Below are 55,204 nucleotides of genomic sequence, written 5' to 3'. Positions count from 1 at the left end.
CCCCCGGGCGAGGTCGGAAAACAGAATTTTCCGACCTCGCCCTTAACAGTTTTGACCGGTTTTCGACTCTCTTCTTCAGAATGATGTAAATACCCGTTCCGGGTAAGACCATCTATTCCATCAACTTCTATTCTCCTTCCCTCTTCATATTCATAAAATATTTCCAAACCGCCCGGTAATATATACTCTTTTAAATTCAAGGATGCTCCAAATACGCTTTTTTTGCAGGTAACTCCCACTTTCTTTGCCTGTTCCGGACAGCAGTCCGCTTATAAAATAACGAACGCAAAATACTTTATTTTTATTTGTATTAAATCTAAATAAATTATATTTGTCCGGTAATCAACTGGTGTGATATAAAAAATACAACTATGAAAAAAACATGTACCTTCCTGGCCTGTTCTCTTTTCGGGCTATATACATTAAACCTTGTTGCCTCTTCAGATATCGATTCCCCTCCCTACTTAACCGACTGTACACAACAATATTTCAAGATCACAGGTAAGGTAACCGATGAATTCGGGACCCCGGTTGCCAATGCCTCCGTAATGATCAAAGAACTGCAGAAAGGGACTGCGACCGATACGAAAGGTATATATGTCCTGGAACGGATCCCGGCAGGGACGTATACCATAGAAATACGAAACCTCGGAAAAAAAACGATCACTGAGAAACTTACGGTCAGCAATTCGGATTACGACCTGAATATAACACTCTACGATAAAAGCGAGGAATTGCAGGGTGTGACGCTCGAAGGGCATCTCATTAGCATATTACCTTCCTCTTCCAAAACGGAATCGGTAGCCAAAATACCTTTAAAGGCCATAGAGACTCCCCAGGTATACTCTTCCCTTCCTAAAGAAGTACTGGCAAACCAGCTTATCTACACCGTAGATGATGCCTACAGGAACATTACGGGATTGCAAAAAATGTGGAATGCCACAAACAGGTCGGGCGACGGTGGTACATTTGTCAACTTAAGGGGGTTCATTTCCAATAACTCTATGAGAAACGGGCTCGTAGCTCCCGTATCTACCTCCATAGACGCCATTAACCTGGAAAAACTGGAAGTTTTAAAAGGCCCGTCCGCAACATTGTTCGGTAGTAGCGTTACTTCATACGGGGGTGTCATCAACCGGGTTACCAAAAAACCTTACGACGGACTCGGGGGCAATATTTCCGTTATCGGCGGCAGCTATAACTACTACAGGGCCCAGGCCGATTTCAATACTCCCATAACCAGAGATAAAAAACTGCTTTTCCGGGTGAACACGGCCTATACGAATTCCGGGAATTTTCAGAAAAAGGATGCCAAAAACTCCAATTTTGCCTTTATTCCCTCGCTGGCTTATACGGTTAATGACAAACTGGACATCAACCTGGAACTCGAATGGTTCGATACCGATGCGATCCCGGAGCAGATGTTCTTCTATCTCTCCCCTGCACTTGGAACTGATAATTTCAGGGACATTGAAAAAATGGGGCTCGATTATAAAAACTCCTATATGGGAGACGATCTTAACACCAAAGCCAGGGTAAGGAATTTTTTCGGACAAATCAATTACAGGATCAACGACCATATACGATCGTCCACCAATGTAAGTACGGCCTATTCACAATCCGACGGTTTCAATCCGTATTTTTATATAGGTCCGGAATCGACAGAAACCCAGGATCCGAATGATGTGCGATTGGGTGTGGTAAGAGCCGACCAGTCTACGACAGACAGCAAACAAAAACACTTTCAGATCCAGCAAAATTTTAACCTGGACTTTAATCTCGGCACTATGAGGAACCGCGCTGTTGCCGGTTTCGATTATCTGAGGACCAAAAACGAGCAGAATTTTATTTTCTTCAGCGTATTTGACTGGGCGCCCTTTTCCGGAGGGGATTATGCTACAATGAATGCGGAAACTGTTAGCGCCAGGTACGATGAACTCCGAAATACTCCGGGATATGATTTCAATGCCAATAATACCTACCCCATCACAGGAGTTTTAAATACCTACAGTGCATATATTTCCGATGTGCTGACCCCTGCCGAAGGATTAAATGTCATGGCATCCGTGCGGTACGAAAACAATCAGTTCAACGGTGGAAAAAGCGGACAGGCCGATACACAGGCATACAAACAAGCTGCATGGTCTCCGAAATTCGGGGCAGTGTATGAAATAGTCAGAAACCAGTTTTCCGTCTTCGGTAACTTCCAGAACAGTTTTACCAGCAACGGGTATTACCTGACCAACAGCAATGGTGATATGGCCCTGTCCGACCCGGAAAAAGCCAACCAATGGGAAGGCGGGTTTAAGGCCAATTTGATGGCCGGAAGAATTAATGCGACATTGAGCTATTACAATATCGATGTTAAGAACTCCCTGTTGAGTACCGGCGAATACGTCGGGGCACAGGCCGTACAAAAGCAATCCGGGAGCCTTACCAGCAAAGGAATAGAATTTGAGGTTAATGCTTATCTTCTAAGGGGTTTTTCCCTTATCGCCGGTGTCAGTTATAACGATTCCCGGTACACCAGTACGGACGAACTCAATGCTGATGTTTACGATAGGCGTCCCACTACCGCTTCCTCGCCCTGGCTGGCCAACTTTAATGCAAGCTACCAGTTTATGGACGGTGGTCTGAAAGGTCTCGGTTTCGGAATAGGCGGAAATTATGCCAGCGACAATAAAATCGTAAACTCCGTATCGCAGGGAATATTCGTCTTGCCCAGTTATTTTGTATTGAATGCCAATGCCTTTTACGACACCAAAAAGTTCCGTATAGGTGTTAAAGCGGACAACTTCACCAATGAACACTACTGGATCGGTTATACAACTGCAAACCCACAGGCACTTATCAATGTTTTGGGTAGCGTAACCTATAAATTTTAATTTGCCAGGACCCTTTGATGCCTGGCAGGCATTATCTGCCCGGCATTTTTCCCGCCATATCCGCCAGGAAACCCGATAATCAAATCACTGCCCCGGAATATCATTGCAATAATCCTCCCCCCTTTCTTATCAAAAATCTTATCCCGCATATTATTTAGAATCAGTAAAAACAATATATTTACAGAAAAATCATGAACCTCAAAACGGCCAAACGTTGGTTTTCCTGGCATAAATGGACCAGTCTCATATGCACTGCTTTTCTCCTTCTGTTGTGCATTACCGGCCTGCCTCTTATTTTTCACGAAGAGATCGAGCATCTTCAGAATGATTTTGAAGTAGAAACCGTCGGGGGAAAACAGAAAATGGACCTGGACCGACTTGCGGAGATCGCCGAATCCAAAAACCCGGGAAAACATGTGCGATATGCTTTTTGGGAAAAGGACGAACATCCCAACCAGGTATTGTTTGACGTGGTAGAAAAACCCGATGCCCATTTCGAGGAAAGCAAATATATCCTGATCAACGAATACACCGGAGAAATATTAAACGAACCGGAGAACGAAGGATTTTTGTATATCATGCTCCGCCTTCATACGGATATGTTTGCCGGCATACCCGGTAAACTGTTCCTCGGGCTCATGGGAATCCTTTTCTTCATTTCCATAGTGTCCGGAATTGTTCTCTACGGCCCCATTATGAAGAATTTCGATTTCGGTATGGTAAGAAAGCTCAAATCCAAAAGACTTCAATGGCTGGATACACATAACCTGCTGGGCATCGTTACGGTTGTCTGGTTAACCATAGTAGGCCTTACCAGGGTAATAAATACCCTTTCGGATGTTGTACTTGGCTTGTGGCAACAGGGGCAGCTTGCCGAAATGACGGCTCCTTACCGTAACGAAAAGCCCCCGGAAGGAAAACTGAGTTCACTGAACGAGGCCGTAAAGGCTGCGGAAGAAAAGGTACCTTCCATGGATGTTTCCGTTGTGGCCTATCCGGGAACACCATTTACAAGCAAACATCATTATGCCGTGTTTATGAAAGGAAATACGGAAGTTACTTCAAAATTACTGATGCCGGTACTCATAGACGCGAAAACAGGTGAAATAACCGATGCCAGGAAAATGCCCTGGTATGTGAATACATTATTTATATCACAACCGCTCCATTTTGGCAATTACGGGGGAATTACCCTGAAAATTATCTGGGCAATCTTTGATATTATGACTATCATTATCCTTATTACCGGGCTCTATCTGTGGTTTGCAAGAAGAAAATCGGAAATCAGGTCGAAAAAACTTTTAAACCAAAGGGACCATGCAAAGTAAGTTTTTCAAACTCTGGGGCATTCCCATTGTGCTGGGGATTATTTCGTTATATGCACTTATTTCGGCACTAATAGGAGGCGTTGTTGCAGATACTATTGCCAATATCCTGCTCTTCATCCCGGTGTTTATCACTATCAAAAACTATTATAAAAGTAAATACTAAAAGCGGTTTATTACTCTGGTTCCTTTGTAGTATGTACTCCGTTCATCGCTGTATTCCCGTGGGGCATTATATATAAAGGAGACCAGATCATATTGTAATTCAACAAGTTTATAATTATTTCCAAAATGTTTTAAAATATGACTTTGTGGATTCCCAAACTTTATTTACTTTTGCCTACCCTTTTGAGGAAAGGAGTTCTTTAATAAAATGCGCTCGTGGTGAAATTGGTAGACACGCTGTCTTCAGGCGGCAGTGCCGTAAGGTGTGGAGGTTCGAATCCTCTCGAGCGCACAGAATAAATAGAAAACAGGGAGCTTTGCTCCCTTTTATGTTTCTAAACAGTAGTCTGTTAAAGCACAAACAGCTATCTTCGTGTCAATTTAGATTCTCTTCATAAAATGAGCTTTTTTCGATAATTGTAACTTCGGTTTCATCAAAGGGTTATTTGTTTCTCCTCTTAAAATGTAGCGAAACCTCTCCTATAATTCTTCTATATTAATCTCCTTACCTGGTTGGATGAAGTTTGATTTCGGCCGTTGCATTCGGCACGAAACACAGCCATATATTTTACAGAAATCAGTGTCTTAAATGAAACGTCACCATCCGGTGCTTCTAAGATATTTTCTATCCTACTAAGACTCGGATTATTCAATCACCGGTTTTCAATTGCCGAAACTGTCTGTTTAACCCCGGGCCAAAAACCTTATATAATTCTTTTCATGATGAGAAATCCTATCAATCATAATTCTTTTTTCTTGTTGATAATTTTCTCAACCTTAAAGTATGCAATGCCACGGCAATAGAAGATCCTATAATAATAGGAAATGCAACTAAAAAGCAACCGTAAATAATATAGATTGAATTTGCAACTAATGAAAACACTCTTAATTTCTTTTCACCATCGAGTGCCATAGAGATCAGGTTAATGCCCAAACCCAAATATCCCACAGCATCAATAAATAAATTGTCCATTTAATACATTTAAGTTTATATTCCAACAAGTCAGTTTAATTTAGTTTCATTTCAAAAAGACAAACAGTTGCATTGTTGTAATGAGCCGGCAGGCTTTCTGAAACCCCCATTTTATTCATTCCAATAAATTTAAAACCGTTCCTGACGTACATTGTTATCAAACCGGGGTTAATACTGGCAATATCCAACCGTATATAATTCTTTTGGTTTACACGGGCAAAAGTCTTTGTCCAGTCAAAAACTTTGGCAATGACGTTCAATCCTCTAAAAACGGGGTCCGTGGCTATTCTGTGTAAGTAAATACTTGGCTGGTTATTTTTCTCTCCCCAAATTTCAGGATCATCGAAGGTTGTTACCCAGATACAAGCAATTGTACCGTTAATAGTTAGTTTCCATTGCCTTTTTTCAATTATTTCTTTTTCTATCATTTCTCTGTCCAAATTTGGCCATGGCAATCCTTTCTTTTCTTTCTGATACGCAATTGCAGAAGCATAAAGCGACAGAATGTTTTTTAAATCTTCTAAGGTGCTGTTTTCTATTTTCATCTCGCTAAAAATTAAAAGAAATTAATGGAATGTTCTTTATTTACGGTACAAATTTATGCGTACATTCGTGATTAATTTCATGTTTTTTATCTACAAAACGGGTAAAAAACTTATTTTAAATAAAAAATCAAATAATTTATGAAAGACTTAGATAATTTTGATAAAGGAATATTAAGACTGCTACAGCAAAACAATAGGCTCACTACACAAGAGCTGGGTGAAAAATTAAACCTTAGTCAAAGTGCCGTTCAACGAAGGATTTCAAGGCTTAGAAAGGAAAAAATTATTGAAGCAGAAATTGCCATTGTTTCATCATCCGCATTGGGGGTTGGTATAACCACTGTGGTTGATGTCATACTTCACGAGGGAAGCTCTGCTAAAATTGATGAGTTTAAAGCCGATATGAAAGCTTGCCCGGAGGTATTTCAATGTTATTATGTTACCGGGAGTTACGATTTTGTTTTAATTGTACAAACAAGGGACATGACTCATTTTGAACAATTTTCAAAACAATATTTAATGGATAATAAGAACCTTAAACATTTTTATACGCATGTAGTAATGGATACCACAAAAATAAGCTATGGCTTTCCCATATAGAACTTATTTAAACGTCTCATATTGATCTCGAAATATCTTTTGTTATATATTTTTAAAGGTTTAATCCAATATATTGTTTTTATGATCATAAAAGTCTCTTCCGATGGTTCCGAAGGAGGCTGACCATTGATCCGGATGACAAAGCGGCCATGACCAGATCTTATTTTTGAAAACTTTTCAAGATCCCGAATTTATGTTTGGGCTTCCTTACAGTTTTTTTCGCATCTACCGGATTTCGTTTCCAGTAATTAGCCAAAAGTGATCCTGAAATATTCATCCAGGGACTAAATACGGCTGCTGCCAGTCCGACTGTACCCAGTTTCCCCATTACGGCCGCTAACCCGGAAGCCATTCCCCCGTTTTGCAGGCCAACTTCAAAGGCCATAGAACGGGCGGAATTCTTATCCAGTTTTAAGGCCCGGCTGAACCAGTAACCAAATATATATCCCAATGTATTGTGAATAACCGAAGCCAAAAATAACAAGGGTCCTATGCGCAGTAAATTATCACGTCCGGCAGCCGTTGTTATCGCTGTAAAATAAATAATACCGAACATTGAAACATAAGGCATAAACCTGTCCAGTCCGGTAAAATATCCGGTGAGCTTGTAATATACAGCCCCGGCTACAATGGCACTTAATATAAATCCGAAAATTTCGGCAGACTGAAGCGCTTCATCTGAAAGATGGGTTTCCAGAAATTTCCACAATCCCAAAGGAAGGGCTATTAACCAGGTGAAGCATATAAGGACAATGACATTCATTTTTTTCAATACCCTGTGATTTGTATTTTTAAGATGGTCGTATAATAATGCCGCACCGATAGGGACCAGGACGATCTTGATGATCTGTATCATCATATTGACAAACTCAATTTCAACCAGGGTGCCCGCCAGCACTTTCATTAACAGTGGCGTCAGAAAAGGAGCTACCAGTGTTGCAACGGCGGTTACCGTAACCGATAAAACCAGATTAGAACGGGCAATGTAGACCATGACATTGGAAGCCAAACCACTGGAACAGGCTCCGATAAGTATGACCCCGGCCGCTATTTCCGGTTCAAAATCAAATACGCGGGTTAAGATGAAACCGATTATCGGCATTATCGAAAACTGGCATAATAACCCGACCAGAACGCCGCGGAACGAGGTCTTAAGACCGCTGAAATCCTTTAACTTCATCTGAACTCCCATTCCGAACATTACAAATTGTATGACCAGGAGAACCAGCCAGGGGTGTCTGAGGTCCAGATCTCCCCAATGGAGAAAATTTGAGGGATAGCATAAAGCGGCAATAACCGCTGTTATGATCCAGGCCGTATACTGGTATCCCTTTAAATATGAAACAGCACCGATCCCGACAGAAAAAAAGCAAGCGGCGGCAACCATAAAAAGCTGCCACAAGTCATTTTTTGCAAGGAACATTCCCCCCATGCATACAACCGCTAAAAAGCTGATATAAAGGCTTATTCTCTGTAATTTTCCGATCATGGTCAGTTTAATATTGAAGCCAGGTGCTTAATAGCCTCCGACGGACTTGAAATGATAGGCACTTTTTTATCCGCTTCACCCAGTTTTTCTACCACCCGGGCCATAGAGGCCTGAGCCAGTAAGATCACATCCACTTCTTCGGCCAGTTGCCTGAGTGCGCCTGCTACCATGTCATCGTGTTTGTCGGGATCACCATTCATCAGGGCATCAAAGGCACCTTCACACAATCTGGAAGTGATATCAATTTTCTTTTTGGCCACCAGAGCTCTTCGCCTTACCAGATCACTGGTAGGTTCCAGGGTAGTCGGAAGGGTAGCGATAACCCCGATCCTGGTACCGGTATTTATGGCCAGGTCTACCATAGGCTGATCCACGCGCAGAACGGGTACTTCTGTAAGGGAGTCCGCTACTTCTACTGCCGCGCCGATGGATGAACATGTCACCAGAATATGATCTGCCCCTGCAATTTCTGCCGATCCTACATGATCTACAACCCTCCTTGCCGTTGTCCGGGTTAATTTTCCTTTCCGGATGACGTCTTTAATTAAACTGTCGTCTACAATATTGAAAACCGTTGTACCGGGCAACAGGATATCACACAACTCTTTAAATACAGGTACCAAAGTTGCCGATGTATGTATGAGCCCTAATGTTTTACTTTTCATCTGTATCGATTTTATAGATTAACGTGAATAATGGATAAGGCTCCCCTCTTCAGACGAAGAGGGGTGTCCCGCTTGCGGGACGGGGAGTTTGACCCAGCCCATATCCCGGGATTAACCCCAAACTTTTATACAATACCTATGGCTTGGGTTATCAAACCCTCCGACCAAACTAAAGTTTGCCCACCTCCCTTTGTCTAAAGGGAGGAACTCTTTTTTACAATTCAATGTTTTTGACCTGAACAACTTAAACATTATTCACTTTAGATTATTTAAATATTTTAAACATCCCTCTGCTCTCACTCGCCTTGCAACATCCCGAAATAGTCTGCACCGCCTACCTGGCCTCCTTTAAAATTAATTTCCAGGTCGTCCACAGGTGAACCGGGGGCATGTATCTTACAAAGCGGGGCTCCGGGGGTCAGGGGGGCTATCATTTCAACGGCTTCGATTCCCATGGTACGGGCAGCATAACTCGAGGTATCCCCTCCTGCGACAACAATTCGTTTTAAGCCTGTTCTGGTTGCTGTTTCCTTTACTATTTTTCCAAGGAAGGAACCGAATAATTTTGCCGTATCTGTTTTCGGGTTTACGAGATCCGGATCTTTATTTTCCCTGCATCCCGTATGCACTATAACACTCTTATGTTCCTGTAACAGGCTTACAACCTGCTCTGTATAATCCCGTAACATTTTATCAATATCCTGTCCCCGGCTTATGGCCGGGGTATCTATTACAATGGCTTCAAAACCATGAGCAGTTGCCCAGGATATCTGGGAAGAAGTCACCGGAGAACAGCTTCCCGAGACCACCAGCAGTTGATCTACACGGTCAATTTCGGGCCAGCCGGCCGGTTTCCGAAGTCTGCCCGTAGCCTGCCAATGCTCTCCCAAAGCCATTTCAATCCCTGAAGACCCGACCGAAAAAAGCGGTCTGTCCTCACTTGTCCTTGAGTCGATCAACCTGCCAATGGGCATTAATTGTTCTTTGTACATGGCATCAAAGAGCATGATCTCGGCACCTTTATCTACTTTATCCTGGTACACTCCGGCCAGTTCATCCTCGGGAAGATTGACCTCCAGCACATCTACCAGTCCGATCTTTTTCAGGGTCTGCCTTGCAAGGTGTAACCTCAGATCGCTTTCATCGGCCGGTGTTGTCGGATGGTTCTTCATTGAGGGATGGCGGTCCAGACGATATATCTGACCATTACTGCCAATGCCCATACGGGCAAAGAGATTTCCAAAGGCACAATATCTTCCCAGTACCGGGGCTGCGACCAAAAGCGGGATGCAATCATTTGAAAATATCCCGGCAGCAATGTCAATGACTTTTCCGATACTGCCTGTTTCCGGGGACGAATCGAATGTGGAACAGACTTTATAGTGAATATGCCGGGCATTGGTTTTCTTCAATGCCGGAAATGCAGCCATTAATTCTTTATGCATGGCGTCATTGTCCATAGCCCTGGTCATCCCGGCAACACCTATGGCGTCGAGATCCTTATATTTTCTGAGCTGTTCCGGTGCAGGCGGTTCAACAAACAAGATTGTTTTTGCCCCGGCACAACTCAGAAATTCCAGGGCATCGGTAGAGCCTGTAAAATCATCGCCATAAAAAGCCAGTAATAATCCCTCATCAGAACTCATACCTCCGATCCGAATTTTTTAACCGATTTCCCGAAAGCCGCATATTTCTTTGCCGCATGCTCCACAGACATTCCGTTCACAGCGGCCTCCCATGCCTGTTTTAATGCAACCACCCCGCCTTCCGGACCATCGGGGTGCGCCATTATTCCTCCTCCTGCCATATAGAGCAAATCTGTGGTCTTTGTTCTGCGATAGGTCTCGGGAGCCTGTCCGCCCCATTGCCCCGAAGAAACTACGGGCAATACGGTATACCCGCCTAACATCGGTTTTAAACAGGCCTTAATGGAACTGACAACCGAATCATCTGATTCCCAGAACTTATTTTGAATCCCGTTAACATGGATCTGATCTACACCGACCAGCCGCCACAGCTTCTGATAGGCTGAAAAATCGATCCCCAATAAGGGGTGCCTGTTCATCATACCCCATCCGTTGCGATGTCCGTGAATGACCAGTTCTCCCTGATCGCATATTTTTTTAGTTCCGGAAAGCCCTACACTATTCAAACTTATCATAGCACAATTTCCTCCCTTTGCACAGACATATTCATAATTCCGGAGCATTTCATCGATCCCGTCACTGATATTAAAAGCGTACATCACTTTTTTCCCCGTTTTATCGGCATACTCGTCAATGACACGCATCACTGCATCAACGCGGGCTTTAAAAGGAGAATTGGACGGAGAAGTCATTAATTCGTCATCTTTGATAAAATCAATTCCGGCATTTACCAGTGTTTGCACAAGGCGGGCCGTTTGTTCGGGAGTCATTCCTATACTGGGTTTGATTATGGTCCCCATCACAGGCCGGTTTTCATTAACGCCCGTAAGTTTCCGGGAGCCTTCAATGCCGAACCGGGGTCCTTTAAAGTGTGCTGCGTAACTGGCAGGCATTTCGATATCCATCAGTTTTAAACCGGTAAATTGTTTTAACTCGTATAGATTCCCCTGCAGTGTCGAAATCAGCGCTGGCAGATTATAAGCAAAGTTCTCAACCGACCAGGACACTTCCACCATCCCCCGGTGATAAGATGGAAAATCGGCATGAGTACCGGGCATGGCAGGTTGTGAAACACTTTCCAGGTATCTGATCTGCTCCACCCGGGCAGCAAATCGTTCTTTCAGTTCTGCTGTTTCGCCGGGGATCTTCACAAAGGTTCCCGTAGACTGTTCCCCGGCCAGGACTTTTGCCGATTTCTCTATATCAAAAGGGGTCTCGATATAGTATGTAGCTTTTATTCTTTCCATGCAATAAATGGTAGTTACCAGTATTCAGATACTGTCTGAGTTCTATTCTTGGGCTCTCTTATATGTAGTTTTCTCCCAATCCTGTGGCTTTGACGGACTGGTGTTCTTAAACTGAATATTCCCGGAAAGGTCTCCTTTTATTTGAGTATGAATTTCCCCTCCGTTCACCCTAAACTCCGAGTCTTCGAAAATCACATCGCGGGTGTCCAGAAATTTCATCAGAGAATCCCGGCTGGCTACATATACGTTTTTAAACCTCAGGTTTTTTGCATCATCTGCATTAAAAAACCGCTTGCTATTTTCTACACGTATATTTTCCATAAGCAGATTTTCCAACGGTGATTCCGGAATTCCGTTGATATTCACAAAAGTTGAGGCTTGTGTTACCAGAATATCTTTAATGTGAATGTCCTTAAATTTCGGCGTCAGTTCATTCACCTCTAAAAACGGTTCCCTTTTTGCAAGATCTCCGACATACATTTCACTCCCCAGCATATCCCAGCGAAAAGCGGTTTGCCGCAGGTTCATCCGTATCCTTTCATAAATAAAATTCTCTCCTCCTCCGCCCCGGGGCCTCCGGGTCTTAAAGCGTATGCCTACTCCCGTATTGTCAAAAACACAATCGTGTATATAAAGGTTATTGATCTTACCTGCTGTCTCACTTCCTACCGTTATTCCTCCATGCCCCTCTTTGGCCAGGCAATAACGGACAACAACATTTTCGGTAGGCCTGTTCACCCGGATCCCGTCTTTCCCCCGGCCGGCTTTCATCGTAAAACAGTCATCACCGTTGTTGAGTGTGGAATATTCGATAAGTACATTGCGGGAAGATTCTATATCTATACCGTCGCCACGGGGAATCCCGACCGAATTTACGGTTACGCCCCGGATAATCACCCCGTCACAATAAACCGGCACTATATTCCAAAAAGCAGATCGTTCGAGCGTGATCCCTTCAATATAAACATTGGTACAATCGGTAGGTGAAATAAACATCGGAAGAAAAATGGACTCCCCGTTATATCCCTCATAAACCCGTTCTTCCACAGGCTTTTCAACAGGAACAAATTTTTCGGTGACATCTTCGGTCATCATCTGGTCTTTTACCGGCCCCTCTTCCGGGCCGTACAATGTTCCTTTTCCGGTTATGGCAATATTGTCCTGTTTATACGCATATATACAGGCTCCCAGAGACATGACCTCCACACCTTCATGGCGGGTAAATACTGCCGGGCGGTAATCTTCCAGTGCTCCGCTAAAATAAAGTTCGGCACCTTGTTCCAGGTGTAGGTTGACATTGCTTTTTAAACTTATTCTCCCGGATCTCCATTTCCCTTCGGGGATAACAACTCTCCCCCCTCCTTTTTTACTGATCTCATCTATGGCTTCCTGAATGGCTTTGGTGCTCAGCCGGTTTTGTTGCGCTCCTTTTTCCCTGATGGAAATTGTCCTTTCCGGAAACACCGGCCTTTTAAAACCGGGCATTTTAAAAGGTGCATGAACCTCGGCAATGGTATCGGGCATGTTTCCGGCTCCAACCTCGTTTACAGTGACCAGGCTATCCAACGGAAAATAGTTTTCTTCCTTCGCTACTTTCGTTTTTTCACTACAGGAAAAGAAAACTGCCATCATGAGAAATAAGCCGGGGCCTGTATATTTGTTTTTTAATTTCATCACTTAACTTTTATACTGAATTCCTATAATGAATTCTTAAATCCTCTGTTTTAACCGTTCTATTTCAAGGTTTTCGGGAATAAATGGCGTAGTATCCCTGAGATAACTCCGGCGTAGAGCATTGTGAAAGTCAGATCACCTCACAATTTTTCATAAATGTATATACAACATTTAAATGGAGTATCCCGTACTGTCCTGCCTGTTGTAGTGAGAGGCATAGCATGCTGGCTCCCAGCAAGCCATCTTCAGACCGGGATGTCCTGTATGCTGAAAATATGGTGGAAAAATACTCTTCCGGTGATATTTACTATAAAAAACAAAGGAAAAATGGATCGGGTAAGGGCAAATCAGCTATGTTTGCTTGTTATGGCTTTCTCAGCTTAATCCAGAATGTTACCCCCTGGTCCTCCCTGGAAAACAAACCTATACTTCCTCCCATAGCCTCGACAAATTCCTTGGAGATGGCAAGTCCCAGCCCGGTACCTTCGGATTGGTCGCCCTTAAGCCTGGAATAGGGTTTAAAAATAGTTTTTTTCTGTGCGGGATCGACCCCTTTCCCCTGGTCAGTTACCGAGATTCTGATAAAATAACCTTCTGCCTCTGCACTTACCTTTATCGTCCCCTCTTCAGGAGAGTAACGGATGGCATTGGTCAAAAAATTATTCAATATCCAGATCACTTTCTGGGGATCCGCCAGGACTTCCGATTCATTTACGACCGAAAGATTTTGTACCGTTAATTTCTTATCTTTAATAAACGGTTGTATCCCCAGAATGGCAGAGTCTACCAGGTAGCCTACTTTTGTCCGGGAACTCAACACGTCTATACTGCCACTTTCTATTTTGGACAGGTCCAGTATTTCATTAATCGTCCGCTTTATGCGGTCATTGTTTTGCACAATGGTTTTCACCCATTCTTCCTGTTCTTCGTTCAAGGTCCCCGTCTTTTTATTTTGCAACAACCCCGCCCCCATATCAATTGCTGCTACCGGGGTTTTTAATTCATGGCTTAATGTAGCCATGAAACGGGTTTTGGCCTTGTCTTTATCGGCAAACTCCGTGATATCGGTTAAAATGATCACATGCCCTATCAGGATTTTTCTTTCCCCTTCACCTGTCGGATTTGTTATAATATCGATAATATCCTTGGAAAAAGACTTTTCTTTCTTGTCCTCCGTAACCTTAATGGGATGGGACGCATAATCTCCGGTATAGCCTCCTATCATTAATTCCCGGATCAGATTCTGCATTAATTCGTTATGCATGGCAATATCCGGTGCATATTTTCCCCGGATTTCTTTTTGCTTCAATCCCAGTAAAGCAAGTGCCCGTTGATTGACAAACAGGATATGCTTGTTCTGATCCAGTCCTATAATAGCTTCGGAAAGCTGGTTGATAATGGTATCCAGCCTGTTCTTTTCGAAAAGGATTTTCGCATAGTTACTCTGTTCGAACTCCTTGAGTTTGAGTGCCATCAAATTAAAGGAAGCGGCTAAATGCCCGAATTCGTCTTTTCGGTTCGCCGGAACATTTACATCATATATTCCCCGGGATACCTTGTCAATAGCCTTGTCAAACTTTTTAATGGACCTGGTAAGATAACCGGGCATGCCGAATGTAAAGAAAAGTCCGATCACAAGTGTGGCAAAAGCGATAATAACCATGGAAACGAATACCCTGTCGGAAGTGTCATTGACCTTTTGATTGCTTTCCGATATTTTTTCCTGATTGATCTCATAGATCTGATCGGTAAGTTCCCTTATCAGGAAAAGAGATTCCATACTTTCCCGCTTTCGGCCCTTATCCAGTATTTCAGTAAAGTCCTTTATATTCTTTTCCAGTTTTTGGGTGAGCCCTGCTTCCCCCGTTTCGGTAATATTATTCTTTTGAAGCCGGAGCTGGGCATTCACTTCGGACAAATACGGCTCTACCCGACCGGGCAGATTGAGGACCAGTATTTTTTCGATGGCATCGATTTCCGTATTTATCCGTTGCATATACTGCAATGTACGGTTGTTGTCCTTCAGAATATTCGAAGCTTCTTCTCCGAGTTTTTTGACATAAAAACTGCCTACCAGTCCCAATAACAGGATGATAATAAATAAAAAACCGAAGGAGAGCAGTAATTTGGTCTTAAACTTCATAACATGTAATTTACGGGAGAAACAAAGCCTCTGTTAACAACTCCTTCCTTTTTAAAAAACAATAATAACATCTATCTCGGTATCCAATAAGTACTTTAACAATTTGTCGAAGTAATTTTTTCCCCTTAGTTGCCTCCACAGGGAAAAGTGCGGTTTTCCCATAACGATATTGGTAATTTTCAGTTCCACGGCTTTGCGAAAAACAGCCCTGGGTATATTTTCTTCGCGTATAGTGATGACCTGCGCCCCAAGCTCTCTGGCCAGCTGCATGTTGTTCAACAATTTACGTTGGGTCTTCAGGTCGATCTTAAACACATCTTCTCTCGGTGTCTTTACATAGACCACAAACCATTCCGCATGGTAATAATCAGCTATTCTCGCTGTTTTTCTTATAATGTGTTTTCCGCTTTCAGAGTTGGTACTGATACAAGCCATAAAACGTTCCAGCTGCATACGTCCCGTAGCGGGCAGACTACGTTCTATTTTCTTCTCTACCTGGGAAGCCACTTTTCGCAGTGCCAGGTCCCTTAACTGTAATATTTTTTCGGGCTGAAAAAAATTATTCAGCGCCCGTTCTGCCCGCTCCCCCTTATAGATTTTCCCTTCCTTCAGGCGTTTGATAAGGTCCTCGGCAGGAAGGTCTATATTAACAACCTCATCGGCCTCATTCAGTATTTTGTCCGGAATGGTTTCCCTGATCTCTATACCGGAAATATTCTCTACCTTATCCGTCATGCTCTGCAGGTGCTGAACATTAAATGCAGTGATGACATTTATGCCGTAATCCAGGAGTTCCTCCACATCCTGCCAACGTTTTTCATTCTTGCTTCCGGGAATGTTGGTATGGGCCAGTTCATCGACCAGTACCACATCGGGCCGGGACAGGATAATGGCATCCGGGTCCATTTCCTCCAATTCCCGGCCCTTGTAAAAAACATTCTTCAACGGGATTACCGGGATATCCTGCACCAAAACCTGTGTTTCTTCCCGGCCATGGGTTTCAATAAAACCGATACGTACATCCACCCCTGCTTCCAGCAATTGATGGGCTTCCTGTAACATCCTGTACGTCTTTCCCACTCCGGCTATCATGCCGATATATACCTTGAGCCGGCCCTTTTTACGTCTTTGGATAAGATGCAGGAAGCCGTCTTTTTCCGTACCGTTATCTGTATTCTTACCAGGCATCTTAAAAATTAAAAAGGTGGTCCAGGTAATAGCCAAAAGTAACCATAAGTTCCCATCGCTCATTGGTGTTATGGTTGTCCGAAAAGAGGGCTATATCTTTGTCTGCACGAAGAAACCGGGCCTCCCCCCGGATATAGCTGTTAGTTACCGGCCTGTATTCTCCGCCCAGGGTCACCCCCCAAAGGCCAAGCCCCATTTCTTCTCCGTTAATACCGGGTACAGGGCCACTGATAAAACCCTCTTCATCTTTAAACCTCTCCCCTCTTGCTGTCACTGACCATTGCGGATGGAACCGGTAGCGGACCGTCGCCAGGGCATTATACATAAATGCGCTTTTGTTCCGGTCCTTTGCCGTATTGGACTGCACTCCTATATCTGCTCCTAAAGTTAAGAACAATTTATCGTTCAGTGTTGTGTTCAGGTACAGATTGTGATACATCCTGTACTGTTTTACCGGAAATTCATCCGGAGATTCCCTTCCCAGGAGATTGGTATAAGTAAGTGAGGTGACATCATTAAACCGGTATTCCAGTAATATTCCGAATGATTTGGCATCATTGACATCCAGGAAAGAGTTATACCCGTTTACCGCCCACAGTTCAATATAGAGTTTTTCAAAACCCTCATATGAAATTTTGACCCCCGCCTGGTAAAACGGTTCGTTATAGGTTGCAACGGCGGTAGAACTGAGAAAATTATTTTTTGGTAAAAAACTTTCCGTCCCTATATGGGTGGTGAAAAATCCTGCGTCTATCCATAAATCTTCCGCAATCCGGAACCCGAGGTTGGCTTCCTGGACTGCCCGGTACTCTTCGGACCATGTAGCCCGGGCTATATCTCCCCAGTGTAAAGTGAGATTTCCTCTTATCTTATCTGACTTATAATGTGCACCGATCTGGGCCACATTCAGTCCGAACCGCTTATTCGTGGCCGAGACCGTGGTATAAGGCTGGAATGCATTAGCATCTGTATTATGGGTAAAATAACTGTAATAAGTGTCCAAATATCCCGAAACGGTCAGGGTATTCGCTTTTTCCTGGGCCTGAATGGTACCAAGCCCCAGTAAAGCAGTAATAAAAAATGGATAAGATCTCATTCGTTTGTTTTTAGACCGGTACTTCGTTCGGCAGCCGAAGTACCGGCCAGCTGTTTTTGTGTATATTCAGTTTACTTTACGAATCCGGTTATCACCTGATTTCCAGTTCGTCCAGGGCCATATTAAGTTTCAGTACGTTAATATAATTATCAGGACCTCCAAAGAAAGAATTTTCGGCATGATTTTCTATCAATTCCCGTAACTTATTTTCGGGGACCTTTCTTACCTGCGCAATGCGATGAACCTGGATCAGGGCTGCTTTTTTGGAAATATGGGGGTCCAATCCCGAACCGGATGCCGTGACCAGGTCTACAGGAATATCTTTTTTAACCAGCCCGGGATGATATTTCATCAAGGTATCTATCCTGTTTTTTACCAGTTCCAGGTATTCCGGATTCGTAGGCCCGTAGTTCGACCCTCCGGTAGAGGATGCATCATAACCTACCGCAGACGGCCGGCCCCAGAAATACCGGTTGCTGTGAAAATCCTGGCCTATATTTTCAAACCCGATCAATTTTTCCCCTTGATATACGGGATTTCCCCGGGCACCATCCGGGGCAAGGACAGTACCTAATCCCACCATGGCAAGGGGATATCCCATGCCGAATAACAGAAGTGTCAATAAGGTTAAGCCAAAAATTGTTCTTAATGATTTCATTATTGTGTCTTTTTAAAATTTTATTTTGAGCTTATGGAACTCCCCCGGTTCCCTTCGTGAGGGGAACCCTTTCCTTTTTCGGGAGAAAAGGGGGCTATAAGCTGATCTATAAGAATATACTGACGATCATATCAATAAGTTTTATCCCTACAAAGGGCAGGGCTATTCCACCGAGGCCATAGACCAGCAGGTTTCGCGTTAACAGGGCCGATGCCCCCATCGGGCGGTACTTTACGCCCCGTAGTGCCAGGGGGATCAATGCGGGAATAATGACCGCATTGAAGATCACCGCGGAAAGTATGGCCGACTCCGGGCTTTCAAGCCTCATGATGTTCAGCATATTCAGCCCCGGAATGCTTATGGCAAACAAGGCCGGAACGATGGCAAAATATTTGGCCACATCATTGGCAATGGAAAACGTGGTGACATTTCCCCGGGTAATGAGCAGCTGTTTACCTATCTCCACTACTTCCAGGAGTTTGGTAGGGTCATTGTCCAGGTCAACCATATTGGCTGCTTCCTTGGCCGCCTGGGTACCGCTGTTCATGGCTATACCCACATCGGCCTGCGCCAGGGCCGGGGCATCATTGGTCCCGTCTCCCATCATGGCTACCAGTTTTCCGGCCTCCTGCTCTTTTTTGATATATAACAGCTTATCCTCCGGCCTGGCCTCGGCAATAAAGTCATCCACCCCGGCCTGCCGGGCTATAAAAGCGGCGGTGAGGGGATTGTCCCCGGTGACCATCACGGTTTTCAAACCCATTTTCCGGAACCGGGCAAAACGTTCCTGTATTCCAGGTTTTATGATATCTTCCAGCTGAATGACCCCCAAAGCCTTTTTATCCACACCAAGGGCCAGCGGTGTACCTCCTTTTTCGGCAATTTCCCTGACCTTATCCCGGAACTGTGGAAGTAATCCGGGTGCTATATCACACCATTTTTCAATGGCATCCCAGGCCCCTTTTCGTATCTGTCGCCCGTCCTTAAGGTCCACACCGCTCATGCGGGTTTCGGCAGTAAACTTTATAAACTCGTTAATCTCAACATCCCGGAGATCATCAAGGAAGACTTCCGAACCTTCGGCAAGTTCCACTATGGATTTACCTTCCGGAGTATTATCCGAAGCAGAACTCATAGCACACAGGCAGGCAAAAGACATTTCGTCCGTACCGTCAAGGGGATAAAAATGAGTGGCCTTGCGGTTACCTATGGTAATGGTCCCGGTCTTGTCCAGGAGCAATACATCAATATCCCCTGCCGTTTCCACCGCCTTACCGGATTTGGCAATGATATTGGCAGACAAGGCCCTGTCCATCCCGGCAATACCGATTGCAGAAAGCAATCCGCCGATAGTTGTGGGGATCAGGCATACGAACAGGGACACCAGGGCGGCAACGGACAACAGGGTATTGCTGTAAGCGGCAAATGGCTGCAAGGTCACGGTAACGATCAGGAATACTACGGTAAAACTGGCCAAAAGTATGGTGAGGGCTATTTCATTAGGTGTTTTCTGGCGATTGGCCCCTTCTACAAGGGCAATCATTTTGTCCAGGAATGATTCTCCCGGCTCGGATGTCACTTTTATTTTTATGGTATCCGATAATACCTTCGTCCCCCCGATAACACTGTTGTGATCGGTTTCCGCTTCGCGGATGACAGGAGCGGACTCCCCTGTAATGGCAGATTCATCGATAGATGCAAATCCCTCCACGATCTCTCCGTCTGCCGCGATGACATCACCGGCTTCTGCAATAAAAATATCGTTCTTCCGGAGTTCCGTAGCATTTACCATTTTTATGGTACCATCTACCAGCAAGCGTTTGGCCATGGTATCGGTGCGCGTTTTTTTCAGGGCATTTGCCTGTGCTTTGCCACGGGCTTCCGCTATGGCTTCCGCCAGATTGGCAAACAAGAGGGTAATGACCAGGATCAGGGTAATGGCAAAGTTATACCCGAAGCTGCCTATACTTTCGCTTCGGACAAAAAGAGATATACAGCTAACTGCAATCATGACCAGTGTACCTATTTCGACGGTGAACATCACCGGGTTTTTCATCATCGATGCGGGGCTGAGTTTTATAAAGGACTCTTTCCACGCACTTTTCAGGATGCTTTTATTTAAGATGTTATTCCTGGAATTCATTTTTCATTTATTTAGTAATATTGAATTTATCTTTTCTGATAATAAGGGTACATGGATCAAAAGGAAAAATACTCGGCTATAGGTCCCAAAGCCAATGCCGGAAAAAATGCCAGGGCAGATATAATGAGAATGACCGCCAGCAACACCGAGGCAAAAGCCGGGGTCTCCGGTTGCAGGCTTCCCACTGTCTGTGGCACCTGTTTTTTTGCAGCAAGTGACCCTGCAATGGCAAGCGGGCCGATAATAGGCAGAAACCTCGCCAGCAACATTACAATTCCCGTGGCAATATTCCAGAAGGGAGTATCATCCCCCAATCCTTCAAAGCCCGAACCGTTGTTTGCCGAGGCGGAGGTGAATTCATACATCATTTCCGAAAATCCGTGAAACCCGGGATTGTTCAACCAACCCAGGTCCGGGTTTGCAGTGACCAGGTAACCGGATATAGCCGTCCCCGCCAGGATGAACAACGGGTGAAGAATAACCACTATGGCTGCGATCTTGATCTCCCTGGCTTCCAGTTTTTTCCCCAGGAAATCCGGGGTACGGCCTATCATCTGTCCGGCTATGAACACCGCAATGACCATAAAGACAAAAAAGTTGATAAACCCTACCCCTACACCACCATAAATAGCATTGATAAACATATCCAGGAGAAATATCCCTCCGGAGATCGGGGTATGGCTATCATGCATAGAGTTTACCGATCCGTTGGATGTAGATGTTGTAGATACTCCCCACAAGGAAGAAGCCACGGGCCCTATACGAACTTCCTTCCCTTCCATATTCACCGTTTGTTCCAGTCCCATTCCGGCAAAATTGGGGTTGCCCTCCACTTCCTGCCAGGCAGATACGGCCACAAAAGATATAAACAAAAGGGACATCACCCCGAAAAGGTAAATACCCAGTTTTTTCCGTTTCATATAAAATCCGAATGCAAATACCAGAGCCATGGGGATAAGCAATATGGCTATATTCTCGGCCATATTGGTCAGGTAATTGGGATTTTCGAAGGGATGAGTGGAATTCGGTCCGAAAAAGCCGCCTCCATTAGTCCCAAGTTGCTTAATGGCAACCATCGGGGCTGTCGGTCCCCCGGCCACCATTTGTGTTTCTCCTTCCAGGGTAGATACTTCCTGAAGGCCTTTAAAATTGGTTGTGGTACCATTGAGCGTAAGTATAAGCGACAATATCACGGCCAAAGGCAACAGGATGCGGGTACAGCTTTTAAGCCACAGGTTGTAAAAATTTCCCAGGGCCCCGGAACTCCGATTGGCCAGCCCCCGGAACAGTAAGGCACAGGCTGCCATCCCGGTCCCGGCACTGACGAACTGCAACCAGGTGAATACCGCCAATTGGGTAAAATAGCTTGCTCCGGTTTCCCCGGAATAGTGCTGCAAGTTGGTATTGGTCATAAAGCTGATGGCCGTATTAAAAGCCAGGGTGGGCTCCCAGTTTCCGGTTCCCGCCGGGTTCCATAATTTTATAATGCCCTGAATCGAAAGAATGATAAATGCTACGAGAAAAAAAAGCAGGTTTAATCCCAGCAAGGCTTTCATGTTCTGCTTCCAGTCCATTTCTTTATCGGGATTGACCCCGCTTATCCTGAAAATCATTTTTTCTACCGGGGACATAAAATCCATCCGGTTTTTTTCTCCCCGAAACACCTTCACTATAAATTTTCCCAATGGCCAGGCCAGGGTGACAGAAAGTACAAAAATCAGGGTTGCCCCTATAATTTCTTTATGTAACATATTCAGAATTTTTCAGGTTTTACAATGGCATAAAAAAGATAGGCCAGGGTCACTACGGCTAATATCAGAAGTACAATCATGATTTTATGGTTATTAAGGTTAATCGGGAATAGTGATGGGTACACCGCCACCGGTAATGAATTTGGAATTTATCCGTATCAGCCGGTAAAATATCCTTTTGCATATTCACCTTCCGTTTCAGGTTAAACCGGCATTTTACCTTTTTCAGCAGTTTGAAGTAATGATCGATCAATTGTACCTGGACATACCTGCTTCCATGTACAAAAAGATAATTTACCAATTGCAATATGCCGGCAGTTTTCTCAGTCCGGGGAAAACCCAGTGTTACATCCGTTTTTTGTGCAAGGATTTCCAAACGGGCCGAAAAATTCTTAATGGTCGCCGTCTCCGGAAATTCGAGACGGATAAGGTCTGATGCGTCTTGTTCTGTTAACATGGTCAGGATTATTTACCGGATAAGGTCGTCGAACCAGTCGACGGATTTAAAAAGAATGATAAATCCCGCAACTGTCAGCAGGATCATAGCTAAACTCAAAAGTATTTCCATAGATGTATGAATAATTATATTTGTTCGATACATCGCAATGCCAATCTCATGCCATGGGAAAAACCGCACCTCAAACAAAACGTAAAAACTTGATTGTAAGCTAAATAATAAAAAGATGTTTTCCCATAAAAAAAGAATACCCTTTCAAAATGAAAAGGTTTTTTCAAAATGAAAGGGTATCCGGATGTAAGTGCGGTATGGAAGTTAAAGTAGATTTACAGATGAAGACCGTATTCTTCCATTTTCCGGTACAGTGTGGTTAGCCCAATACCGAGTAGTTTTGCGGCTTTCGTTTTATTACCATTTACATATTCCAGTATATTTTGAATATGGTTTTGTTCTACTTCTTTCAATGAAAGTACGGAAGCATTTTTGGCCAGGTACCTGGAAAAATAAAAATCCATCGGGAGCAGTTCTGCCTCCAGGACTTCCGTCTCCGCAAGGATTATCGCTCTTTCCACAATATTGCGCAATTCCCGGATATTGCCTTTCCAGTGATGCTGTTGAAGGGCTTTTTGAAATTCCGGGCTCATCCGCGCGACCTGCTTCCTGTTTTTGGCATTAAAGAGCTTTATGAAATACTCCGCCAGCTGCGGAATATCCTCTGCGCGTTCATTAAGCGAGGGAAGCACTACTGTAAATGCGGAAAGCCTGTAATACAGGTCTTCTCTGAAAATCCCCTTGTCTACTCCGGCTTTAAGATCACGATGTGTGGCGGCAATAACCCGGACATCCACTTTGGTCTCTTTTGTGTCCCCCAGTTTGATAAAAGTACCTTCTTCCAGAAACCGTAATATCTTAGCTTGTAAGTCGATATCCATTTCCCCGATCTCGTCCAGGAACACGGTGCCCTGGTGGGCTTCTTCCAGTAATCCTTTTTTGTCTTTTTGTGCCCCTGTAAATGCCCCGCTCTTATGTCCGAAAAGCTCACTCTCCAGAATATCCCTCCCCAGCGCACTGCAATTAATGGCCAGGAACTGCTCGGTCTTTCGTTCGCTATGGGCGTGAATGGCCTTGGCAAAAATCTCTTTTCCGGTCCCGGTTTCGCCGTTAAGCAAAACCGTGGTATCCAGCGGGGCCACTTTTTGCGCCAATTGTATGGCTTCTCTTATCGCTCCGGAGGTACCGATAATTTTATCAAATCCATAATCCCCCTGGATCCGGGCATGCAGCTTTTTGATTTTAAATCGCAATTGTGATTTTTCGGCGGCCGTACTCACCAAAGGGATGATCTTCCGGTTGTCATCTCCTTTCACCAGGTAATCCATGGCCCCGTTTTTAATGGCCTGTACTCCATCGGGAATATTGCCGTAAGCGGTAAGACATATAACCTCGGTTTCCGGGCTGATACTTTTGTATTCTTCGACAAGGGAAATCCCATTTCCGTCCGGTAATTTTACATCGGCCAATAAAACGTGTATTACCTGTTGCCTTAAAACCTCTTTCCCCGCTTTTGCGGTTTCTGCCTTATAAACCCGGTACCCTTCCAGTTCCAGGATACGGGCAAGCATGTTCAAAAGGTCTTTTTCGTCGTCTATGATCAGGATAGAAGATATCACGGTTTTCTCATTTAGGGCAAATTTACGGAGTGTACGGGAGTTTTCTCCATCTAATTAAATCCTTTTTAACAGATACTGAAAAGAGGCCGGATATCAGGGGCTCTTTTGCTCTTTCCCGGAAGAGACGAACATAGAGTCTGTACAGCTTCTCTTACTGCCTGTTGCTTCGGGCCGTGCACAAAATGATCGGAAAAATCATTCCGCCGGGCACACGATCCAAAAAACCTGAATATTACAGACTTCTCTCTTTCTTACACTTTATACCGGAGATCCCAGGCCGTTCATCTATCTCTTTTCATTCGTCCTCCACCCTCCTATCCGGATAGCCTCTCCATACTTCGGATAACTACAGTATAATGAACATGTTACAAGCTGTTTTAATTATCGATTCTCAATACCTCCTGTTTTTTCCTAATGTTTTATTAATTAACCTCTTTCATTCCTTTGTCTGAAAAAGATTTTTTATCTTAGAAAGAAGTGCTAAGTAGGAGGTAAAAAACAAAAAAGATTGAGTATGTCAAAAACTGCCAGCTTCCGTTTTAAGGCCGCCATACTCGATATGGATGGTGTAATAACAAAAACCGCGGTCGTACATGCCAAGGCATGGAAACAAATGTTTGATGAATTTCTGAGAGATTATACCGGGGAAAATTTCCAGCCTCTGCATATCAAAAAGGACTATACCGAATATATTGATGGCATTCCCCGGCACGACGGAATTAAAAATTTTCTGGCATCAAGATCTATTTATTTACCTGAAGGAAACCCTCATGACCTCCCCGAGAAAAATACGGTGTACGGGTTAGGAAAGAGAAAGAATAAGATCTTCCTGGAATTAATTGAAAAAGAAGGTGTAACCATATATGAAGATGCCCGGGAGATGCTAAAAAAATGGAAGGAAGAAAATATCAAATTAGCCGTAATCTCTTCCAGCCGTAATTGCAGATATATAATGGAAAAAGCGAATATGGAACAGTGGTTTGAAGTACGGGTAGACGGAATGACATTAAAGCACGAAAAATTAAGAGGAAAACCTGCGCCCGACATTTTTCTGAAAGCCGCTGAATATTTAAACGTTCCGGTGGATGAAACCATAGTTATAGAAGATGCAATATTGGGAGTACAGGCCGGCAAAAAAGGGCAATTCTCCAAGGTAATCGGAGTGGCGCGAAATGCCACAGAAAAGTCCCTTGCGGATGCCGGGGCGGATATCGTGGTAAATGAACTTACGGAACTTAAAAATTTAAAAACAGAAAGAAAAAACAAACCGGATGCGCTTCCGAAAGCTTTGGATAACATAGAAAAGATGATGGAGTTAAAAGGCCGGAAAAAACCTGCTCTTTTCCTGGATTTTGACGGTACCCTCTCTCCCATAGTCTCCCACCCTGAAGATGCGGAACTACCGGATGCAAACCGTGAAATCATGTATCAATTATCAGAGCTTATCCCTGTGGCCGTGGTAAGCGGGCGGGATCGAAAAGATGTGAAATCAAAAGTAGACATAGATACGATTATATATGCCGGAAGCCACGGTTTTGATATTTCGGGCCCCGACAATCTGGAAATGGTCCATGAATCGGAAAAGGAAATTACCCTCGCTCTTGATAAAGCAGAAAACAATTTAAATGAAAAACTCCAAAATATAAAAGGGGTTGCAATAGAACGAAAAAGATTTGCCATTGCAGTGCATTACCGCAACGTGGAAGACAAGGACATACAGGAGGTGATAGAGGAAGTCAATAAGGAAATCAGGAAACGGCCGGAATTAAAGGGAGGTGGCGGAAAAAAGATACTGGAACTCAAACCGGACATTGACTGGAACAAAGGACGTGCATTGGATTGGCTTACCCGAAAACTCGGATGGGACAAAACAAAGTATTTGCGCATATATATAGGTGATGATATTACAGATGAAGATGCTTTTAAAGCAGTCAGGGAAGACGGTATCGGAATACTGGTAAGTTCTCATGGCAAAAAAACTTCAGCCGTCTATACCCTGCAAAATACCGGTGAAGTAACCGAATTTCTGAGACAATTTAAAACACGGTTATAAAATTCAATTATATAGCATGGATACTTTTTGTCTTACATATCACGGTTGGGACCCCAAGGAACAAAAACTAAGGGAAGCATTGTGCACTTTGGGGAACGGGTATCTCGGAACCCGTGGAGCTGCCGAAGAAAACTCTAACAACGAATTCAATTATCCCGGGACCTATATTGCGGGAGGGTATAACAGGGCCAAAACCGAAATTGCAGGAAGGACCTTAGAAAACGAAGATCTGGTAAATTTCCCGAACTGGCTTTGCCTGAGTTTCAGGCCCGAAGGAGGAGAATGGTTAAACCTGGAAGAAACGGAGGTCCTGGACTACGAACAGAAGCTGGAAATGAAAAAAGGGATCCTCACCAGGAAATTCAGGATAAAAGACCCTCATTACCGGATAACCTCTATAGAAAGCCGCCGCCTGGTAAGCATGAAAGACATGCATCTGGCAGGGATACAATGGAACTTTACTCCTGAGAACTGGAGTGGAGATATAGAAATACGGACAGCCCTTGACGGTACGGTAATTAATAATAACGTCGCCAGGTACAGGGAGCTCGAAAACAGGCATTTAAAACCTCTTTATTCTGAAGTGATCGATAAAGATGTTATTCTTTTACTTGTCCGGACTGCGCAGTCGGATATTACCATGGCACAGGCCGCACGCACCAGGATCTACACCCAAGAAAAAAAACAATTGAAAACGACTGTCTCCAGTCACCAGAAAGACAAGTACATAGAGCAGGTCCTGGGTTTTCATGCCGAAGAAGGTAAAAAATATACGATTGAAAAAGTTGCGGCGATTTATACGAGCCGGGACCCTTCGATCAGCGAACCTTCGCTTGAAGCACGCAAAGATATACAACGGGCAGGCCCCTTTTCGGAAATGCTCGAAAAACAGCAAGACGCGTATCAGTTTTTATGGCACCGGGCAGATATTGGCATTAGCGGTAACAAAAAGGTCCAGCAGCTGGTCCGGCTTCACATATTCCACAACCTGCAGACAATCTCTCCGAACACAATTCCCCTCGATGTCGGGGTACCTTCCCGGGGCTTACACGGAGAAGCCTACCGCGGACATGTTTTTTGGGACGAACTATATATTTTCCCCTACTTTAACCTCCGGTTTCCGGAAATTACCAGAAGCTTGCTAATGTACCGGTACTACAGACTGGACGAAGCGCGATACGCTGCCAAAAAGGAAGGGTATAAAGGAGCCATGTTCCCCTGGCAAAGCGGCAGCAACGGTAGGGAAGAAAGCCAGGTTATACATCTCAACCCCAAATCGGGAAACTGGATACCTGACAATACCCATCTCCAACGGCATGTAAACGCTGCCATAGCCTATAATATCTGGAATTATTATTTAACTACCGAGGACAGGCTGTTTCTTTCCCATTACGGAGCCGAAATATTTCTCAGCATCGCCCGGTTCTGGGCCGGTAAAGCTAAATACAACCGGGACCGCGACCGGTATGAAATACACCATGTGGTGGGGCCCGATGAGTACCATACTTCCTATCCCGATTCCGGTGAACATGGACTAAAAAACAATGCCTATACCAATGTAATGACCGCCTGGGTACTGCAAAAAGCCCTTGAGATCCTCGATCTTATCGAAAAAAGCCGAAAGGAAGAATTGCTTCTGCACCTGGCCATTGATGAAAAAGAATTGTCCCTGTGGAAAAAAATCAGCAAAAAAATATTCGTTCCCTTTATTAAAGATGGTATTATTAACCAGTTTGAAGGTTATGAACAACTACAGGAGTTCCCCTGGGAGGAATACCGGGAAAAATATGGTGACATTCAACGCCTGGATCGGGTTCTTGAAAGCGAAGGCAACAGTCCCAATACATATAAAGCCAGTAAACAAGCCGATGTGCTGATGCTCTTTTATGTTTTTTCAAAGGAGGAACTTCATACCATTTTTCACCATCTCGGTTATGAATTTAAGGAAGACCATATCAGGCAAAACATCGAATATTATAAAGAGCGGACCTCCCATGGTTCTACCCTAAGCCGGTTCGTCTTTTCCTGGGTGTTATCCAAATACGACAAGAAACAGTCCTGGAAGAATTTTAAAGCGCTCCTCATCAGTGATTTCGAAGACATTCAGGGTGGGACTACCCCGGAAGGAATCCATCTCGGGGCCATGGCGGGATCCCTCGACCTTATCCAGCGTAATTTTGCCGGCCTTTCCATACGCGATGATGCTTTGTGGATAGACCCCAAATTACCGGACAGTATCGAAGAGATTTCCCTGTGCATAAATTACAGAAACCACCGGATCTGTTTCACTGCAGGGCATGAAAAGCTAAGGATTGCCTTTGAAGAAGGATGGAGTGATAAAATGAATATTGGTGTCCGTGACGCAATTCATGAATTCAACAGGGGGGAAATGCGTGAATTTCATCTCGGGCTGGGGACAGAAAATAACAAAGATTAATTCTTAAATATATGACCTCGCAATGCAGAATGGAACAGGTACACATATCGAAAATGTCTATTTAAAGTCTGCGGAGGAAGTGCTAGAAGCGGTTTCCGTAGATTCAAATAAGGGATTAACCGACAAGGATATTGAAGAGAGGTTTCGTAAATACGGCAGGAATATCCTCGAGAAACAAGAAGATAACAGCATCTGGAAAATTCTCCTCTCTCAGATAAACAATCCCGTAATTTACCTTTTATCCGCTGCATCCGTACTGGCGTTCATTTTTGGCGATATTGCCGAGGGGATTACCATAGTTATTGTATTGCTCATAAATACGGGAATTGGTTTCTGGATGGAATACAAAGCCCAGAAATCCATGAAGACCCTGAAGGAACTGGATAGAATAGAGGCGCGGGTATTACGAAATGGCAAAGAAGAAAAAATAGATGCCGAAAAAATAGTTCCCGGTGATATCCTGATCGTGGAAGCCGGTGATCTTATCGCCGCCGATGCACGCATACTGGAAAAGAATGAACTGGAAGTGGATGAATCTCCCTTAACCGGCGAATCGGTTCCGGTAAAGAAATCTTCTGCTGCTCTAATGGAAGAAAAACCCGTAGCTGACAGAAACAATATCCTGTATAAAGGAACAGCAGTAAGCGGCGGCACGGGAAAAGCCGTCGTTTACGCTACAGGGATGCAAACCGTACTGGGCAGCATTTCGGCGATGGTAGGAGAAGAAAAAAAAGATGAGATACCGTTAAATAAGAAACTAAACAAACTGGTCAAAAACCTTATTTACATCACTATAGGATTGGCCGTTGTTTTTCTGGTCATAGGGTGGATCGCCGGAGAAGAACACTATTCGCTGATCCAGACTTCCATTGCCTGGACAATTGCGGCCATTCCCGAAGGCCTGCCTATTGTGGCAAGTATAGCCCTGGCAAGGGGAATGCTTCGCCTGGCGAAAAAAAACGTGATCGTAAAAAAACTGGAAGCTGTGGAAACGTTAGGGGAAACCGGGATTATTTTCACCGACAAGACCGGCACCCTCACAATGAACCAACTTACCGTAAGCACCTTATATCTGCCCGGGGATCTGAGAATGAAGGCCGAATGGCAAAATGCCAAACCCACTATACAAGAACAGCAGGACCCGGAAAAAAATGAAAATTTTCTTCACGTTTTCAAAATTTCGGCACTGGCAAATGATGCACGCCTGGAAGAAGGGGAAAACGAAAAAGGAGAAGGAGACCCGCTGGAGATCGCTTTACTGGACTTTACTCAAAAGCTTAATCCTGACCTCTACCGGAAAATCCGTGGTCTGGAAAGAAAATTACACGATCCGTTCGATTCCGGCACGATGGTAATGGGGGCCGTATACCGGGAAAATGAAGGGTTTTATGTAGCCGCTAAGGGTGCTGCACATGCCATTTTCGATCGCTCGGATAAAATACTGACCGGCGAAGAAGTAAAAGACTTTACGGATAAAGAAAAAGAGTACTGGCACAAAAAAAATGACGAATTGTCCGAAGAAGGGTTCCGTGTACTGGCATTTTCTTATAGGAACACTGATATTCTTCCGGAAGGAGAAGAAGCCGAAGACTTTATCCGCGGAATGGTTTTTGCCGGTTTGATAGGTTTTATTGACCCTCCCCGGAAAGAAGTTGCCGACGCCATCAATACCTGTAAAAATGCGGGGATCAAAGTAATGATGGTTACCGGAGACCATCCCGGAACCGCTAAAAATGTCGGAGAGCAGGTAGGCTTATATGACCGGGAGGAGAAAAGCGGGAATGGAGTGCTTTCCGGACAAAAACTCGGCGAAGAACTGGAAAAAGAAGACGATTCCCGATTATTCACGGGCAGTATATTTTCCAGAGTGGACCCTGCCCAGAAACTGGAACTTATCAAACACTTTCAAAAAAACGGAGAAATAGTGGGGATGACGGGCGATGGCATAAACGATGCCCCCGCACTTAAAAGGGCCAATATAGGGATAGCCATGGGAAAACGAGGAACGCAGGTTGCTCAGGAAGTATCTGATATGGTATTAAAAGATGACGCTTTCGGTTCCATTGTGAAAGCCATTGAACAGGGACGTATCATCTTTGGTAATATAAGGAAGTTCATTATTTACCAGCTCTCTTATCACCTGAGTGAAATACTGATAATCGCCTTGATAAGTTTTACCTTGTTCACCCTGCCTTTACTCCCGTTACAACTGCTTTTTCTCAATCTGCTGTCCGATGTTTTTCCCGCATTGGCTTTGGGAGTCGGAGAAGGAAATCCGGGAATTATGAAAAAACCTCCCAAGGATCCCGAAGAACCTATTCTCACCAAAAAAAACTGGGCCCGGATTGCCCTTTATGGCGTGATATTTACAATATGCATTTCGGGAGCCTATTTCTTTGCCCATTTTGTTTGGGACCAACCTGAAGAAATAACAAATAACATTGCCTTTTTCAGCCTGGCATTCGCGCAGTTGCTCCATGTATTCAATATGAGAGAAGCTGACGAACATATTCTGAACAACCAGGTGACAAGGAACAATTATATCTGGATGGCCCTGGGACTGTGCTTTTCGATACTCATAGCAGCCTATTTTATTCCGGCGATTGCGGATGTCCTTTCTTTGCGGAAACTGGAACCGCGTATCTGGGGACTTATTATTATCACCAGTCTGCTGCCTTTGCTCATCATACAAGCCGGAAAACTCATGAGAAAAAACTTTTGAAATTCAAACAGGAACAGCATTCCCGGTAAAAACCTTTAAAGACCGTAAAACAGACAATTTATAAAAACCCGAATAATGAATATAGCGACTTTAACTCTTAACCCGGCCCTTGACAAAAGTACTTCCATAGATAAACTTCAGCCGGAAAAAAAGCTGAGATGTGAAGAACCGAATTATGAACCCGGCGGTGGCGGGATCAATGTTTCCAGGGCCATACATATTCTCGGGGGCGAATCACTGGCTATTTATGCGGCCGGTGGCCCGGCAGGCAATAAAATAGAAGAATTACTTAAACAGGAAAGAACAGACCAGTACCGGATTCATGTGGAAAACCCCACCCGGGAAAATTTGATGGTCATGGAAAAAACCACCGGAAACCAGTACAGGTTTGGGATGCCCGGGGGAAATTTGGACCAGGAAGAACTCCGGAAATGTATTGATGCGGTACACAGGCTGCCAGGTGAAATAAAATACCTTGTTGCCAGTGGTAGTTTACCTCCGGGTGTTCCGGATGATTTCTACGGAACAATCGCTGAAATCGCGAAAAACAAAAATATCAAATGTGTAGTAGATACTTCGGGGCAGGCTTTAATAAAAGCCGCGGAAATGGGGGTATGTATAATGAAACCTAATCTGGCGGAGTTAAGTACCCTGGCGGGAAAAAAGACAATATCAGGATTGGAGCAGGAAGAGATCGCAAAAAAGATAATAAGCGAAGGTAAAGCGGAAACCCTGATCGTTTCCCTTGGCGCACGGGGAGCCATGGTAGTTACTGAAACCACCATTAATTATGTGGTCCCTCCTACCGTAAAACAGGAGAGTACTGTAGGTGCGGGAGACTCCATGGTAGCAGGAATCGTTTTGTCCCTTTCCCGTGGCGATGACCTCCAGGATGCAGTAAAATGGGGGGTCGCCGCAGGTACGGCTGCAACCATGACACCCGGCACCGAATTATGCCGGAAAAAGGATGTGGAAAAAATATTCCGGTGGTTAAAAGAAAAAGAAACCACAGATAAATGACCCGGCCAACTCCTCCTCTGCCCCCCGATGGCTCCCATTCAATCAGAGCTGTTGCAACATAGGGTTCCGAAATAGATCGGTTTTATTCGCAGGAGAAGGTTTCCTGTAACTTCAGGAGGAGTACTAACAAAATCGCGAAAAAATCAAGTCCTTCCCTTCTTCCTGTAAAATCACCTGAAATTATGGAAAAATATTCTGAGAAAAGCACCGCAACATCCATACCTTTTCCACTTCGGGTCCAAAAAAATTTACCAGCCGTTCTTCCACTTTAGTACAACACTGAACTTTAATATATTCAGGCTGACTTTTAACAAATCATAAGGAGTCTATTACAGTTAATCTTTTTAAATTAAAGATATGTCTAACCGCTAAAATCATGAACTGATGGACCCATATATTCGTTTTTTTAAAGATCTGAGTAGCGAGGATACGGCAGAAGTCGGAGGTAAAAATGCCTCGCTGGGGGAAATGATAAACCAATTGAACCCAAAAGGTATCCGTATCCCGGACGGGTTTGCCACTACGGCCAGAGCGTACCGGGATTACCTGGAACACAATAATTTAAGAGAAAAACTAACCGCTTCACTCGATAAACTGGACAAAAAAGATTTTAAAAATCTTTCCGAGACGGGAAAAAAGATCAGGGAAGAAATCATGCGAGGGGAATTTCCCGAAGAACTCGCAGCAAAAATAAAAGAAGCTTACGGACAACTGGAGAAAAGAGAAGACTCCCTTACCAGCGTAGCGGTAAGAAGCAGTGCCACCGCCGAGGATCTCCCCGAAGCTTCATTTGCGGGCCAGCACGATTCCTTTATGAATATTCAGGGCCCGGAGCAAACCCTTGAAGCCTGTAAAAAATGTTTTGCTTCACTTTTTACTGACCGTGCCATCCGTTACCGGGAACACAATGGTTTTGACCACATGAAAGTAGCCTTGTCGGCCGGGGTACAAAAAATGGTCCGTTCAGACAAAGCTTCAGCGGGAGTTATTTTCACCATTCTACCGGACAGCGGTTATGAAAAAGTGATTTTTCTTACAGGGTCATGGGGCCTCGGCGATAATGTGGTCCAGGGAGCCGTTAACGCAGATGAATTCCATATTTTCAAACCCGCTTTAAAAAAAGGAATGCGTTCCATTATTTCCAAAAAACTGGGGACCAAAGAAAAATCCATGATCTATGCCAGCGGAAAGAAAAAAAACGACACCACGACAACAAACAAAAAAACACCTCCGGAGAAACAAAAACAATATGTTCTTACTGACGAGGAAGTAATACGGCTTGCCGTGTGGTCCCTGGAAATCGAAGAACATTATAAACGTGCTATGGATATTGAGTGGGCCAAAGACGGAGAGAACGGTAATTTATACATTGTACAGGCCAGGCCCGAAACAGTGCACTCCGGAAAAGACAAAACCAGGATCAAAGAGTACCATTTAAAAAAGGAAGGAAAGATCATTACCTCCGGTACCGGGATCGGAGATAAGATAACAAAAGGCATAAGCCGTATCTTAAACTCTCCCGATGAGTCCGACAAACTACAGGAAGGAGATGTTTTAGTAACTGAAATCACCAATCCCGATTGGGACAATGTGATGAAAAAGGCATCGGCTATTATTACCAACAGTGGCGGACGCACAAGCCATGCGGCCATTGTAGCCCGCGAACTGGGCGCCGTGGCGGTTGTTGGTACCGAAAATGCAACAAAAGCCATCGAAGACGGGCAGGAAATTACCGTATCCTGTGCCGGGGGAGATGTGGGGAATGTATTTGAAGGATTTCTGGAGTGGGAAGAAGAAGATATCGATTTCGGAAGTTATGAACAGCCTCAAACCGAAGTCATGTTGATATTGGCCGATCCGGACACGGCTTTTAATTACAGTAATTATCCCGTGAAAGGTGTTGGCTTAATGCGTCTGGAATTCGTAATAAACAACGCTATACAGATCCATCCGCTTGCACTGCGGTATTTTGATAAACTGAAAGACAGGAAAGCCCGGCAAACAATCTCCGGGTTAACGGCTTCCTATGAAAAAAAAGAGCTTTTCTTCATTGAAAAATTAGCAGAGGGGGTCGCCACTATTGCGGCCGCTTTCTATCCTCGTGATGTCATTGTAAGAATGAGTGATTTTAAATCAAACGAATATGCGAACCTGATCGGCGGAAAAGAATTCGAACCCGACGAAGAAAATCCCATGCTCGGTTTCAGAGGTGCTTCCAGGTACTATAGCGATGAATACAAAGATGGGTTTGAAATGGAATGTGAAGCCATGAAAATTGTAAGGGATGAGATGGGATTTACCAATGTAAAACTGATGATACCTTTCTGCCGCACCCCGGAAGAAGGAGAAAAAGTGGTACATCTCATGGGTGATTTCGGTTTAAAACAGGGGTGGAATGACCTGCAGATCTATGTCATGTGCGAAATTCCTTCCAACGTGTTCCAGGCAGAAAAATTTGCCGAAATTTTTGACGGTTTTTCCATCGGTTCCAATGACCTTACCCAACTTACACTGGGTCTGGACCGGGATTCGGCACAGGTAAGCTATCTGTTTGACGAAACCAATCCCTCTTCCAAACAAATCATACGTATGGCCATTGAGCAGGCTAAAAAGAAAGACCGGAAAATAGGTTTATGCGGGCAAGCACCCAGTGACCTTCCCGGCTTCGCCAGGTTTCTTGTAGAACAGGGGATCGATAGTATTTCCTTTAATCCGGATGCTGTGGCAAAAGGGATCACCAATATTCTGAAAGCCGAGAAAAAACATTGAGTACGGACCGGGAAAAACAATTCCTATGGACATAGATCAAAAACACCCATATCACAGTATAAGCAGTAAGGAAGCCCTGGAGAAAGTTTCGGGAAAACCCGAAGGCCTTTCTTCTGAAGAAGCACAGAAGAGACAGGAAGAATTCGGCAAGAACAAATTGGAGGAAAAAGGAGGTATGAACCCCCTGGTATTATTCCTTAAGCAGTTCAAGGATTTCCTCATACTGATCTTGTTTGTTGCCGCCGGAGTTGCCTGGTGGGCGGACCAGATGGCTGACGTTTATATAATCGTGGCCGTGATACTCTTTAATGCGATTATGGGGTTCACTCAGGAATATAAAGCCGAAAAGGCAATCAAGGCCATCAAAAGTCTCGGCCAGAAACACGCTTTTGTTTTACGGGATGGGGAGGAACGGGAAATTTCCTCTGAAGACGTTGTCCCCGGCGATATTGTGATACTGAAAGAAGGAAACACCATTCCGGCAGATGGCCGGTTGCTGGAAACAAAGGAACTGCGTACCGCCGAAGCTTCTTTAACCGGCGAATCCATGCCGGTCGATAAAAATCCCAATGCCGTAGAAGAAGATGCTGCCATCGGGGACCGGTTTGGTATGGTCTGGAAAAGCACGAATGTCGTTAATGGCCGGGGAAAGGCTGTAGTCACAGCCATAGCAGGAAATACCGAAATCGGGAAAATAGCAACATCCATGGATAAAATGGAGATGCAGGATTCCAATTTCAGAAAAAAAACAAATTTACTGGGAAAACAAATGGCGGTTATTGCCATTATCACTGCAGTGATCATTTTTTCCCTGGGATACTGGCTACAGGATTATGAATTCCGCGAAATTCTTCTGGTCACTATAGCAGTACTGGTCTCTACCATTCCTGAAGGGCTGCCTGCAGTCATATCCATTGTATTGGCCATAGGAGCTAACAGTATGGCAAAGCAAAAAGCGTTAATAAGGGAATTTACCGCAACCGAAATGATGGGGTCCGTTTCCGTAATCCTCGCCGATAAAACAGGAACAATCACCCAGAGTATCCTCGTAGTAAAAAAAATATTCACCGGCAGCGGAAAAGAAATAACCGTATCGGGAACCGGATACCAATTGGAGGGAAAATTCACGGAAAATAGTGAAGAATTTCATTTAAAAGAAAATCCTGTGGAACGGAAACTTTCGGCCATCGCCGCATTCTGCAACGACGCGCATATAACACGACGAAAAAAAGACAAAACGGAAGAACATGATGAAGAACCGGGAGTAACGGGAGATCCTACTGAAGTTGCCATGCTGGTCCTCAGCAAAAAATCAAAGATTAAAGAAAAGGAGCCTTACACACAATACAAACTGCTGGATGATCTCCCTTTCAAATCGGAACAAAAATTTCGGGCGTCACTGGTAGATACCGGGGAAGGCCCCGAGATTTTTGTTATTGGAGCGCCGGAACGCATACTGGCACTAAGCAAGGAATACCTGACCCCGGAAGGACCGCAAAAACTGCATAAAGAAAAGAAAAAGGAAATCCGGGAAAAAATGGATAATTATGCAGATCAGGCCCTGCGCGTACTTGCCCTGGGCTATAAAAAAACCGAAAAAAAAGCGGATCTTTCCCATGATGATATAGAAAACCTGACATGGGTAGGAATTACCGGGATTATAGACCCTCCTGCAAAAGGAGTACCGGAAGCCATCGAAGAATGCAAAACAGCAGGAATCCGTGTAGTAATGGTTACCGGCGATCACAAAAAAACAGCCACGGCCATTGCCAGGGAAATAGGGATACTGACCGGCGAAGAAAAAGAAGGGGAATACCCGGTCTCCCTGACTACAAAAGAACTGGATGTAGAAGATGAAAAGTTTGACAGGTACGTTGAAAATGTAAATATTTTCGCCAGGATGAACCCCGACACGAAATTGCGTATAGCAGAAAGGCTCCAGACAAAAGACACCCTGATAGCAATGACCGGGGACGGGGTAAATGACGCCCCCGCCCTGAAACGCGCGGACGTGGGGATCGCCATGGGAAAGCGTGGTACGGATGTGGCAAAAGATGCCGCAGAGATCGTACTCCAGGATGATAATTTCAGCAGTATTGTCAACGCTATCCGTGAAGGGAGAACCGTTTTTAACAATGTTAAAATAACGAGCTATTTTCTACTGACCACTAATTTTGCTTTTGCAATAGCCTTTATTTTCGGCATGTCCATAGGATGGCCTTTGTTATTTACGGCTGCACAGATCCTGTATGTCAACCTGATCACTGATGGTATCATGGACGTTGCCCTGGCTACAGAACAGGGACATGGGGACAGTATGCATCACCCTCCGGTAAAAAAAAGCGAAAAGATACTGAAATGGGATATCCTTCCATATCTCCTCCTGGTATCTGCGGTCATGGTCACTCTCACCTTGTTGAGTTTTCAGTATTATCTGCCCCAGGGAGAAGTAATGGCAAGAACGGGGGCTTTTATTATTGTTTCCACAACCCAGTTGTTTAATGCTTATAACATGCGTTCACTTCGGTTATCCGTATTTAAAATAGGGATGTTGAGCAACCATTGGGTAAATATAGCCTTCATAGTGGCGATTATACTTCAGGTCCTGGTAATAAAAATACCATTTCTAAGGGATTTTATGGGATTCGAAGACCTGCCTTATACACATATCCTTATCATGATGGCATTGTCCTCCCTGATAGTGGGTGTTGGCGAATTATACAAATACCTGAAATTTAAGAAAGATCTTTTTTAAGATCAAACCTCTCTTGTTCACATATTTACCTGAACTACTAATCCTGAACTGTTTATTATGAAAGAATTTGAAAACAAAAAAGTAATACTATGGGATTTTGACGGCGTGATCCTTGATTCCATGGATATAAGGGAAAAGGGATTCAGAGAAGTTTTATCCGGTTATCCCCCGGAGCAGGTTGAAAAATTACTGCAATACCATCATAAAAACAAAGGGCTTTCCCGCTATGTAAAGTTCAGATACTTTATGAAAACGGTCTTACGGCAAGAGGTGAATGAGGAAAAAGTGGAGAAATGGACAAAGGCATACTCCGAAATTATGAGGAAAGACCTTACTTCAAGGGATAGGCTGATTCGGGAAACACTGGATTTCATAAAAAATAACCATAGCCGGTATGAAATGCATGTGGTTTCCGGTTCCGATGGGGACGAGCTGCGGTTCCTGTGCCGCAAACTGGATTTATCCCCGTATTTTAAAAGCATCCAGGGTTCCCCGGAACCTAAAATCTCTCTCGTCACAAATACCCTCCGGAATTTCGGGTACGAGAACTCCGAAGTTTGCCTCATCGGGGACAGTATCAATGATTATGAAGCTGCGGCAGAGAATAACATTGATTTTTATGGTTATAATGATCCGAAACTCCGATCAAAAGGATTGAATTATATCCATTCTTTTGCATAAAGTATTCACCGGATATCCCTAAGGCCCGGCCTATGCCGGAACAGGTATAAATGCTTGTTTTTTTCGATTTCAAAAGGTCAGTCTGATTTATTTTTCTTTTCCGAAAGTACATGGGTAGTGCTGTCAAAAAACAATCCGGCAGCTTCCATTATGGTTTCCGATAAGGTGGGATGAGGACGAATAACCGAAACGAGTTCTCCTGCCGTTGCTCCCATTTCTATAGCAAAGGAAATTTCCGGAATAAGAGAACCCGCATTTTTTCCGGCAACCCCTCCTCCCAGTATTCTTCCGGTTTCGGGATGGAAAAGTAATTTGGTGAGCCCTTGCCCTGTCTCCATCATCACCGCATGCCCCGAGGCCGTCCACGGATATTTACCAGCTTTGAAGCTGATATCGTTTTCTTCGGCCATATGTTCCGTAAGCCCGCACCAGGCAATTTCAGGATTGGTAAATACGATACCGGCAATCGACCTGGGGTCATAAACTGCTCCGGGTTCACCGGCTATTACCTCTGCGGCTATCTTTCCCTCATAAGTGGCTTTATGTGCCAGAAACGGTTCCCCGGTAAGATCACCTATTGCAAAAATACCGGGGATATTGGTTTGCCGGCGCGGATCTACCTTTATAAACCCGTTCTTATCTGTCTCTATACCTGCATTTTTCAGGTCCAGGGACTCCGTATCCGGTTTCCTTCCTATCGCAACAAGTACCTTGTCATATTGTTTCTCCTGTGTTCCTTCATCATTCGTAAGAGAGACCTGTAACTTTTCTTTTCCTGTCTCTACATGTTCCACTCGGGTATTAAAATATACGGCTTTAAAAAGATTTTCATTCTCTTTTTCAAATACCTCCACAAGGTCCCGGTCCGTCCCCGGTAAAAATCCCGAAGCCATTTCGGCTATCGAAACCCTGCAGCCCAATACTGCATACATACTCCCCAATTCAAGGCCTATGTACCCTCCCCCTACAACCAGCATCTCTTCCGGGATCTCATTTATTTCCAAAGCATCTATGGAATCAAGGATATTCTTGTGGTCGGTTTTTACCCCCGGTAAACTCAAAGGGACCGAGCCGGTAGCAATCACTGCCTTCCCGAATACCAGGTCAAATGCCTCATCGTCTTCCGGTTTGATCTCCAGTGTATTTGAAGATTTGAATTTTGCCTTTCCCTGTATATATTCTATATCTCTGGACCCGGCCAGTTGTCCCAGCCCCCGGGTCAGTTTGGTTATAATATTGTTCTTCCAGTCGTTTGTTTTTTCCGGATCCATTTCCGGGTCTTTAAACTCGAGGCCGCGGTTTCCCACCTTTGCAGCCTCCTGCCTGGTCCCGGTAACATGTAACAACGCTTTGGAGGGGATGCACCCGCGGTAAAGGCATACGCCGCCGGGGTTTGCTTCCGGGTCAACAAGAGTGACTTTTACACCGAGATCGGCAGCACGAAATGCGGCGGCATACCCCCCGGGGCCTGCACCAATGATTACTAGTTCCCTTTTCTGCTCTTCTGTCATAACTGTTTATTTTCCTTTAAAATGGGTGGCTCTTCCTGAGAAAAGCTCAGCAGCTTCCATTATTGTTTCAGATAAAGTAGGATGCGGGTGAATGCTCAGGGCTATTTCCCCGGCTGTAGCCCCCATCTCTATGGCCAGGGCTATCTCGGAAATGAGACTCCCCGTTGTCTTACCAACAACGCCCCCGCCCAGTATTTTTCCGTTTCCCGCATCGAAAATCAGTTTTGTAAGGCCATTGGTAATCCCTATAGAAGCAGCCCTTCCGGAAGCTGTCCACGGATACCGTGTCACTTTTACAGCTATTCCTTTTTCCTCTGCCTCTGTTTCCATAAGTCCGCACCATGCCATCTCTGTCCGGGTAGTAGCCACCACGGAGGGAATAGCCTTCGGATTATATCTCCCCGTATCTTCCCCGGCTATCTCCTCTGCCACGAGGCGTCCTTCGTGTGCAGCTTTATTGGCGAAAAGCGGTTGCCGGGTGACATCGCCAATAGCATAAATATTCTTACGGATGGTCTTTTGTTTCCCGTCTGTTTTTATAAAACCCTCATCATCGATCTCCACCCCTGCTTTTTCCAGGTTCAGATTTGTGGTATTCGGGATTCTTCCCACGGCAACCAGGACAAGGTCATATTCTTTTTTCCATTGACCTTCCTGATTTTTCATTTCCACTGTTACTTTCTGATCTTTAACAGCTACGCTATCCACCTCGGTCTTAAAAAAATATTCATCAAACAATCCCTCATTACCCTTTTCAAATTCTTTCACCAGGTCCTGGTCCACCCAGGAGAGTACGCGGGAGTCACTTTCCACTATGGAAACCCTGCTCCCCAGGGTAGCATAAATACTGCCCACTTCAGGTCCTATGTACCCCCCTCCAATAATCAGCATACGTTCAGGGATACCATCAAGTGCAAGGGCATCTGTGGAATCCAGTATTTTCTCATGGTCAAGTTTTGCGTTAGGATGTTTTCTGGGAACAGCACCGGTGGCGATGATGGCATTTTCAAATTCATATACCTGTTTTTTTCCTTCTCCGGTTTCAATTTCTATTTCATTTGCACTTAAGAAAGAGGCTTTACCTTGTATGTATTCTATTTCCCTTTCCTCGGATAACAGGCCTATACCTTCGGTAAGTTCTTTTACTACTTTGTCTTTCCAGGCCGCTATTTTCTTAAGGTTTGTTCCGGGAGCTTCGAAACGGAGGCCCATAGTTTCGGATTTAGCGGTTTTCTCCTTTATCTGAAGCGTTTCCAGAAGAGTTTTAACCGGAATACAGCCATAGAAAAGGCAGGTTCCCCCGGGATCTGCTTCCGGGCCTATCAACGTAACGGAACGGCCGAGATCTGCAGCCCGGAAAGCTGCGGCATATCCTCCGGGGCCGGCGCCGATGATAACTATCTCTTTTTTATCTCTTTTTGACATAGTGATGTTTTAATATTTAAGCTCCCAGTAATGCTTTGTACGGGTCTTCCAATGCCTGTTTTATCCAGCTAAGGAACCCGGCCCCTTCTACCCCGTCAATAAGGCGATGGTCATAGGATAAACTCAACGGGAGTATTTCCCTGGGCTCAAAGTTGCCTCCTACATATATAGGCCTGATGGCAGCCTGTGAAATTCCCAGGATGGCAACCTGCGGATGATAAATAACGGGAGTAAAATTAGTGCCCCCGACTCCTCCCAGATTTGAAACGGAAAAATTTCCACCCTCCATTTCTTCCGGCCCTAATTTTCCGTTTCGTGCCTTTTCAGCCACTTCAGTGATCTCCACGGCCAGCTCAATAATATTTTTCCGGTCCGCATCTTTGATCACAGGCATCAATAACCCCTTATCCGTAGCTACCGCAATGCTGATGTTGATATACTTTTTCAGGATCATCTCTTTGCGTTCCATATCTACACTTGCATTGAACTTGGGGAACTGTTGTAACGCATTGGCCACTATCTTCACCAATATGGCCGTGATGGTGAGCTTACCACCCTCCTTCTGCACTTTTTCCCGGTTCTTTTCCATATATTGTTCAATCCCTGTAATATCCGCCTCATCAAATTGAAAAACATGAGGTATGTGCTGCCATGAAGCAGTGGTATTTTTTCCGGTTGCCATCCGTATCCCTGACAGGGATTTTGTTTCCACAGCACCCCATTTACTGAAATCGGGAAGAGAAAGTCCTTTTGGTTCCGCTGCTTTGTCCGTACCTTGTTTCCTCGTGTACGATTTCACATCTTCTTCAGAAATTCTTCCGCCGGGTCCGCTTCCTTCCACAGATGCCAGATCCACTCCCAGTTCCCTGGCCAGTTTTCTCACCATAGGGGAAGCAGGAAGCTCCTCTCCCGTTTTTCTTTCGTCATCAGTTCCTTCTTTTTTCTTTTCTTCGGACTCTTCCTTCTCCTCCTCTTTTTCTTTGTCTTCAGGTTCCTCTTCCTTATCCTTTTTCTCCTTTCCCTCCTTATCTTCAGGTGTTTTATTTCTCCCTTCTTCTACCTCTTCTTCTTCCCTCTTATCACCTTCCTCTTCCTTATCTTTCTTCTTTTTATTTTCTTTCTCTTTTTTTCCTTTGGCGTCCTCTTCTTCTTTTTCTTCTTCTTCACCCCCCGATTCTTTTCCGTCTTCTTCAAGAATCAGTACAACAGCCCCTACCTCTACTTCATCGCCCTCGGCTACTTTTATTTCTTTTACCGTACCTTCATGTGAGGAAGGGACTTCTGCAGATGCCTTGTCCGTTTCCAGGACAATTACCGACTGGTCCGTTTCTATATAATCTCCCGTTTCTATGAGGATTTCCGAAACGCGGGCAGAATCAACACCTTCTGATATTTGTGGAATTTTTACTTCTTTAGCCATTTTAGTTGTTTTTAATGTTTACAGATCAAGACGTTCTTGGATTTATCTTATCCGGCTCCAATTCTAATTTTTTTGCTGCCTTTTCAAGATCTTCAGCCTTTATCTTACCGGTAACCGCAAGATCGTAAAGTGCCGCATAGGCAATATGTCTGCGATCTACCTCAAAAAACCGGCGCAATTCTTTTCGTCCGTCACTCCTTCCGAATCCATCGGTCCCTAGAGAGCTTAGTTTCGAAGGAAACCATGTAGCAATGGATTCCGGCAGTGCTTTTACAAAATCTGAAGCGGCCACAAAGACACCTTCTTCCTTCTCCAGGCATTTTTCTATATAAGAAGGTTCCCTGTTGAGTTGTGCTTTTAGCCGGTTATTCCGTTCCGTATCCATTGCATTGTCATACAAAGCTTTATAACTGGTAATGCTCCATACATCCACAGCAACCCGGTATTCTTCCTCCAGCAGGTTTGCCGCTTCCAATACTTCCGGCAGAATGGCGCCACTCCCGAAGAGATGAGCCTTCTTCGCTTTCGTATCCAGTGATGTTTTTTTATACTTGTACATCCCTTTCACAATCCCTTCTTCGCATCCCTCCGGAATTTCGGGCATTGGATAGGTATCATTTCCAACTGTGATATAATAGAACAGGTCCCTTTTTTCCACATACATCTGTTCCAGGCCGTTTTTGACAATTACGGAGAGTTCATAGGCAAAAGAAGGATCATAAGCCATTACATTAGGAAATGCATAAGCATACAGATGACTCTGGCCGTCCTGGTGTTGCAGGCCTTCGCCGGGTATGCCGGTACGTCCGGAAATTCCCCCGATCAGGAAACCGCGTGCACCGGCATCGGCTGCCGCCCACATAAGATCACCCGTGCGCTGAAAACCAAACATGGAATAGAAAAAATAGAAGGGGATCATAGGAAATCCATGAGTGATATGCGCCGTACCGGCAGCGATAAAACCTCCCATACAACCCGCTTCCGTAATTCCTTCTTCCATAATGACTCCATCGTCTGATTCCTTATAGTACAAAAGGCTGTCCTGGTCCACAGGTTCATATTTCTGTCCCTCAGGAGTGTAAATCCCCACCTGGCTGAACAAGGATTCCATTCCGAATGTGCGGGATTCATCGGGAATAATGGGAACGATATGCTTTCCGTATGCTTCATCCTTTAATAATTTTCCCAGCAACTGTACCATTACCATGGTAGTAGCGGCTTCATTATCTCCCGAGCCTTTTAAAAACTGAGCAAAAACCGAGTTATCCGGCGGTGGTAACGCCGTACTCTTGTCTTCCCGCTTCGGGATATATCCTCCCAACGTTTCCCTTCTTTGTTGCAGGTACTTCATTTCTTCACTATCCGCATCCGGTTTTACAAAAGGGATCTCTTCCAACTCGTCGTCGGAAACAGGTATATGAAAAAAATCCCGGAAATATTTTAAGTGCTCTGTTTTCAGCGTTTTGGTTTGATGCGATACATTACTGGCCTCTCCCGCACTTCCCTGGCCGTATCCTTTAATTGTCTGCGCCAGGATCACCGTAGGAGCGCCTTTATGTTCCGAAGCCGCTTTATAGGCATTATATATTTTAACAGGATCGTGGCCTCCCCTTTTCAGATCTTTTAATTCGGTATCGGAATAGTTTTTTACCAATTCCTGTAATTCTTTCTCTTTTCCGAACAATTCACTCCGCAGGAAAGCACCGTCTTCGTAAGCAAATTTTTGGAACTGCCCATCCGGTAACCGGTTCAACAACCTGATCAATTTTCCGCTTTTGTCTTTTTCAAACAAGGGATCCCAGTCCTTTCCCCAAAGCACTTTGATCACATTCCAGCCGGCACCTTTAAAAAGGCCTTCCAGTTCCTGTATTATTTTTGCATTTCCTCTCACAGGGCCATCCAGCCGTTGCAGATTACAGTCCACTACAAAAATGAGGTTCTCCAGTTTATCTCTTGCCGCTACACTTATGGCACCCCGTGCTTCGGGCTCGTCCATTTCGCCGTCCCCCACAAAAACCCATACCTTCTGTTTATTTTCAGAAATAAGTCCCCGCTGTTTGAGGTACTTATTGAACCGGGCCTGGTAAATAGCCATGATAGGGCCCAACCCCATGGAAACTGTCGGGAACCTCCAGAATTCCGGCATTAAATGCGGATGCGGATAAGAGGTAAGCCCGTCTTCATATTTTATTTCCCGGCGAAAATGCCGTAGGTTTTCTTCCGTTAATCTCCCTTCCAGAAACGCACGGGCATAAATTCCGGGAGAGGCATGTCCCTGAAAGTAAACCATATCTGCTTTTCCATCCTCGTCTATCCTGAAGAAATGGTGAAAGCCTACCTCCCAGAGATCGGCTATGGAAGCATAAGTGGAAATATGTCCGCCGATCCCTTTTAATTCCCGGTTTGCTTTCGCTACCATGGCCATAGCGTTCCAGCGGATCAATCCCGTTAACTTTCCCTCAAGTTTCAGGTTTCCCGGGTATGCAGATTCCTGGAGCGTTCCTATGGAATTTATATAAGGGGTCTGCAATTCTTGTGACGGGAAAATGCCATGTTTTGCGGCTTCATCCCGGAGAAGCTGTAAAATTTCCCGTGCCCTTCCCGAAGGGGCATTGTTTATCTGCCATCGAAGAGCATCCAGCCATTCCCTGTTTTCTGTCTCAAACTGCTCAGATTTTTTCTTTTCCGTCATAGGTCAGGTATTTAAACAAATGTGTTAAAAGGTTTATGACCGAAAAATCCGGGAGAGAAGTTCCCGTTACAGGGCTTTGTCCTATACCGATAATGAAAGAAGAACGGAAGAAAAAATTATTCTTCCAAATAAGAAAACACAGGCCCTCCCTCTTCACAGGATAAGTCCCAGACTCTTTCTCTCCTCCGTTCCCTTTCTCTGCCAGTGTTAAACAAGGAGTCGTATATCCTTCTGCAGAACTGTTTATGAACTATTGCCTGAAATTCCTTCCGCGTTTTTAGCCTTCGGGAATCATGGCATTCCGGTACCATAAACAGCATATGGTTTACATTCCTAATTAAAAAAATTATCGGTCATCCCGAGAGGAATGGTATTGCGGCCTTCCCGTTTCGGGGCACAGGTGAATTCAACAAATTTTCGTTTATCTCCCAGCTTCGGGGAAAACTTCCTGCCTTGACCGGCCTGCATCTCCCGTTCCATCAGATTATTTCATTGATGGAACGGGTACCACACTTCCGGGAAGCTAAAACTTTCCGGATCTTCCGGTACCCCGGAGCATAAAATTCACGATCTCCGGTTCTTTCGGCAATCATCAACAACACCTAATTTTCTTAGAGCTTGTTTAAAAAGAATTGATTGTAGCGAAAAATGATGATTTTTGTTCCATATGAAGGCTTTTTTGAGCCGCATAGCCGTAGCTATGAGGCGAGAAAAAGACAAATATGGGGCAAAAAGGGCATTTTTTTAGCCAATTGAATTCTTTTTAAACATGCTCTAATATACTTAACATGATTGCCGGTACCTTCAAGATAGGAAAAAATAAAATAGTGACTTTAAAAATTATAAAAAATATGACCATTTTAACAGTATTACCTCGTGTTTTCTTAATTCTATTCTGCCACTTTTTGTTTTGTCTGCTTAAATCACTACAGATCTGAAAATCCAGTACTTAAATCTCACCGAAACCGGCAATACGTGATTATTCGGGTATAAAAACGTTCCTATCTTTCCTGACCGGTTATGCATATTTGGTAGTCCTATCTCTAAAGCACCATAAATCCGGTTATGTAACAGGCGTTTTAAAACCGGTGAAGAGTTTCCACCTTATCTCATTGATATTTGGTCAACTAAGCAAAAAACTCTACTTTTAAAAGACCTGTTTTAATTTCGGAACATTTCCTTAATATACCTGTCCATTGATATCACATTCTCCAAACATATCATCCCCGAGAAAATTTTCAGCATTCGTTTTATTGGTGACGGGTTTTGTGTGCTGTTCTCCCGAAATGAAGGTTATCGAGGCCCCTGTAGGAAAACCGGAAAGTTTTTCATCGACAGGTTACGCCGTTATGCCAGATAAATGGTGGACAACATTCCGGGATGAACAATTGAATATCTTAATGGACAGCGCCTTCGCCAATAATATGAACCTGACAAGTATATGGTATCAGCTGAAAGAAGCCGAGGCCATCCGCAAAACACAATCTACTTTTTTACTGCCGGATATCGAGGCAAACGCACAAACGGCAATCAGCCGCCCGAAACCCGATTTTGCCGGAGGGGAAAACACCCAACTGGGACTTTCGGCCGACTATGAAGTGGATTTATGGGGAAGGATACGGACCGATCTGAGTGCCGAAGATTTCAGGTTGCAGGCCACATATTACGATTATCAGGCCGCAGCCATGACCTTGTCTGCCGAGATCGCAATAGTCTGGTTTCAACTCCTTACGACTAAAAAACAATTGAAACTGGCTACCCAACAAATTGAAACCAATCAGAAAATCATTACACTAATCCGGGCCCGTTTCGGAGGGGGACAAATAAAAGGTGTGGATATCCTGCGCCAGCGCCAGTTACTGGAAGAAGCCAAAGATCAATACATTATTTATGAGACCAATTTAAATGTTCTGAGGAATCAACTCGCCGTGTTTACAGGGGTATCCCCCCAGGATTTTACTACGGAATTGCGGGATTCATTGCCCGACCTCCCCGATCTTCCCGTCACCGGGCTCCCCCTGGAACTTATCAGAAGGCGGCCGGACCTGCAACGTGAGTATAATTTATTGCTCGCCGCCGATCGCGATATGGCCGCAGTCGTCCGGAATAAGTTTCCCCGGCTGTCATTAAACCTCTCCATGCAGGCACGATCCAATGAATACCGCCAGCTATTTTCGGGCTGGGCATATACACTCGGGGCAAACCTGCTGGCCCCGATCTTATACTGGGGAAGGCTGCGGGCAGAGGTAGACAGGACAGAAGCAGTAAAAATGCAGCAACTTTATCAATACGGGCAAACCGTGCTTACGGCTTTTCAGGAAGTTGAAAATGCCTTGATCCGGGAAGAAAACCAGTTCAAACGCCTGGACGTCCTGGAAAACCGGTTGAGCATGGCCGAAAAAGTAAATAAGCAATTGCATATCGAATTCCTGAACGGTTTTACGGAATACCTCGATGTGCTACTGGCCCTGGAGCAACAACAACAATTACAGCGCGACTGGCTGGAAACACAACAGGAATTATACGAAATACGAATCGATTTATACCGGACCCTGGCGGGAGGTTTTAATACCGGCCGGGAAAACGAAGCCAATACCGATAGTCCGAATTAGTCCAAAAGATTATGAATAAAAAGAGCATCCTGATTATTTGTGCATTAATTCTGCTGGTTACGATAGCCATTGTCTTCCTCATTTTTACTACGGAACCTACGGCAAAGAGTGAAGCGGCCACCAAAAAAACGGCCATGCTGGTAAGTGTGGAAGCCGTGAAAGAAGGCTCGTTTATCCCGGAATTTGTGGCTACCGGAACGGTACAACCCATAGAAGACGTACAATTGAGTCCCCTGGTGAACGGACAGGTCATTCAACGTACAGCAGCATTTGTGCCGGGCGGTGTGGTAAAAAAGGGGCACTTGCTGTTAAAAATCGATCCCTCGGATTATGAAAACCAACTGGAACTGCGCAAAAGCGAATTACTCCAGGCAGAAACCAATTTAACCATAGAAATGGGCCGGCAACATATTGCCGAACAGGATTTTGCACTGGTCGGTGCCGATTCTTTATCCGATAAACAAAAGTCGCTGGTGTTACGGCAGCCCCAGTTAAATGCCGTAAAAGCCCAGCTCCAGGCTGCCAGGGCAGCCGCTGACCAGGCAACATTAAACGTACGGCGGACGCGCATAAGTGCACCGTTCGATGCCCAGGTCATTTCACAGAATGTTACCACAGGTTCTCAGGTTACTCCCGGCGATAATCTGGGACGGCTCGTAGGAATAGATTATTACTGGGTAGAGGTGAGCCTGCCCATCAACAAATTAAAATGGCTGTCTTTCCCTTCATCAGATAAAGAACAGGGGGCCGTCGTAAAGATCAGCAACAAAACATCCTGGGGAGAAAACGAAAGCAGAACAGGTTACCTGCACAAAAAAATAGGGGCGTTGGACCAGCAAACCCGCCTGGCACGTTTGCTGGTCAAGGTCCCCGATCCGTTAGGCCTTGAAACTCCGGACGAAAACATCCCCACCCTCATGGTAGGCGAATTTGTGGAAGCCCATATCCAGGGAAAAAGAATAGAACAGGTCGTAAAACTGGATCGCAATCACCTGCGCAATAACCGGACCGTCTGGGTCATGCATGACGGAAAACTGGAAATCCGGGAGGTAAATATCAGGTTGATCGATGCGAACCATGTTTATATTTCCGATGGAATACAAGGCGGAGAAAAGATAGTCACCACGAATATCAGTACCGTAACCGAGGGAGTTCCCCTGCGAACCGAAAAAGATTCGGTCACCGATTAAATAAAGTGTAACGAGATCACTGTGGAAGAGCAACACCTTCATAAACACAAAAGCAATGGCATTATCGCTTATATGGCACGGCACTCTATTGCTGCAAATTTGCTGATGTTTTTACTGGTAGGCGGCGGCATTTATACCATGTTTTCCATACAAAAAGAGGTCTTCCCACAGTTTCAACTGGATTTTGTTGAGGTCAGTGTTGTTTATCCCGGTGCCGCACCCGAAGAAGTGGAACAAGGCATACTGTTACCGGTGGAAGAATCCATCAGGGGAGTGCAGGGTATCAAAGAAATCGTATCTACGGCGGAGGAAGGTTCGGGAACCGTAACTATCGAACTTGTGGCAGGGACCAACCGGATGAAAACATTTCAGGATATCGACCAGGCCGTGAACCGCATACGGACATTTCCGGATGATATCGAAGAGCCCGAAGTAGTCTTACAAGACCGTCAGCGCGATGTGATGCAGGTCTCCTTATACGGGGATGCCGATATCTGGACCCTCCGTAAACTGGCCGAACATCTGCGAAACCAATTTTTAAGTCAGCCCGAAATTACGCAGGTCACTTTAGACAACGTTCCGGATTATGAAACCCGTATAGAAATTCCGCATTACAATCTGCGCCAGTACCAGCTGACACTGGGGCAGGTTGCCGATATTATCGAACAATCCAGCAGGGATATTCCGGCCGGGGCAGTAGAAACCAGTTCCGGAGAGATCCTCCTCAGGCTGAAGGAACGCAAGCAGTGGGCGGAAGAATTCGGCAATATCACCATTGCCTCCTCCCCTACAGGAGCACAGGTTAAATTAAGGGACATAGCTATCATTACCGATGGATTTGAAGAAACCGGGTTTCACGGCCAGTTCAATCAAAAAGCAGCTGTAAATATGGAGATTTTCAGGGTTGGAAATCAATCGCCGCTTGACATTGAAAAACTGGTGAAAAACATTTTGAACGACTTGCAGCTACCTCCCGGCGTTCAGTATCGTATTGACAGCAACCGGGCCGAGGACTATCGCGAACGGCTTTCTCTCCTTACCGAAAACGGTTTAATGGCTATTGTTATTGTCATGGTCATTCTGACCCTGTTCCTGGAATACCGGCTTGCTTTCTGGGTAATGATCGGCATGGTGGTCTCCTTTATCGGCGGAATAACACTCCTGCCGATAATAGGTGTAAGTATCAATATGATCTCCATGTTCGGATTTCTTGTAGTATTGGGGATCGTGGTGGACGATGCCATTGTGGTGGGGGAAAATGTATATGAATACCGTCAGCAGGGCATGGGTATCATGCAGGCCGCCATACAAGGTACCGGGGATGTGTCAAGACCGGTATTATTCAGTATACTTACTACCGTTATTGCTTTTATACCGCTGTTGCTCATTCCCGGGGAGACCGGTAAATTCTGGTGGCCCCTTCCGGCCGTGGTCATTGTTATCTTATTGATCTCCCTGATAGAAGCCCTGTTTATTTTGCCATCCCACCTGGGACATATCAGGAAGAAAAGGAAAAAAGGTATTCTGCTTAAACTCGAAAGTGCGCAGGACAGGTTCGCCAGGAGATTCGATCGTATCATCCAGAAATATTATCGTCCCTTTCTGGATAAATGCCTCCGGTTCCGTTACATCACGCTGACAGCTGCAGTAGCCTTGCTGCTCATCGTGGGAAGCTTTGGTTACAGTGACCATATGGGAATGATCTTAATGCCCGAAATCGCTGCCGACGAAATTGAAGCGGGGATCAGGCTCCCGGTAGGGACCACGCCCGACCAGGCTGCGGAGGTAGCCGAAGAAGTCACCGAAGCCACCCGCAAAATGTTTTCGGAAAACGATCTGTACAAAGTGGCACAAGGCATAAAAACCAATGTCCGCGGACAGAATTTCATCGATGTGGAAATCGTGATGCGCCCGCCGGATGAACGCGATATGACCGCAGCAGAGCTTATTGCCATCTGGCGTGATAATATTGGTGACATACGCGGTGTAGACCAGATTACTTTCGAAGCCGAACGCGGACCCGGCGGTGCGCGCCAGGATATCAGCGTGGATCTGAGCCATACGGATATTTCAGTCCTCGAAAAGGCAAGCCGGGCTTTTGTGGAACGCATGGAAACTTTTGAAAATACCCGTGATGTGAGCGACAATTATGATAAGGGTAAAATGCAGTACGACTTCAAGCTCCTTCCGCAGGGAAGAAACCTGGGATTAACCTCATCCGAGGTGGGCAGGCAGGTGAGGGACGCTTTTTTCGGTGCGCTCGCCATGCGGCAGCTGCGGGGCAATAACGAAGTGGAAATACGGGTAAAGCTGCCGCTGGAAGAACGCAAGGACATACGAAACCTGGAAAATTTCCTTATCCGGACACCGGATAGCGTGGAGGTTCCCCTGCTGGATGTGGTGGAAGTAGAAGAAAAAGAAGCATTTACTTCCATTAACAGACGGGACGGAAGAAGGGTGGTAAATGTGGGAATGGATGCCGAACCGGCCAATGCCGTTAGCCGGGTCCTCGCCGCTATACAGAAAGAAGTACTTCCGCAGTTACGGGCCGATTACCCGGGGCTTACATGGACCTTTGAAGGAAGCCAGGCCGATATGCGGGAATCGACAAATTCCCTGTGGGGGACCTTCTCCATGGCTCTTATGCTTATTTATGCATTGCTGGCCCTGGCGTTCAACAATTATATTCAACCCTTTATTGTGCTTTCGGCAATTCCGTTCGGAATAGTTGGCGCTGTGATCGGCCATATTATTCTCGGTTACGACCTCTCACTGGTCAGTTTAATGGGCATGATAGCGCTGGCCGGTGTTGTGGTCAATGACTCCCTTATCATGATCGATTACGCCAATGGAATACGAAAGGACCAATCGGCCTACGAAGCCATTCACGAAGCGGGGATACGGCGGTTCCGCCCTATCATGCTGACCACTTTAACTACTTTCGGGGGGCTTACACCGATTATCCTGGAAACTTCTTCACAGGCATTTTACCTCATCCCGATGGCTATTTCATTAGGTTTCGGGATTGTATTCGCCACTTCTATCATCCTGGTTATTGTTCCCTGTCTTTACCTGGCCCAGGAAGACCTTCGTATAATTGTCAAAAAAAGGAAATTTATCTGAAATTCAACGGGATATCGTGCTTCTTTGCATAAGGAACGGCCAGTTGGTTCAGGTGCCTGAGTTTCTTTTCCATCTCCCGGTCGTGGTCCTTAAACAATTTGTGAATGGCCGAGTCTATTTCTGCCTGTGACCTGTTTGCATCCAGCATCTCTGCAATATTCCTGTATTCGTTTTCAAAAATTTCCTTACCGTACTGCAATACCTCCCGGGAAGCGGCGATCAGGTCTTCAGTGTCATCTTTCAGTTTTAATTCTTCGACTTTCTTTATGGATTCGTCAACAGGGGCTATTGTGTTTTGCATAATATATTCCACAGCGGTACCCTTTTTCATTTCACCATTTTTAAATACGGTAATACGGCCCTGTTTTTCCAGTTCCCGGAGTTCCTCAAAGAATGAAGGTATGTACCTGCTTGTCACCAGATTGGCATTTAAAACAGTGATTTCCAAATCTTCCCGGGGTGAGGTCTGGTGACAGGAAAGAAAAATTAATCCTGTGAAGAGTAACAGCAATGTTTTAGCGGTTGATTTCATATGTGTTCATAATTATTCTGAATACATCAGTTTCATTTTCCCTTATTTTCTTCTTATTAAAAATACTCACTGCCGAAAGAGTATGACAGCACAATACCATGAATGTTCCCTAATACAGTGTTTTTCAGCCCTAGATTATAGTGATAAATAAGCCTGAAATACCGGAACAGATAGATCCCGGCCAGGAAATTCACGGAAGAACTGCTGCGGTAGCCGGCCCCGACCTCAAATTTATTCCCGAAACTTGTGGCAAGATTCACATCTATTTGCACGGGGGCCCCATCTTCGTACTTCAATAACATATTGGGTTTTATCACGATCTCGTTGAACCGGTTTGCAAAAAAGCGGTACCCGAAATACCCGTAGACGGGATTGGACAGGTTCAGGTCATCTCTCGAAGCCAGTTTATCTCCTAAAATATTCGGGGCTGAAACCCCCGCATAAAAATCGGCACAATTATATAAAAAACCGACCCCTACCACAGGTATGGTCGCATTGATATTTTCAGAAAACTCAGGGTCGTCCACGATACCGAGTTCCAGCAGGTTATCGTTGAACTGGTGCACCCCGGCGGTCAGCCCGAACGAAAGCACATTCTGATTGTAGATCTGCCAGTCTGGCCGATCATTTTTATAATCGAAAAATATTTTATAGGAGTATGCTGCAAAGGCATGGGTATTTGTGGTGACCCCGATCCTGTCGCGGGAAATCGCGGCACCCAGTCCCATTTTTCCCCGGGATACAGGCGAATGAGCACTCAGGGAGAAACTTTTCGGGCTTCCTTCCACACTGTTGATATATCCGTAATGGCTGAGCGTTGCCTCCGCACCCGAAGCCATTCCCGTATAAGCGGGGTTAATGATAAAAGGATTGTAATTATATTCGGGAAATAAAGCGGTTTGCTGACCAAAAACAAAGTACGATCCCAACAGCACCATAAGCAACATCAATCTATATCTCTTTCTACTCTTCATCTTAACGTCTTAAAACCAAAAATCCTTTTACTTTTTTCAGATCATTCCCCTTCCGGAGGAGCACATCAAAGAAGTAGGTCCCCGAAGGCAACCTGCCGCCACCTAATCCGGTGAGTTTATTGGCAACTCCCGTAAATACTCTGGAATGGTTGTCATAATTATCCATACGAAACACCACATCCCCCCACCTGTTGTACACGGAAACCGTGTTGTCGGGATAGTTTTCTATACCTTCTATTTCCCAGAAATCGTTAATCCCGTCACCATTGGGAGAAAAGCCGTATTTTGTTTTATTAATATCTACCCCCGTCCCGGTCGTGAAACTGATCTCCATACATCCGGAAGCACTTCCCTGTATATTATAGGGTGTGACCGCCACATAGTAGGTGGTATTTTCGTCCAGTCCGGAATGAAGATTAAAAGAATTCCCGGACACCTGCTGACGGTCGATGATATCCGCCCCCCCGGCAGCGGTACCTATTGAAATATAATACCCATCGGCATCAGCAACGGTGTTCCAGGCTATATCTGTATCTGTGGCTATATCGGAGGCGCCATCAGTCGGGCTTGTTATAACGGTACAATTAGGGGGTGTCGCTAAAGTTTCCGTAGTAAAACTGGTTTCGGTACAGCCGGTAGCATTTCCCTGGGTGTTGTATGGCACTACGCGGACGTGATAAGTGGTGTTCTCTTCCAGTCCGAAACTCAAACTATATGTATTCCCGGACACCTGCTGATGGTCGACGATATCCGCTCCCCCGGCAGCGGTACCTATTGAAATGTAATACCCGTCGGCATCAGCAATGGTGTTCCAGGATATGTTGGTATTTATGGCTACATCGGTGGCACCGTCAGACGGGCCTGTTATAGTAGTACAGCCAGGGACGGTCGGAAGGGTTTCCGTGGTAAAACCGATCCCGGTACAACCCTCCGCTTCACCGATTTCGTTAAAAGGTATCACGCTGACA

Annotated in this window: 37 protein-coding genes and 1 tRNA gene; 15 read left to right on the top strand and 23 right to left on the bottom strand. The window is 44.9% G+C overall.

Going from position 1 to position 55,204, the window contains the following annotated elements; translation table 11 throughout:
• Nucleotides 1-371 precede the first annotated feature (371 nt).
• The 4 genes from ED312_RS01610 (at nucleotide 372) to ED312_RS01600 (ending at nucleotide 4,667) form a co-directional block, all read left to right on the top strand.
• Complete coding sequence (locus ED312_RS01610) at nucleotides 372-2,885, top strand: TonB-dependent receptor (protein WP_240642985.1); 2,514 nt, start codon at nucleotides 372-374, stop codon at nucleotides 2,883-2,885.
• 191 nt (nucleotides 2,886-3,076) lie between these two features.
• Entirely contained in the window at nucleotides 3,077-4,213 is a 1,137-nt protein-coding gene (locus ED312_RS01605; RefSeq protein ID WP_123214249.1) for a PepSY-associated TM helix domain-containing protein, read from the top strand.
• Nucleotides 4,203-4,376, top strand: a complete 174-nt coding sequence (locus tag ED312_RS23655) for a hypothetical protein (RefSeq protein ID WP_170164426.1) — start codon at nucleotides 4,203-4,205, stop codon at nucleotides 4,374-4,376. Before ED312_RS01605 ends, ED312_RS23655 begins: the two co-directional genes overlap by 11 nt.
• Before the next feature lie 209 nt (nucleotides 4,377-4,585).
• A tRNA-Leu gene (locus ED312_RS01600) sits at nucleotides 4,586-4,667 on the top strand.
• 444 nt (nucleotides 4,668-5,111) lie between these two features.
• On the opposite strand, the gene ED312_RS01595 is transcribed toward ED312_RS01600, so the two are convergent.
• Both ED312_RS01595 and ED312_RS01590 read right to left on the bottom strand, forming a co-directional pair.
• Entirely contained in the window at nucleotides 5,112-5,348 is a 237-nt protein-coding gene (locus ED312_RS01595; RefSeq protein ID WP_123214248.1) for a hypothetical protein, read from the bottom strand.
• Between the two features lie 35 nt (nucleotides 5,349-5,383).
• Nucleotides 5,384-5,893, bottom strand: a complete 510-nt coding sequence (locus ED312_RS01590) for an N-acetyltransferase (protein WP_123214247.1) — start codon at nucleotides 5,891-5,893, stop codon at nucleotides 5,384-5,386.
• Between the two features lie 138 nt (nucleotides 5,894-6,031).
• Here ED312_RS01590 and ED312_RS01585 point away from each other — a divergent pair, with 138 nt between their 5' ends.
• The gene (locus ED312_RS01585) at nucleotides 6,032-6,493 is read left to right on the top strand and encodes an Lrp/AsnC family transcriptional regulator (protein ID WP_123214246.1); all 462 of its coding nucleotides are present in this window, start codon (nucleotides 6,032-6,034) and stop codon (nucleotides 6,491-6,493) included.
• Between the two features lie 160 nt (nucleotides 6,494-6,653).
• Here the strand turns inward: ED312_RS01585 and ED312_RS01580 are convergent, their stop codons facing one another.
• The 14 genes from ED312_RS01580 to ED312_RS01515 form a co-directional block, all read right to left on the bottom strand.
• A complete protein-coding gene (locus ED312_RS01580; RefSeq protein ID WP_123214245.1) occupies nucleotides 6,654-7,982 on the bottom strand; it encodes a bile acid:sodium symporter family protein in 1,329 nt (442 codons plus the stop codon).
• A 2-nt stretch (nucleotides 7,983-7,984) separates the two neighbouring features.
• On the bottom strand, nucleotides 7,985-8,647 hold the full coding sequence (locus ED312_RS01575) for an aspartate/glutamate racemase family protein (protein WP_123214244.1): 663 nt from the start codon (nucleotides 8,645-8,647) through the stop codon (nucleotides 7,985-7,987).
• Between the two features lie 296 nt (nucleotides 8,648-8,943).
• Nucleotides 8,944-10,293, bottom strand: a complete 1,350-nt coding sequence (locus tag ED312_RS01570; RefSeq protein ID WP_123214243.1) for a four-carbon acid sugar kinase family protein — start codon at nucleotides 10,291-10,293, stop codon at nucleotides 8,944-8,946.
• Nucleotides 10,290-11,540, bottom strand: coding sequence for a ribulose-bisphosphate carboxylase large subunit family protein (locus tag ED312_RS01565; RefSeq protein WP_123214242.1), 1,251 nt, complete (start codon nucleotides 11,538-11,540; stop codon nucleotides 10,290-10,292). Before ED312_RS01565 ends, ED312_RS01570 begins: the two co-directional genes overlap by 4 nt.
• Before the next feature lie 42 nt (nucleotides 11,541-11,582).
• Nucleotides 11,583-13,214: a glycoside hydrolase family 28 protein gene (locus ED312_RS01560; RefSeq protein ID WP_123214241.1), complete on the bottom strand. Its 1,632-nt coding sequence runs from the start codon at nucleotides 13,212-13,214 to the stop codon at nucleotides 11,583-11,585.
• A gap of 364 nt (nucleotides 13,215-13,578) precedes the next feature.
• Nucleotides 13,579-15,357 (bottom strand): sensor histidine kinase, encoded by a 1,779-nt coding sequence (locus ED312_RS01555; protein ID WP_123214240.1) that lies wholly within the window; start codon nucleotides 15,355-15,357, stop codon nucleotides 13,579-13,581.
• 51 nt (nucleotides 15,358-15,408) lie between these two features.
• Nucleotides 15,409-16,608 (bottom strand): sensor protein KdpD, encoded by a 1,200-nt coding sequence (locus tag ED312_RS01550; RefSeq protein ID WP_240642983.1) that lies wholly within the window; start codon nucleotides 16,606-16,608, stop codon nucleotides 15,409-15,411.
• The gene (locus tag ED312_RS01545) at nucleotides 16,547-17,641 is read right to left on the bottom strand and encodes an outer membrane beta-barrel protein (protein ID WP_123214239.1); all 1,095 of its coding nucleotides are present in this window, start codon (nucleotides 17,639-17,641) and stop codon (nucleotides 16,547-16,549) included. The genes ED312_RS01550 and ED312_RS01545 overlap by 62 nt, the downstream gene beginning before the upstream one ends.
• 91 nt (nucleotides 17,642-17,732) lie before the next feature.
• A complete protein-coding gene (gene kdpC / locus ED312_RS01540) occupies nucleotides 17,733-18,299 on the bottom strand; it encodes a potassium-transporting ATPase subunit KdpC (protein WP_123214238.1) in 567 nt (188 codons plus the stop codon).
• 106 nt (nucleotides 18,300-18,405) lie between these two features.
• A complete protein-coding gene (gene kdpB, locus ED312_RS01535; protein WP_123214237.1) occupies nucleotides 18,406-20,442 on the bottom strand; it encodes a potassium-transporting ATPase subunit KdpB in 2,037 nt (678 codons plus the stop codon).
• A gap of 56 nt (nucleotides 20,443-20,498) precedes the next feature.
• Nucleotides 20,499-22,193 (bottom strand): potassium-transporting ATPase subunit KdpA, encoded by a 1,695-nt coding sequence (gene kdpA / locus ED312_RS01530; RefSeq protein WP_123214236.1) that lies wholly within the window; start codon nucleotides 22,191-22,193, stop codon nucleotides 20,499-20,501.
• Nucleotides 22,194-22,195: 2 nt separating this feature from the next.
• Entirely contained in the window at nucleotides 22,196-22,273 is a 78-nt protein-coding gene (gene kdpF / locus ED312_RS24455; protein ID WP_123214252.1) for a K(+)-transporting ATPase subunit F, read from the bottom strand.
• Nucleotides 22,270-22,650 carry a hypothetical protein gene (locus ED312_RS23650; RefSeq protein WP_170164425.1) on the bottom strand — a complete coding sequence of 127 codons (381 nt, stop codon included), beginning with the start codon at nucleotides 22,648-22,650 and terminating at the stop codon, nucleotides 22,270-22,272. The genes kdpF and ED312_RS23650 overlap by 4 nt, the downstream gene beginning before the upstream one ends.
• A 326-nt stretch (nucleotides 22,651-22,976) precedes the next feature.
• The gene (locus tag ED312_RS01515; protein ID WP_206363190.1) at nucleotides 22,977-24,320 is read right to left on the bottom strand and encodes a sigma-54-dependent transcriptional regulator; all 1,344 of its coding nucleotides are present in this window, start codon (nucleotides 24,318-24,320) and stop codon (nucleotides 22,977-22,979) included.
• A gap of 514 nt (nucleotides 24,321-24,834) precedes the next feature.
• Between ED312_RS01515 and otsB the strand changes: the two genes are divergently transcribed.
• From otsB to ED312_RS01480, 7 genes are all read left to right on the top strand, one after another.
• Nucleotides 24,835-26,373, top strand: coding sequence for a trehalose-phosphatase (otsB, locus tag ED312_RS01510; protein WP_123214234.1), 1,539 nt, complete (start codon nucleotides 24,835-24,837; stop codon nucleotides 26,371-26,373).
• A 16-nt stretch (nucleotides 26,374-26,389) separates the two neighbouring features.
• Entirely contained in the window at nucleotides 26,390-28,810 is a 2,421-nt protein-coding gene (locus ED312_RS01505) for a glycoside hydrolase family 65 protein (RefSeq protein ID WP_123214233.1), read from the top strand.
• A gap of 22 nt (nucleotides 28,811-28,832) precedes the next feature.
• On the top strand, nucleotides 28,833-31,532 hold the full coding sequence (locus tag ED312_RS01500) for a cation-translocating P-type ATPase (protein ID WP_123214232.1): 2,700 nt from the start codon (nucleotides 28,833-28,835) through the stop codon (nucleotides 31,530-31,532).
• Nucleotides 31,533-31,607: 75 nt separating this feature from the next.
• Nucleotides 31,608-32,552 (top strand): 1-phosphofructokinase family hexose kinase, encoded by a 945-nt coding sequence (locus ED312_RS01495; protein WP_123214231.1) that lies wholly within the window; start codon nucleotides 31,608-31,610, stop codon nucleotides 32,550-32,552.
• Between the two features lie 384 nt (nucleotides 32,553-32,936).
• Nucleotides 32,937-35,321, top strand: a complete 2,385-nt coding sequence (gene ppsA / locus ED312_RS01490) for a phosphoenolpyruvate synthase (protein ID WP_123214230.1) — start codon at nucleotides 32,937-32,939, stop codon at nucleotides 35,319-35,321.
• 25 nt (nucleotides 35,322-35,346) lie between these two features.
• On the top strand, nucleotides 35,347-38,076 hold the full coding sequence (locus ED312_RS24335) for a cation-translocating P-type ATPase (protein ID WP_123214229.1): 2,730 nt from the start codon (nucleotides 35,347-35,349) through the stop codon (nucleotides 38,074-38,076).
• Nucleotides 38,077-38,133: 57 nt separating this feature from the next.
• Nucleotides 38,134-38,757, top strand: a complete 624-nt coding sequence (locus tag ED312_RS01480) for an HAD family hydrolase (protein ID WP_123214228.1) — start codon at nucleotides 38,134-38,136, stop codon at nucleotides 38,755-38,757.
• A gap of 77 nt (nucleotides 38,758-38,834) precedes the next feature.
• Here ED312_RS01480 and lpdA (ED312_RS01475) read toward each other — a convergent pair whose 3' ends face one another.
• The 4 genes from lpdA (ED312_RS01475) to aceE are packed head-to-tail and all read right to left on the bottom strand — an operon-like array spanning nucleotide 38,835 to nucleotide 45,805.
• Nucleotides 38,835-40,268 (bottom strand): dihydrolipoyl dehydrogenase, encoded by a 1,434-nt coding sequence (gene lpdA, locus ED312_RS01475; RefSeq protein WP_123214227.1) that lies wholly within the window; start codon nucleotides 40,266-40,268, stop codon nucleotides 38,835-38,837.
• 6 nt (nucleotides 40,269-40,274) lie between these two features.
• On the bottom strand, nucleotides 40,275-41,693 hold the full coding sequence (gene lpdA / locus ED312_RS01470; RefSeq protein ID WP_123214226.1) for a dihydrolipoyl dehydrogenase: 1,419 nt from the start codon (nucleotides 41,691-41,693) through the stop codon (nucleotides 40,275-40,277).
• A 16-nt stretch (nucleotides 41,694-41,709) separates the two neighbouring features.
• Nucleotides 41,710-43,113 carry a dihydrolipoamide acetyltransferase family protein gene (locus ED312_RS01465; RefSeq protein ID WP_123214225.1) on the bottom strand — a complete coding sequence of 468 codons (1,404 nt, stop codon included), beginning with the start codon at nucleotides 43,111-43,113 and terminating at the stop codon, nucleotides 41,710-41,712.
• Between the two features lie 25 nt (nucleotides 43,114-43,138).
• The gene (gene aceE, locus ED312_RS01460) at nucleotides 43,139-45,805 is read right to left on the bottom strand and encodes a pyruvate dehydrogenase (acetyl-transferring), homodimeric type (protein ID WP_123214224.1); all 2,667 of its coding nucleotides are present in this window, start codon (nucleotides 45,803-45,805) and stop codon (nucleotides 43,139-43,141) included.
• A 1,286-nt stretch (nucleotides 45,806-47,091) separates the two neighbouring features.
• On the opposite strand from aceE, the gene ED312_RS01450 reads away from it, so the two are divergent.
• Genes ED312_RS01450 through ED312_RS01440 form a run of 3 tightly spaced genes read left to right on the top strand, consistent with a single transcriptional unit; the run spans nucleotide 47,092 to nucleotide 52,730 of the window.
• Entirely contained in the window at nucleotides 47,092-48,417 is a 1,326-nt protein-coding gene (locus tag ED312_RS01450; RefSeq protein WP_123214250.1) for a TolC family protein, read from the top strand.
• Nucleotides 48,418-48,428: 11 nt separating this feature from the next.
• Complete coding sequence (locus ED312_RS01445; RefSeq protein ID WP_123214222.1) at nucleotides 48,429-49,607, top strand: efflux RND transporter periplasmic adaptor subunit; 1,179 nt, start codon at nucleotides 48,429-48,431, stop codon at nucleotides 49,605-49,607.
• 21 nt (nucleotides 49,608-49,628) lie between these two features.
• Nucleotides 49,629-52,730: an efflux RND transporter permease subunit gene (locus ED312_RS01440; protein WP_240642982.1), complete on the top strand. Its 3,102-nt coding sequence runs from the start codon at nucleotides 49,629-49,631 to the stop codon at nucleotides 52,728-52,730.
• Here ED312_RS01440 and ED312_RS01435 read toward each other — a convergent pair.
• The 3 genes from ED312_RS01435 to ED312_RS01425 all read right to left on the bottom strand — a co-directional run.
• The gene (locus ED312_RS01435; RefSeq protein WP_123214220.1) at nucleotides 52,723-53,262 is read right to left on the bottom strand and encodes a hypothetical protein; all 540 of its coding nucleotides are present in this window, start codon (nucleotides 53,260-53,262) and stop codon (nucleotides 52,723-52,725) included. The two genes, ED312_RS01440 and ED312_RS01435, sit on opposite strands and share 8 nt — an antisense overlap.
• A 56-nt stretch (nucleotides 53,263-53,318) precedes the next feature.
• Nucleotides 53,319-54,236 (bottom strand): PorP/SprF family type IX secretion system membrane protein, encoded by a 918-nt coding sequence (locus ED312_RS01430; protein WP_123214219.1) that lies wholly within the window; start codon nucleotides 54,234-54,236, stop codon nucleotides 53,319-53,321.
• Nucleotide 54,237: 1 nt separating this feature from the next.
• On the bottom strand, nucleotides 54,238-55,204 hold a 967-nt coding region (locus tag ED312_RS01425; protein WP_148044198.1), incomplete at its 5' end, for a T9SS type B sorting domain-containing protein.

Origin of the sequence: Sinomicrobium pectinilyticum, from assembly GCF_003725735.1 — a bacterium.
Lineage (GTDB): Bacteria > Bacteroidota > Bacteroidia > Flavobacteriales > Flavobacteriaceae > Sinomicrobium > Sinomicrobium pectinilyticum.
The sequence above is the reverse complement of the archived record's forward strand: the minus strand, read 5'-3'. Positions and strand labels throughout refer to the sequence as shown.

Coding starts and splice junctions, on each gene's coding strand:
- ED312_RS01610 (WP_240642985.1), top strand. CDS start 372: ATGAAAAAAACATGTACCTTCCTGGCCTGTTCTCTTTTCGGGCTATAT.
- ED312_RS01605 (WP_123214249.1), top strand. CDS start 3,077: ATGAACCTCAAAACGGCCAAACGTTGGTTTTCCTGGCATAAATGGACC.
- ED312_RS23655 (WP_170164426.1), top strand. CDS start 4,203: ATGCAAAGTAAGTTTTTCAAACTCTGGGGCATTCCCATTGTGCTGGGG.
- ED312_RS01595 (WP_123214248.1), bottom strand. CDS start 5,348: ATGGACAATTTATTTATTGATGCTGTGGGATATTTGGGTTTGGGCATT.
- ED312_RS01590 (WP_123214247.1), bottom strand. CDS start 5,893: ATGAAAATAGAAAACAGCACCTTAGAAGATTTAAAAAACATTCTGTCG.
- ED312_RS01585 (WP_123214246.1), top strand. CDS start 6,032: ATGAAAGACTTAGATAATTTTGATAAAGGAATATTAAGACTGCTACAG.
- ED312_RS01580 (WP_123214245.1), bottom strand. CDS start 7,982: ATGATCGGAAAATTACAGAGAATAAGCCTTTATATCAGCTTTTTAGCG.
- ED312_RS01575 (WP_123214244.1), bottom strand. CDS start 8,647: ATGAAAAGTAAAACATTAGGGCTCATACATACATCGGCAACTTTGGTA.
- ED312_RS01570 (WP_123214243.1), bottom strand. CDS start 10,293: ATGAGTTCTGATGAGGGATTATTACTGGCTTTTTATGGCGATGATTTT.
- ED312_RS01565 (WP_123214242.1), bottom strand. CDS start 11,540: ATGGAAAGAATAAAAGCTACATACTATATCGAGACCCCTTTTGATATA.
- ED312_RS01560 (WP_123214241.1), bottom strand. CDS start 13,214: ATGAAATTAAAAAACAAATATACAGGCCCCGGCTTATTTCTCATGATG.
- ED312_RS01555 (WP_123214240.1), bottom strand. CDS start 15,357: ATGAAGTTTAAGACCAAATTACTGCTCTCCTTCGGTTTTTTATTTATT.
- ED312_RS01550 (WP_240642983.1), bottom strand. CDS start 16,608: ATGAGCGATGGGAACTTATGGTTACTTTTGGCTATTACCTGGACCACC.
- ED312_RS01545 (WP_123214239.1), bottom strand. CDS start 17,641: ATGAGATCTTATCCATTTTTTATTACTGCTTTACTGGGGCTTGGTACC.
- kdpC (WP_123214238.1), bottom strand. CDS start 18,299: ATGAAATCATTAAGAACAATTTTTGGCTTAACCTTATTGACACTTCTG.
- kdpB (WP_123214237.1), bottom strand. CDS start 20,442: ATGAATTCCAGGAATAACATCTTAAATAAAAGCATCCTGAAAAGTGCG.
- kdpA (WP_123214236.1), bottom strand. CDS start 22,193: ATGTTACATAAAGAAATTATAGGGGCAACCCTGATTTTTGTACTTTCT.
- kdpF (WP_123214252.1), bottom strand. CDS start 22,273: ATGATTGTACTTCTGATATTAGCCGTAGTGACCCTGGCCTATCTTTTT.
- ED312_RS23650 (WP_170164425.1), bottom strand. CDS start 22,650: ATGTTAACAGAACAAGACGCATCAGACCTTATCCGTCTCGAATTTCCG.
- otsB (WP_123214234.1), top strand. CDS start 24,835: ATGTCAAAAACTGCCAGCTTCCGTTTTAAGGCCGCCATACTCGATATG.
- ED312_RS01505 (WP_123214233.1), top strand. CDS start 26,390: ATGGATACTTTTTGTCTTACATATCACGGTTGGGACCCCAAGGAACAA.
- ED312_RS01500 (WP_123214232.1), top strand. CDS start 28,833: ATGCAGAATGGAACAGGTACACATATCGAAAATGTCTATTTAAAGTCT.
- ED312_RS01495 (WP_123214231.1), top strand. CDS start 31,608: ATGAATATAGCGACTTTAACTCTTAACCCGGCCCTTGACAAAAGTACT.
- ppsA (WP_123214230.1), top strand. CDS start 32,937: ATGGACCCATATATTCGTTTTTTTAAAGATCTGAGTAGCGAGGATACG.
- ED312_RS24335 (WP_123214229.1), top strand. CDS start 35,347: ATGGACATAGATCAAAAACACCCATATCACAGTATAAGCAGTAAGGAA.
- ED312_RS01480 (WP_123214228.1), top strand. CDS start 38,134: ATGAAAGAATTTGAAAACAAAAAAGTAATACTATGGGATTTTGACGGC.
- lpdA (WP_123214227.1), bottom strand. CDS start 40,268: ATGACAGAAGAGCAGAAAAGGGAACTAGTAATCATTGGTGCAGGCCCC.
- lpdA (WP_123214226.1), bottom strand. CDS start 41,693: ATGTCAAAAAGAGATAAAAAAGAGATAGTTATCATCGGCGCCGGCCCC.
- ED312_RS01465 (WP_123214225.1), bottom strand. CDS start 43,113: ATGGCTAAAGAAGTAAAAATTCCACAAATATCAGAAGGTGTTGATTCT.
- aceE (WP_123214224.1), bottom strand. CDS start 45,805: ATGACGGAAAAGAAAAAATCTGAGCAGTTTGAGACAGAAAACAGGGAA.
- ED312_RS01450 (WP_123214250.1), top strand. CDS start 47,092: ATGAAGGTTATCGAGGCCCCTGTAGGAAAACCGGAAAGTTTTTCATCG.
- ED312_RS01445 (WP_123214222.1), top strand. CDS start 48,429: ATGAATAAAAAGAGCATCCTGATTATTTGTGCATTAATTCTGCTGGTT.
- ED312_RS01435 (WP_123214220.1), bottom strand. CDS start 53,262: ATGAAATCAACCGCTAAAACATTGCTGTTACTCTTCACAGGATTAATT.
- ED312_RS01430 (WP_123214219.1), bottom strand. CDS start 54,236: ATGAAGAGTAGAAAGAGATATAGATTGATGTTGCTTATGGTGCTGTTG.